The organism is Agrobacterium burrii (genome assembly GCF_017313405.1).
In the GTDB taxonomy this organism is placed as follows: domain Bacteria; phylum Pseudomonadota; class Alphaproteobacteria; order Rhizobiales; family Rhizobiaceae; genus Agrobacterium; species Agrobacterium burrii.
Map to the genome: position 1 here is coordinate 1 of NZ_JAFLNA010000017.1, position 57671 is coordinate 57671.

At 60.1% G+C, this 57671-nt stretch carries 52 protein-coding genes (1 of these 52 running past the window's edge); 14 read left to right on the forward strand and 38 right to left on the reverse strand.

Going from position 1 to position 57671, the window contains the following annotated elements:
- Positions 1–209: 209 nt before the first annotated feature.
- From JZX89_RS24620 to JZX89_RS24650, 7 genes are all read right to left on the reverse strand, one after another.
- On the reverse strand, positions 210–1238 hold the full coding sequence (locus JZX89_RS24620) for a trans-3-hydroxy-L-proline dehydratase (protein ID WP_207135625.1): 1029 nt from the start codon (positions 1236–1238) through the stop codon (positions 210–212).
- 10 nt (positions 1239–1248) lie between these two features.
- Positions 1249–2958 carry a cis-3-hydroxy-L-proline dehydratase gene (lhpI, locus tag JZX89_RS24625; RefSeq protein WP_207135626.1) on the reverse strand — a complete coding sequence of 570 codons (1710 nt, stop codon included), beginning with the start codon at positions 2956–2958 and terminating at the stop codon, positions 1249–1251.
- A 111-nt stretch (positions 2959–3069) separates the two neighbouring features.
- The gene (locus JZX89_RS24630) at positions 3070–4311 is read right to left on the reverse strand and encodes an NAD(P)/FAD-dependent oxidoreductase (protein ID WP_207135627.1); all 1242 of its coding nucleotides are present in this window, start codon (positions 4309–4311) and stop codon (positions 3070–3072) included.
- Positions 4311–5033, reverse strand: coding sequence for an amino acid ABC transporter ATP-binding protein (locus JZX89_RS24635; protein WP_149901001.1), 723 nt, complete (start codon positions 5031–5033; stop codon positions 4311–4313). Before JZX89_RS24635 ends, JZX89_RS24630 begins: the two co-directional genes overlap by 1 nt.
- Positions 5026–5679 carry an amino acid ABC transporter permease gene (locus JZX89_RS24640; RefSeq protein WP_149901000.1) on the reverse strand — a complete coding sequence of 218 codons (654 nt, stop codon included), beginning with the start codon at positions 5677–5679 and terminating at the stop codon, positions 5026–5028. The genes JZX89_RS24635 and JZX89_RS24640 overlap by 8 nt, the downstream gene beginning before the upstream one ends.
- Positions 5680–5691: 12 nt before the next feature.
- Positions 5692–6357 carry an amino acid ABC transporter permease gene (locus JZX89_RS24645; RefSeq protein ID WP_207135628.1) on the reverse strand — a complete coding sequence of 222 codons (666 nt, stop codon included), beginning with the start codon at positions 6355–6357 and terminating at the stop codon, positions 5692–5694.
- Positions 6358–6429: 72 nt separating this feature from the next.
- A complete protein-coding gene (locus JZX89_RS24650; protein ID WP_149900998.1) occupies positions 6430–7236 on the reverse strand; it encodes an ABC transporter substrate-binding protein in 807 nt (268 codons plus the stop codon).
- A gap of 378 nt (positions 7237–7614) precedes the next feature.
- Between JZX89_RS24650 and JZX89_RS24655 the strand changes: the two genes are divergently transcribed.
- A complete protein-coding gene (locus tag JZX89_RS24655) occupies positions 7615–8652 on the forward strand; it encodes an Ldh family oxidoreductase (RefSeq protein ID WP_207135629.1) in 1038 nt (345 codons plus the stop codon).
- Between the two features lie 70 nt (positions 8653–8722).
- Here the strand turns inward: JZX89_RS24655 and JZX89_RS24660 are convergent, their stop codons facing one another.
- The 3 genes from JZX89_RS24660 to ftsZ all read right to left on the reverse strand — a co-directional run bounded on the left by JZX89_RS24660 (position 8723) and on the right by ftsZ (position 11749).
- A complete protein-coding gene (locus tag JZX89_RS24660) occupies positions 8723–9688 on the reverse strand; it encodes a dihydrodipicolinate synthase family protein (protein WP_207135630.1) in 966 nt (321 codons plus the stop codon).
- Positions 9689–9797: 109 nt separating this feature from the next.
- Positions 9798–10496, reverse strand: a complete 699-nt coding sequence (locus tag JZX89_RS24665; RefSeq protein ID WP_080843068.1) for a GntR family transcriptional regulator — start codon at positions 10494–10496, stop codon at positions 9798–9800.
- A gap of 290 nt (positions 10497–10786) precedes the next feature.
- Positions 10787–11749 carry a cell division protein FtsZ gene (gene ftsZ / locus JZX89_RS24670; protein ID WP_149900995.1) on the reverse strand — a complete coding sequence of 321 codons (963 nt, stop codon included), beginning with the start codon at positions 11747–11749 and terminating at the stop codon, positions 10787–10789.
- A 375-nt stretch (positions 11750–12124) separates the two neighbouring features.
- Here ftsZ and JZX89_RS24675 point away from each other — a divergent pair, with 375 nt between their 5' ends.
- Together JZX89_RS24675 and JZX89_RS24680 are read left to right on the forward strand one after the other, a co-directional pair.
- On the forward strand, positions 12125–12568 hold the full coding sequence (locus JZX89_RS24675) for a response regulator (RefSeq protein WP_149900994.1): 444 nt from the start codon (positions 12125–12127) through the stop codon (positions 12566–12568).
- Between the two features lie 252 nt (positions 12569–12820).
- Positions 12821–12967, forward strand: coding sequence for a hypothetical protein (locus JZX89_RS24680; protein WP_153516069.1), 147 nt, complete (start codon positions 12821–12823; stop codon positions 12965–12967).
- 66 nt (positions 12968–13033) lie between these two features.
- Here JZX89_RS24680 and JZX89_RS24685 read toward each other — a convergent pair whose 3' ends face one another.
- The 11 genes from JZX89_RS24685 to JZX89_RS24735 all read right to left on the reverse strand — a co-directional run bounded on the left by JZX89_RS24685 (position 13034) and on the right by JZX89_RS24735 (position 28460).
- Complete coding sequence (locus JZX89_RS24685; RefSeq protein WP_080843067.1) at positions 13034–13180, reverse strand: DUF1127 domain-containing protein; 147 nt, start codon at positions 13178–13180, stop codon at positions 13034–13036.
- Between the two features lie 219 nt (positions 13181–13399).
- The gene (locus JZX89_RS24690; RefSeq protein WP_207135631.1) at positions 13400–14002 is read right to left on the reverse strand and encodes a hypothetical protein; all 603 of its coding nucleotides are present in this window, start codon (positions 14000–14002) and stop codon (positions 13400–13402) included.
- Positions 14003–14139: 137 nt separating this feature from the next.
- Complete coding sequence (locus JZX89_RS24695) at positions 14140–15258, reverse strand: ABC transporter permease (RefSeq protein ID WP_174375053.1); 1119 nt, start codon at positions 15256–15258, stop codon at positions 14140–14142.
- Positions 15255–18032 (reverse strand): ribosome-associated ATPase/putative transporter RbbA, encoded by a 2778-nt coding sequence (rbbA, locus tag JZX89_RS24700; RefSeq protein WP_207135632.1) that lies wholly within the window; start codon positions 18030–18032, stop codon positions 15255–15257. Before rbbA ends, JZX89_RS24695 begins: the two co-directional genes overlap by 4 nt.
- Positions 18033–18043: 11 nt before the next feature.
- A complete protein-coding gene (locus JZX89_RS24705) occupies positions 18044–19108 on the reverse strand; it encodes an HlyD family secretion protein (protein WP_207135633.1) in 1065 nt (354 codons plus the stop codon).
- 367 nt (positions 19109–19475) lie between these two features.
- On the reverse strand, positions 19476–20849 hold the full coding sequence (locus JZX89_RS24710) for an alpha-glucosidase/alpha-galactosidase (protein ID WP_207135634.1): 1374 nt from the start codon (positions 20847–20849) through the stop codon (positions 19476–19478).
- Positions 20850–20871: 22 nt separating this feature from the next.
- Positions 20872–22539 carry an ABC transporter ATP-binding protein gene (locus tag JZX89_RS24715; protein ID WP_207135635.1) on the reverse strand — a complete coding sequence of 556 codons (1668 nt, stop codon included), beginning with the start codon at positions 22537–22539 and terminating at the stop codon, positions 20872–20874.
- Positions 22540–22551: 12 nt separating this feature from the next.
- On the reverse strand, positions 22552–23688 hold the full coding sequence (locus JZX89_RS24720) for an ABC transporter permease (protein ID WP_207135636.1): 1137 nt from the start codon (positions 23686–23688) through the stop codon (positions 22552–22554).
- Position 23689: 1 nt separating this feature from the next.
- A complete protein-coding gene (locus tag JZX89_RS24725; protein WP_153516062.1) occupies positions 23690–24697 on the reverse strand; it encodes an ABC transporter permease in 1008 nt (335 codons plus the stop codon).
- A gap of 105 nt (positions 24698–24802) precedes the next feature.
- Positions 24803–26890: an ABC transporter substrate-binding protein gene (locus tag JZX89_RS24730; protein ID WP_207135637.1), complete on the reverse strand. Its 2088-nt coding sequence runs from the start codon at positions 26888–26890 to the stop codon at positions 24803–24805.
- 103 nt (positions 26891–26993) lie between these two features.
- On the reverse strand, positions 26994–28460 hold the full coding sequence (locus JZX89_RS24735) for an alpha-glucosidase/alpha-galactosidase (protein WP_207135638.1): 1467 nt from the start codon (positions 28458–28460) through the stop codon (positions 26994–26996).
- A 197-nt stretch (positions 28461–28657) separates the two neighbouring features.
- Here JZX89_RS24735 and JZX89_RS24740 point away from each other — a divergent pair, with 197 nt between their 5' ends.
- Positions 28658–29545, forward strand: a complete 888-nt coding sequence (locus tag JZX89_RS24740) for an AraC family transcriptional regulator (RefSeq protein WP_207135639.1) — start codon at positions 28658–28660, stop codon at positions 29543–29545.
- A 79-nt stretch (positions 29546–29624) separates the two neighbouring features.
- Positions 29625–30092, forward strand: coding sequence for a hypothetical protein (locus tag JZX89_RS24745; RefSeq protein ID WP_207135640.1), 468 nt, complete (start codon positions 29625–29627; stop codon positions 30090–30092).
- Positions 30093–30103: 11 nt separating this feature from the next.
- Here JZX89_RS24745 and JZX89_RS24750 read toward each other — a convergent pair whose 3' ends face one another.
- From JZX89_RS24750 to JZX89_RS24760, 3 genes are read right to left on the reverse strand one after another with little or no spacing between them, the layout of a single operon-like run.
- On the reverse strand, positions 30104–31015 hold the full coding sequence (locus JZX89_RS24750) for a DMT family transporter (RefSeq protein ID WP_207135641.1): 912 nt from the start codon (positions 31013–31015) through the stop codon (positions 30104–30106).
- Positions 31012–33414, reverse strand: coding sequence for a PIG-L family deacetylase (locus JZX89_RS24755; protein WP_207135642.1), 2403 nt, complete (start codon positions 33412–33414; stop codon positions 31012–31014). Before JZX89_RS24755 ends, JZX89_RS24750 begins: the two co-directional genes overlap by 4 nt.
- 19 nt (positions 33415–33433) lie before the next feature.
- A complete protein-coding gene (locus tag JZX89_RS24760) occupies positions 33434–34660 on the reverse strand; it encodes an ROK family transcriptional regulator (RefSeq protein WP_153516057.1) in 1227 nt (408 codons plus the stop codon).
- 248 nt (positions 34661–34908) lie between these two features.
- On the opposite strand from JZX89_RS24760, the gene JZX89_RS24765 reads away from it, so the two are divergent.
- From JZX89_RS24765 to JZX89_RS24790, 6 genes are read left to right on the forward strand one after another with little or no spacing between them, the layout of a single operon-like run.
- Positions 34909–36174: a sugar ABC transporter substrate-binding protein gene (locus tag JZX89_RS24765; protein WP_174375096.1), complete on the forward strand. Its 1266-nt coding sequence runs from the start codon at positions 34909–34911 to the stop codon at positions 36172–36174.
- Between the two features lie 17 nt (positions 36175–36191).
- Entirely contained in the window at positions 36192–37133 is a 942-nt protein-coding gene (locus JZX89_RS24770; protein ID WP_060725579.1) for a carbohydrate ABC transporter permease, read from the forward strand.
- Positions 37130–37972: a carbohydrate ABC transporter permease gene (locus tag JZX89_RS24775; RefSeq protein ID WP_207135643.1), complete on the forward strand. Its 843-nt coding sequence runs from the start codon at positions 37130–37132 to the stop codon at positions 37970–37972. Before JZX89_RS24770 ends, JZX89_RS24775 begins: the two co-directional genes overlap by 4 nt.
- Before the next feature lie 4 nt (positions 37973–37976).
- Entirely contained in the window at positions 37977–39491 is a 1515-nt protein-coding gene (argH, locus tag JZX89_RS24780) for an argininosuccinate lyase (RefSeq protein WP_207135644.1), read from the forward strand.
- Positions 39491–40531, forward strand: coding sequence for an ABC transporter ATP-binding protein (locus JZX89_RS24785; protein ID WP_207135645.1), 1041 nt, complete (start codon positions 39491–39493; stop codon positions 40529–40531). Before argH ends, JZX89_RS24785 begins: the two co-directional genes overlap by 1 nt.
- Positions 40528–41421: a carbohydrate kinase family protein gene (locus tag JZX89_RS24790; protein ID WP_207135646.1), complete on the forward strand. Its 894-nt coding sequence runs from the start codon at positions 40528–40530 to the stop codon at positions 41419–41421. Before JZX89_RS24785 ends, JZX89_RS24790 begins: the two co-directional genes overlap by 4 nt.
- A 15-nt stretch (positions 41422–41436) precedes the next feature.
- Here the strand turns inward: JZX89_RS24790 and betC are convergent, their stop codons facing one another.
- Positions 41437–42951 carry a choline-sulfatase gene (gene betC / locus JZX89_RS24795; protein ID WP_207135647.1) on the reverse strand — a complete coding sequence of 505 codons (1515 nt, stop codon included), beginning with the start codon at positions 42949–42951 and terminating at the stop codon, positions 41437–41439.
- Between the two features lie 14 nt (positions 42952–42965).
- Positions 42966–43919: a choline ABC transporter substrate-binding protein gene (locus JZX89_RS24800; RefSeq protein ID WP_207135648.1), complete on the reverse strand. Its 954-nt coding sequence runs from the start codon at positions 43917–43919 to the stop codon at positions 42966–42968.
- A 94-nt stretch (positions 43920–44013) separates the two neighbouring features.
- Here JZX89_RS24800 and JZX89_RS24805 point away from each other — a divergent pair, with 94 nt between their 5' ends.
- Complete coding sequence (locus JZX89_RS24805) at positions 44014–44910, forward strand: choline sulfate utilization transcriptional regulator (RefSeq protein WP_135397603.1); 897 nt, start codon at positions 44014–44016, stop codon at positions 44908–44910.
- A 30-nt stretch (positions 44911–44940) separates the two neighbouring features.
- Here JZX89_RS24805 and JZX89_RS24810 read toward each other — a convergent pair whose 3' ends face one another.
- The 6 genes from JZX89_RS24810 to JZX89_RS24835 all read right to left on the reverse strand — a co-directional run bounded on the left by JZX89_RS24810 (position 44941) and on the right by JZX89_RS24835 (position 50911).
- Entirely contained in the window at positions 44941–46392 is a 1452-nt protein-coding gene (locus JZX89_RS24810; protein WP_207135649.1) for an aldehyde dehydrogenase, read from the reverse strand.
- A 16-nt stretch (positions 46393–46408) separates the two neighbouring features.
- Entirely contained in the window at positions 46409–47131 is a 723-nt protein-coding gene (locus tag JZX89_RS24815; RefSeq protein WP_149900969.1) for an ABC transporter ATP-binding protein, read from the reverse strand.
- Entirely contained in the window at positions 47124–47852 is a 729-nt protein-coding gene (locus JZX89_RS24820) for an ABC transporter ATP-binding protein (protein ID WP_207135650.1), read from the reverse strand. The genes JZX89_RS24815 and JZX89_RS24820 overlap by 8 nt, the downstream gene beginning before the upstream one ends.
- The gene (locus JZX89_RS24825; protein WP_207135651.1) at positions 47849–48757 is read right to left on the reverse strand and encodes a branched-chain amino acid ABC transporter permease; all 909 of its coding nucleotides are present in this window, start codon (positions 48755–48757) and stop codon (positions 47849–47851) included. Before JZX89_RS24825 ends, JZX89_RS24820 begins: the two co-directional genes overlap by 4 nt.
- A complete protein-coding gene (locus JZX89_RS24830) occupies positions 48754–49626 on the reverse strand; it encodes a branched-chain amino acid ABC transporter permease (protein WP_207135652.1) in 873 nt (290 codons plus the stop codon). Before JZX89_RS24830 ends, JZX89_RS24825 begins: the two co-directional genes overlap by 4 nt.
- 70 nt (positions 49627–49696) lie before the next feature.
- Positions 49697–50911: an amino acid ABC transporter substrate-binding protein gene (locus JZX89_RS24835; RefSeq protein ID WP_207135653.1), complete on the reverse strand. Its 1215-nt coding sequence runs from the start codon at positions 50909–50911 to the stop codon at positions 49697–49699.
- Between the two features lie 134 nt (positions 50912–51045).
- On the opposite strand from JZX89_RS24835, the gene JZX89_RS24840 reads away from it, so the two are divergent.
- On the forward strand, positions 51046–51918 hold the full coding sequence (locus JZX89_RS24840) for a helix-turn-helix transcriptional regulator (protein ID WP_207135654.1): 873 nt from the start codon (positions 51046–51048) through the stop codon (positions 51916–51918).
- Between the two features lie 19 nt (positions 51919–51937).
- Here the strand turns inward: JZX89_RS24840 and JZX89_RS24845 are convergent, their stop codons facing one another.
- The 6 genes from JZX89_RS24845 to JZX89_RS24870 all read right to left on the reverse strand — a co-directional run bounded on the left by JZX89_RS24845 (position 51938) and on the right by JZX89_RS24870 (position 56541).
- Positions 51938–52237: a HigA family addiction module antitoxin gene (locus JZX89_RS24845; protein WP_149900963.1), complete on the reverse strand. Its 300-nt coding sequence runs from the start codon at positions 52235–52237 to the stop codon at positions 51938–51940.
- A gap of 52 nt (positions 52238–52289) precedes the next feature.
- Positions 52290–52571, reverse strand: coding sequence for a type II toxin-antitoxin system RelE/ParE family toxin (locus JZX89_RS24850; RefSeq protein WP_207135655.1), 282 nt, complete (start codon positions 52569–52571; stop codon positions 52290–52292).
- Positions 52572–52647: 76 nt separating this feature from the next.
- Complete coding sequence (locus JZX89_RS24855; RefSeq protein WP_207135656.1) at positions 52648–53457, reverse strand: ABC transporter ATP-binding protein; 810 nt, start codon at positions 53455–53457, stop codon at positions 52648–52650.
- A complete protein-coding gene (locus tag JZX89_RS24860; protein WP_207135657.1) occupies positions 53454–54494 on the reverse strand; it encodes a FecCD family ABC transporter permease in 1041 nt (346 codons plus the stop codon). The genes JZX89_RS24855 and JZX89_RS24860 overlap by 4 nt, the downstream gene beginning before the upstream one ends.
- Entirely contained in the window at positions 54491–55534 is a 1044-nt protein-coding gene (locus JZX89_RS24865) for a FecCD family ABC transporter permease (protein WP_149900959.1), read from the reverse strand. The genes JZX89_RS24860 and JZX89_RS24865 overlap by 4 nt, the downstream gene beginning before the upstream one ends.
- Complete coding sequence (locus JZX89_RS24870; RefSeq protein ID WP_207135658.1) at positions 55531–56541, reverse strand: iron-siderophore ABC transporter substrate-binding protein; 1011 nt, start codon at positions 56539–56541, stop codon at positions 55531–55533. The genes JZX89_RS24865 and JZX89_RS24870 overlap by 4 nt, the downstream gene beginning before the upstream one ends.
- Before the next feature lie 221 nt (positions 56542–56762).
- On the opposite strand from JZX89_RS24870, the gene JZX89_RS24875 reads away from it, so the two are divergent.
- Positions 56763–57671, forward strand: partial view of a TonB-dependent siderophore receptor gene (locus JZX89_RS24875; protein ID WP_207135659.1) — the 5' end (the start) only. 1212 nt of this gene lie beyond the right edge of the window; the window shows 909 of its 2121 coding nt (coding positions 1–909); its start codon is at positions 56763–56765; its stop codon lies off the right edge, out of view.

The window sequence follows — 57671 nt, forward strand, 5'->3', positions numbered from 1 at the left end:
GGGTCCCGGTCTTCCATCCGCCACCGCAGCTGGAACAATAGCACAGCGCGGCGAAGGCAAGTTACAAGGGGGCAAGCGTGCGGTCAATCGCTGGCGTTGCCCCCTCATCCGACCCTTCGGGCCAACTTCTCCCCGGCGGGGAGAAGAAAAATGCCGCACCGCCGCAGCATATCTCAAAATGCCACCTGAGTGAACTGTAACGTCCTTATTTACCTCGCGCCCCAGGTATCCGTCAGCCGATACCCCTCCGGCCACGGATCGGACGGATCGAGCATATGCTGGTGGATGCCGGTGATCCAGCCGCGGCCGGAGATTTCCGGCAGGATGGCCGGGCGGTCGCCGACTGTTGTCGTTCCGAGGATGCGGCCGGTGAAGGTCGAGCCGATCAGCGACACCGCCGTCAGCGTTTCACCTTCCTTCATTTCGCCGCGCGCATGCAGCACCGCCATGCGGGCCGAAAGTGCCGTGCCGGTCGGCGAGCGGTCCACTTTGCCCGGCTGGATGGCGACGGCTGCCCCTGCCCTGAGACCTTCGGCCGTGCGCTCCACCTTGCCGGCAAACAGGCAAAAGGAAAAGTGCCGCCAGTCCGGGTTTTCGGGATGCTCGAAGCCCAGAGCCTTGTTGGCGGCATTGGTGATGCGCACGCCGAGGCGGGCAATCTCATGCGCCTCTTCCGGCTTCAGGCTGAACCCCATCGCTTCGGCATCGACGATGACGAAGCTGTCGCCGCCATAAGCGGTATCTACCTTCAGCGTGCCGAGACCTTCGACCTCGAGTTCGACGTCAAGCTTTGCGGCAAAGCTCGGCAGGTTCTGCACGAAAATGCGCTCGGCCTTGCCGTTGCGGCATTCGGCGCGAACCTTCACCAGTCCGCCGGGAGCTTCCAGAAGCATATGGGTTTCCGGCTCCTGCATCGGCACGATGCCGCCATCCAGAAGCACAGTGGAAACACAGATGGAATTGGAACCGGACATGGGCGGCGTATCTTCCGGCTCCATGATGATGAAGGCGGCATCCGCGTCAGGATGTTTCGGCGGCACCAGCAGATTGACGTGGCGGAACACACCGCCGCGCGGTTCGTTGAGCACGAAGTTGCGCAGCGTCTCATCACGGGCGATGAAACGGCTCTGTTCCCAGATCGTCTCGCCCGGCGGCGGTTTCACCCCACCGACGATCACATCCCCCACTTCACCTTCCGCATGGGCGGAAATCACATGAACTGTCTTGATACTGCGCATTCAGTTCTCCTCAGGAAAGCCAGACAGGAAGGCGGGATACGGCATGGCCGGTCAGCGCGCTTTCGACGCAATCGGCAAGACTGCCGAAGCGGACCGCGCGGCCGCTGAGACCGGGGCCGTAATGGGCGTATTTGCCGGAATTGGTCATCAGCGCGCGCGTCTTCGTCGGGAAGACCGGCTCGGAAATCGAGCACCAGCAAAGATCCGGCAGCACCTGCACGCCGCTGTCCTTCAAGCTTTGCAGCGTGCCGTCCCGCCCGGCCGCATCGATAACCTGCTGGCCGGCAGTGACAATGACGGCGACATCCGGGTGGCGCTTGCGGCCGTTGAACACGGCGGCGAGTGCCCGACATTCCTCCAGCGAGGCGTGCGGGCTGCCGATGGCGACGAGCTGCACCTCTTCCGGCCCCTCGTTCAGAAGCGACCAGCCGGCGGCCATATCGGCGAGCGAAATGGTCACGGTTTCTGCGCTCTCGAGCGGTGCAAATCCCGCTTCCGGCGTCACACCTTCAATATGCAGCATCGGCGCGGCGGAGGTGGTGCCGAAGGCGGCACACAGCGCCTTGAGATCGTCCCGCGACGGCTTTGCGGCCCCGAGACCACGCAGCAGCGGAATGCAATCCGGTGCGGCCTTGCCGGCGAGATAACCCACAAGCGGCCAGAAGGCGTCATCCACGCCCTGCGGCAGCGCCACATCGACAATGCGCTGCGGCCGGCGGTTTTCTTCAAGATACACCCCCGAAAGCGGCGCCCTGCCCGTCATCGCAATGCAGAGATCGAGGAAATCCGGGTGCTTTGCGGTGCGGGCGCCGAGCACCGTATTGGCGAAGATCACCGCATTTGATTCGGCCCAGCCGATCGACTCGCCGGCACCTGGAGCACTGTCCAGCAGGTAAGGTGAACAGGTGAAGGTGGGGCGACAGCCCATGCGCACATAGGCATCCGCCAGCCTTGCGGCCGGATCGCCGAAATCTTCCGGCACGCCCTGCGCCCGCCAGTTGGCCTTATCGACCGAAATGGCGTTCATGGTCGTCGGCACCCGCACCTTGCCGCCCATGTCTGCCATTTTTTCCGCGAAAGTGAGGTTGGCGGGGCTGGCATAGATACAGCCATCAATATGGCCCTGGGTGACATCAACAAGCGCCGACGCGCCCTGCTGCGCTGCCATGGCGACGATGATGCGCATGGCCTGACGCACGGCGACGCCCTCACGCCCTTCCAGCATCGCCTTATCGTCGTCCTTAAGGTCGAGATGAGCCGTCGCCGGCGGAGCGATGGCAAGCGAGACGCCGTCGGCCTTGATGATGTTCTGATCGATGCTGACATGCGCAGCACGCGAGAAGCGGGCGAAATTATCCGCATCGAGACGGACGACCGGCAGGGCCTTGTCGAACATCTCCGCCGCGACAAGCGCGCCGAGCGTCAGAACATCTTCCGCCTCACAGAAGACCAGCGCAGACGGCGCACGGCCGGTGAGGATGAGATCAAGCAGCACACCGGAACCGGTGCAGGAACCGCGGCTGGTTGGCATGAACAGCACGCCGCCGGTGAGACAGACGCCGTGCAGCGGGTGATGCACGTCGATCACCTTGCCGGTGGCGGGATCGACCCCACCCCAGAAGCTCAGCGCCTCGGTCGTGGCAATGACCTTGCCTTCGGCGACACCAGCCAGAATGCTGCGCGCCTCGGGAGCGGTAATTGGCGAAACGGAAGAAGACATCGAAAATCTCCCTGAAGCATTTCCGTCAAAAGTGCGTCGCGGTTTTACGCCCGGAAAATGCGTGAAAAAAAGCTAGAGAATTTTTGCGTTTCGGAGAAAAGCCAAAATTTTCTAGAAACGTTGCGGCGAAAATGCCCTTGTATCGATGGCGGGTTTTTGGCCCGTCAGAAGATCGGCGACGATGCGGGCCGTACCCGCCGATTGCGTCAGCCCCAGATGCCCGTGGCCGAAAGCATAGACCACCCGCGCCGTGTGCCGCGCTTGCCCAATGGCCGGCAGGCTGTCCGGCAGTGAGGGGCGGAAACCCATCCACTGCTTGCCACCTTCGGTTTTCAGGCCAGGCAGGAAACTCTTCGCCTTGGCCAAAAGCGCCTCGGAACGGGCGAAATTTGCCGGAAGCTCCAGCCCGCCAAGTTCCACCGCACCGCCGACGCGGATGCCGCTGCAAAGCCGGGTGACGACGAAACCATGGCCGCCAAACGTCACCTGCGTGCGTAGATCGAAAGCGCCTGGTGGCAGGGTGGTATTATACCCCCGTTCCGTTTCCAGCGGAATTTTTTCCCCGAGCGAACGGGCGATGCGGTGCGAAAAAGCCCCCGCCGCCAGCACCACCTTGCTTGCCTTGCGCGTGCGGCCATCGTTACTCACCACTTCGACGCCGTCTTCCAGCGACCGGAGCGACGCGATATCGAGACGCTCGATACGCCCGCCAATGGCGCGGAAACGGTCCGCCAGCGCCAGCGTATAAAGCTTGGGATCGGCGATGGAGTACCACCCCGGCGTAAACGTGCCGCAGGTAAAACGCGGCGCGATGCCTGGCTGTATCTCGGCCATCTGATCGGCATTGAGATGCCGGAACTCGATGCCGTGGCGCTCGCGCGCTTTCCAGCCGGCCAGCGAACCTTCGAATTCCGCTTCGCTTTCATAGACCTGGAGGTTGCCCTCCTTGCGCAGCATGGTCATCGTATCGGTCTTTTTGAGGAACGGCTCCAGCTCGGCTCTGGAAAGATCCATCAGCGCCGTCTGGGCGGCGGTGGAGTGCTCCACCTTCGAGGCGGCGCAGGCCCGCCAGAACCGGAACATCCACGGCGCGATCTTCAGCGCATAGGCCGGCGGCACGCTCAGCGGCCCGAGCGGATCGAGCAGCCATTTTGGCGCTTTCCACAGAATGCCCGGCGATGCGAGCGGCAGAATATCGGTGAAGGCGAAAGCGCCGGCATTGCCGGCCGAAGCACCCGCCGCCGGTCCCTCGCGGTCGATGACGGTGACCGAGAGACCACGGCCCTGCGCGGCGATTGCCGCCGAGAGGCCGACGACGCCGGCCCCTATGACGATGACATCATGTGCAGGCATTACCGCACGCTCGCCAGGAACTTCTGGGTTTCGGCATGCTGCGGCGCGCCGAACAACTGGTCGGGCGTGCCGATTTCCGCCATCACGCCCTGATGGAAGAAGGCGACGCGGTTCGAGACATCACGGGCAAAAGCCATTTCGTGGGTGACGCAGATCATCGTCATGCCCTCATCCGCCAGCATCTTCAGCGTGTCGAGCACTTCGCCCACCAGCATCGGGTCGAGTGCGGAGGTGACTTCGTCGAACAGCATATATTCCGGCGACATGGCGAGCGCACGCGCAATCGCCATTCGCTGCTGCTGGCCGCCCGACATGCGGTTCGGATAGACCTTCAGCTTTTCGGCAAGGCCCACATGGGTCAATTGCTTGACCGCGATTTCCTCTGCCTGTTCCTTGGAAATGCCAAGCACCTTGCGCGGCGCCAGCATGACGTTTTCCAGCACCGTCAGATGCGGAAAGGCGTTCCATTGCTGGAAGACGATGCCGACCTTGCGGCGCAGCTTGTTGAGGTCGGTCGATTTGGCATGCACTTCCGTGCCGTCAATGGTGATCTTGCCGCTGTCGATCGGCTCGAGGCCGTTGATGCAGGTCAGCAACGTCGATTTGCCGGAGCCGGAACCACCGATGATGGTGACGACCTCGCCATTGTTGACGGTGAGGTTGATCCCTTTCAGAACCTCCAGCGGGCCGAAGGATTTGCGGACGTTTTCGATCTCAATCATTGGGGGACCACCGTCTTTCGAGATACCCGCCGAGGCGGGCGATGGGGAAGCTGATAAGGAAGTAGATGGCGCCGCAGATCATCAGAATGGTCAGCGGTTCCTGCAGGCGGGTGACGAGGATCTGCGAGGCGCGCAGAAGCTCAATGAGGCCGAGCCACAGCACCAGTGCGGAATCCTTCATGACGCCGAGCGTCAGGCCGATCCACGAGGGCAGCGACACGCGGGTGGCGAGCGGCAGCACGATGTAGCGCATGTCCTGCGACCACGTCATGCCGAGCGACCGGCAGGCGCGGCGCGTGTTGGACGGCACGGCATCGATGCCGCCGCGCACGATCTCGGTGCAATAGGCTGCCGTATAAAGCGATAGCACCACGCAGGATGTGGTGAAGGGCGGCCAGCCGAGCTTGGCGATCGACTGGAAAGCGTTGCCGAGCACCAGCTGGATGAGCAGCGGTACGGAGCGAAAAATATCCAGCACGAAGGTCAGCGGCAGGGACCAGTAGGCCCCGAGCTGGAAGCGGATAACACCGAAGATGATCCCCATGATGGTGCCTGCCGTGACGGCGACGGCGGTGACGGCAAGCGTCATCCCCGCACCCTTGGCAAGGAAGGCGAGATCACTCCAGGTGAGAGCGGTTTCAAACATGGCGCACCTCTCTCAGTAACGGAACAGACGCCAGGCCAGCATTCTGGCGGCGAGCGTGACGATCTTGGCGATCACGTAATAGATGACCGCGGCGAACGCGAAGAATTCGAAGGTGCGGAACGAGCGCGCATTAAGCGCCTGCGTGACACCGGCGAGATCCGTATTCATGCCGACCGTAACACCAAGCGAGGTCATGAGGATCGCCCAGACCATCTGGTTGGTGGCCGGCAGAAAGGCGACGCGCAGCATCTGCGGCATGATGATGAGACGGAAGGTCTGCATCGAGGTCATGCCGAGCGAACGGCCCGACCGCGTCTGCGTATCGGGAATCGCCTTCAGCGCACCGCGGAAATTTTCCGCCAGATAACCGGCATTATTGAAGGCGATGCCGGCCAGAAGTGCTGTGAAGGGGCTGAGATGAATGCCGAAATTGCCGAGACCGAAATGGGCCATGTAAATCTGGAACAGCGCCGGCGTGTTGCGGGCGATTTCCACCCAGACAGAGGCGATGGCACCCAGAATTCGATTGCCGGAGAGCCGGAACAGCGTCAGCAGAATGGCGAAGGCTAGGCCGATCGCCATCGACAGAAGGGCGATCTGCAGCGTCACCACCGCGCCGTCCAGAAGCTGCGGCAAAGCCTTCAGCGCCTGATTCCATTGGAATGTATAGTTGAACATTAAGCGTCCCGCCTTTTCAGAAACGGTCAACGGCGCGATCATTTTGACCGCGCCGTTTACGAAAAGTCCTGATCAGCGATAAACGCCGTTGACGGTGAGCGAGGGAACTTCGCCGCCAACCCATTTTTCATAGAGTTCGGCGTAACGGCCGGTGCGAACCTGCTGGTTGATGAAGAGGTTCAGGTAGTTGATGAGACCATATTCATCGCGGTTGGTGAAGAGCGCGACGTAATCGATGTCATAGGGAGCCTTGCCGACGACCGAAATGCCTTTGAACTTACCGCCCTTGACGTTGGACTGTGCAACCGTCGAGGTGGAAACCGTGGCGTCGATCTGGCCCTGGCTGAGCGCGAGGAAAACATCGGCCTGCGTCTGGTAAGGACGGAACTCGCCGGTTCCCCACTCCTTGACCGACTTTTCAAGCGCGATGGCTTCGAATGTGCCGGCGGTTGCACCGACCGTCTTGCCCTTCATGTCCTCGAAGGACTTGATGCCCGACTTGTCGTTGGCGGTAACAGCCATTTCGAAAGCGAAGTAAGGCACGGTCATCCCGACCGTCTTGGCGCGCTCGAGCGTGTCGGAAGTAGAAGCAACGCCGACATCGACGCGGCCCGACATCAGTGCCGGAATACGCTCGGGGAACGGCGTCTCAACGATTTCAGCCGTGACGCCGAGCGCCTTGGCGAGATCGTTGCAATAATCGACGTCGAACCCAACAGGGTTGTTTGCGTCGTCACGCGCACCCATCGGCGGGAAATCGAGCACGACAGCGCAACGCAGCGTGCCGGAGGAAATGATGTCGTCGAGCTTGTCGGCCTTGGCCGGCGTAATAACGGAAGTGGCGGCCAGGAGGCCGGCGATGATGACCGATTTTTTCATTGTTGATTTGCTCCCACAATTGGTCTGCCCGTTGAAGGCGCGGTCACTATTTCCCTATGGGGCCGATAAATCAACATAAAAATACAACTAGTATACAAAAAGAATTTTGCAGTTGCGAACAATCGGGATTTGCCGCACGGCGGCGGTGCCGGGTTACGGCGGAAAGACTCTTTTCAGCCCAAGGACTTGAGCCGGCGCAGCGGCTTCAGCCCACTCGGGAATGTGGAGGAAGAGGAGACCGTCACGAAAAGGGAAAACTATGTATCTTGAAAGCGGATTTACGCTTTCTAGCGCTTCACCGAAAAGACGAGTTGCAATAGAACCGCCTTTGCATACTTTATGTATTCAAGATGTGCGAGCCGATATCGGAGGATCATGATGAGCGACGCCACCACCCTGACCATTGATGCGCTTTCAAAGCGGGTTGAAGAAATTTTCCGCAAGGCGGGGCTGAATGAGGTGCAGTCGGGAGCGCTTGCCCGCGTCATCACCGCCGGTGAACGCGACGCCTGCAAATCGCACGGTATCTACCGCATCGAAGGCGCGCTGCGCACCGTCAAGGCCGGCAAGGTGAAGCCGGACGCGATCCCTGATGTGGCTGAGGACGACGGCACGGCGATCGTCAAAGTCAACGCCAATGGCGGCTTTGCCAATCCCGCCTTCGAACTGGGCCTGCCGGTTCTGGTGGAGCGGGCGAAACGTTCGGGCATCGCCGCGCTCGTCATCAATGACTGCACGCATTTCTCGGCGCTCTGGCCGGAGGTCGAGGGGCTGACATCGAATGGTCTCGCTGGACTGGTGATGTGCCCGAGCTACTCCACCGTTGCCCCCACGGGCGGCAGCAAGCCGCTGCTTGGCACCAATCCTTTCGCTTTCGGCTGGCCGCGCAAGGATACTTCACCTTATGTCTTCGATTTCGCCACGTCGGTTGCGGCGCGCGGCGAAATCGAACTGCACCGGCGCGCAGGCAAATCCCTGCCCGAAGGATGGGCGCTGGACTCCGAAGGCAAGCCGACGACCGACCCGGAAGCCGCCCTTGCCGGTTCCATGCTGCCTTTCGGCGGCCACAAGGGATCGGCGATCGGCACCATGATCGAACTGCTCGCCGGCATCATGATCGGCGACCTGACCAGCCCCGAAGCGCTGGAATTTCTCGGCACGACAACACTTGCGCCGACCCATGGTGAATTGATCGTCGCGTTTTCTCCGGAAGCCTTCGCCAAGGGCCGCCCCGGCGATCCTTTCCAACGGGCCGAAATCCTGTTTGACGCCATCATCGGCCAGGGCGCCCGCCTGCCCTCCGGCCGCCGCTTTGCGGCGCGTGCCAAATCCGAGAGCGAAGGCATTGCACTTTCCGCCGCTGAAATGGCCGGGCTCGACCGGCTGCTGGAACAAGGGCTGGACGCGGTCTCCTGACCGCGTTTGGATATGGAAATAAAAAAAGGCCCGCAAATGCGGGCCTTTTTTATTTTATCACTGCAGTTAATCACGCAGCCTTGCAGGTCTGCACCGCGCCCGGAAGCCTGCTCCAGTCGGCATACCAGCTGTTGAACAGCTTGAACTGAGCCTCGACATAACCGCGCTGGCTGTCCGTCAGGGCATCGGTCTCGTTGAAGTGCAGCGTGTATTCCTTGTCGCCCTTCAGCACCATCATGTGCTTGAAATAGAGAACCAGATCCGGGCCTTCGTCGAAGGAGGACAGCACGGCAAGCGCCTGCTCCAGTTCCAGCGCGCGGACGCGGGCATCCGCATCGCCCTTGGCGGCGGCCTGCGACAGCTTGCACATGTGAATGACTTCCTTCGGCAAAACATTGCCGATGCCGGTGATGGCACCGGTTGCGCCGCAGTTGACGAAGCCGTGGAAAACGGCGGTATCGACGCCGATCATCAGGGTCACGTCGTCATCACGGCTGGTGATGTTTTCAGCCGCATAACGCATATCAGCCGGACCGCCGAATTCCTTGAAACCGACGAGGTTCTTGTGCTCGGCACGCAGCGCGAAGAAGAGATCGGCGCGGGTGGCGAAACCGTAATAGGGGCTGTTGTAGATGACAGCCGGAATTTCAGGAGCGGCCGAGAGAATGGCCTTGAAGTGCGCCTTCTGGGCCGCGATGACCGAACCGCGAGACAGGACGCGAGGGATGACCATCAGGCCCTTGGCGCCAACCTTCTGGGCGTGCGCGGCATGCGCCACGGCGGACGCCGTGTTGACCGCACCGGTGCCGACGATAACAGGAATGCCGGCCTTGACCAGACGCTCCACGCCTTCCATGCGCTGCTCATCGGTGAGGAGCGGCCAGTCGCCCATGGAACCGCAATAGACGACGGCCGACATGCCATCGGCGATCAGTTCCTTGCCCTTGCGCACAAGCGCATCAAAATCGGGGGTGCGATCTTCCTTGCAGGGGGTCATCAAGGCGGGAATCACGCCGGAAAAAATGCTGGCCGTCATTGTTAGCTCCTAAGGCACATGGTTCTCAGGAATGGACGCAGCTATGCGCCACCCTTTCAACAAGGACATTACTATCTTGTATTTTATTTGTCGACAAGAAATCGACAAGCTACAGATTTATTTCCAGCCGCTCATTGCGCACCAGCAATTTCTGCACCTGCTGCACGATCTGTTCGGCATGTTCACGCGCCAGTTTTTCCGAAAGGGCGATATCCCGCGCGGCGATGGCAGCAATCATTGCGTCATGGTCATGGACGAAACGCTTCGGCAGACGGTCCTCATAGGACTGGTAGTAAAGCCGCAGAATGCGCCGCCCTTCATCCAGCAGGCGCTTGAACAGACTGGTGAAATAGGGGTTTCTGCCTGCCTCGGCGATGGAAAGGTGAAGGGCTGCATTGGTGGAAATCATTGCCAGCGCATTCTGCTCTTCCACCGCAATGGCGAATTCCGCATTGTGGGCGCGGATTCCCGCCAGATCCTCCGGGCGATGATATTGCGCCGCAAGCTGGGTGGTGACCCGGTACATCAGCACCAGCGCATCGAAATAGGTGTGCATGTTGAGAAAATCGATATTCGACACCATGGTCGAGCGGTTCGGCAACGTATCGATCAGCCCCTCGCCCGAAAGTCGCACCAGCGCCTCACGAATGGGTGTGCGCGACATCTTGAATCGTTCGGCAAGCTGCACCTCATCGATGGGGCTTCCCGGCGGCAGGACCAGATCGAGAATCTCGTCGCGCAGCAGATCATAGACCATCTTTACGCCGGAGCCGCGCTTGCGCTCGGCAGATGCAATTATATCCGTCATAGCCAAATCCTTCTTGTCGACATAAAGAGTACTATTATCTTTTTTGGTTATCAACGACGCGTTGCAACCCCGCCTCCCCGAATGGCGGAATAATTGTTCAAAAACAACAAAAAGCCGTCACGAAAATTACCCGCGACGGCTTTGATCGTTCAATTTGTGGCGTGACGCTGTTTATAAGGTGTCACCGCTAAAGACGGGCGATTTATCTGGGAAGCGAGGAGCGCGCCGCTTGTTTCTTCTCCCCGCCGGGGAGAAGAAATACGCGGCAGCGCCGCGCCTCAAGCGAAACCTCAGTTGCGCAGGCCGGTGGCCACGACGGAGATCTTGAAAGCACCGTCCAGTGTGGGATCGAAGGAAGCGCCCATCACCACATCGGTCTCCTCGCTGACCGCCTCGCGCACCAGCGTCATCGCCTCATCGATCTCGTAAAGCGTCAGATCATTGCCGCCGGAGATGGCCACCAGCGCTCCGCGCGCTTCTTTCAGCGACGGTTCGCCGAGCAGCGGGTTGGCGATGGCGGCGGCGGCCGCTTCCGAGGCGCGCTTTTCACCCTTAGCCTGTGCCGTGCCCATCAGCGCCCGGCCGCCATTTTTCATGACGTAGCGCACATCGGCGAAATCGAGATTGACCAGACCCTCGCGCAGAATGAGATCGGTGATGCAGCGCACGCCGAGCGACAGGACCTTGTCGGCCGTCTTCAGCGCATTCTCGAAGGTGGTGCCGGCATCAGCGATGCGCAACAGGTTCTGGTTGGGAATGACGATGACGGTATCGGCCGTGTTGAGCAGATTGGCAAAGCCGTATTCGGCAGCCCGCATGCGGCGCGCGCCCTCGAAGCTGAACGGCAGGGTAACGACGCCAACGGTGAGGATGTTCTTTGCCCGGCAGGCTTCCGCAATCACCGGGGCAGCACCGGTGCCGGTACCGCCGCCCATGCCGGCGGTGATGAAACACATGTCGTAACCGCTCAGGTGATCCATGATCTCATCGAGTGAATCGATCGCCGCCTGCCGGCCGACTTCCGGATCTGCCCCTGCACCAAGTCCGCCGGTCAGTTCGGAACTGAGCTGCACCATCCGCGGCGCATTGGTTTTCTTCAGCGCCTGCGCGTCCGTATTGGCTGCGATGAAATCGACCCCGCTAATGCCCTCGGCAATCATGTTGTTGATCGCATTTCCGCCACCGCCGCCAACGCCGACGACAGCGATATTGGGGGTATTGCGGGCGATGGGAGCGCGCGGAGACTGGGTCATCGTCTTATTCTCTTTCTGAACTCATAGGGTCGAGCGCCATTTTGACCGCGGCACGCGAATGATCGGCAAGGTTCCAGCCTTCTCTTCTGGCGTGTGAAGGAAGCTGTAACGCTTTGAATTTGCATATAGGCCCTCGGCCGATTGCGGCAAAAGGACCCTTACTCCAGGGGCGAAAGATGCGCGTCGGCGACGTTCCCCCACCCTGTCCCCGGATGAAAACCGAACCGAATCAACTGCTTCGCTCTTCACCGGTGATAGCCGAAAAGCCATGCCGTTTACACTCCATTCACCATCTTTATCTCACTTTGGAACGAGTTGCCCCGACAGGTGTTTGCTTGCCGACAGCGCTTAAGCGCACAGAATGGAGGCAGAGATATGATGGCAGACGTCTTGCAAAGCGAAACGGGTTTCCAATTGGAACAGCCGCGCGTGCTGATCGTGGAAGACGAATTCCTCATCGCCATGGATATCGAGGATTCCATTCTGCAGGCGGAAGAAGAAGCCAGTGTCATCGGCATCGCCAACCGGCTGGATGAGGCCGTGGCGCTCGGCAGCCGCGCCGATATCGCCTTCGTCGACGTCAACCTTGCCGATGGCCAGACCGGCCCCGAGATCGGCAGGAGGCTCTCGCAGGATCATGGCGTGGTGGTGATCTTCATGACGGCGAACCCGGAAGTGGTCGTTAATCTCGGCATCGGCGCCGGCGTGATTGCCAAACCCGTGCCACAGGACGCGGTGGAACAGTGCCTCTCCTACGCGCTTGCCAAACGGGCCGGCACGCACGCGGTCACGCCCATCGGCATGATGGCTTTCGACTGAGGCAATTTCTGGAAAAAAAGCTGAAAACAGAAAAGCCTGCCGCGGGAGGAGGTGCGGCAGGCTTCTGAAAAGATGAACAGCGATATGGGAGGAGGAAACCGCTGTCCCGGGGCAATCCTTGGGAGGAGGAGTGGATCGCCCGCATTACCAAAAGGATGTGGGAGGAGGTACATCCGTTTCGATGATTTGAAGATAGCATTTTTCTGCGCATTTCACAGGCATAAGCTTGCAGTACAGATATGCGTTTGATGCATGGCGAATTTCACGCCGTGGGATATCGATGCCACAGCTTCACGTCTTGCCGCATCATCTGCACAAAAGGAACCGCAGACTGAGTATTTCACGCAGTCGGGAAAAACCTCGTTGCAGGCGCCAAAAGGCGGCGACGAAATTGAATGAGCCGCCAAAACAAAAACGCCCGCGAAGCGGGCGTTTGGGCATTAAGACACGACAATATCGTCTTGATTATTTGCCGATGGCGGCGCGGGCAACGCTGGTGATCTGGCTGCGGTCGAGACCGAGATCGTGCAGTTCACGGGTGCTCATGCGGCCCAGTTCGTTGATGGTCTGACGATATTTGCGCCAATTGTTAAAGCTGCGTGCTACGTTCATGACATGACCCTTTCTTAAGGTTTAGGTGACGTCAGCAACGTTTTCGTTCCGGCGTCGTTTGATGCCCTCTATATGCGCTTTTCCATGCCCAATGAACAGGCAGAATAAGGCAATCCACCCATGCGCTGCACGCAAGGGTTCCCGTTGACGGTTTGCAGGAAAATGGAAACGTGACTGAAATTCAGCCGGTTCGGGGAGGCGTGCGCCTTCGCTGTCGTCTCAAAACTTGTAGCGAACACCGAATACATTGGCGTTTGTGGCGCCTTTCATATTGCCCAAAGTTTTGCCACCGCCGGAACGGTGGTGAAGACGCCAGAAGAATTCCGTCGAGGAATCCTCGCTGAAGGAGACGTTGATTTCCGGCCCCAGATAAAACAGGACATTGGCATTACCATCGTCCTTGATTTCCTGCTCGCGCTCGCGGCCCGGCTGCGCATCCGTGACAAGGCTGAGGCCGGCGGTAAAGCTCGGCGTGATGAACAGCCGCTCGCCAAGCCTGATCTGCTCATAACGAGCGACCGGACCTGCCCAGACCTCACCGGTGAAGCCTTTGCCAAATCTGGCGGCTATGCCGATCTCGCCGCCTATTTTTACATTGCCGATGCGGTAGGGATAAAACTGGTAGCCGCCCCCGATAGTGGCGTTTCTTTCATATTCCACGGGAATGAGCGCCGCACTTTTCAGCATGTCTTCTTTCGTCATGGCGCCAGCGAAACCGAATATCGCCTCGTTCGTCTCCGAGGTCATATCTTCAGACGCGAAAGATGAAGTCGCGGCCAGTGCGATCATGGCCGTCAAAGACAGACGTGCTGCAATATTCATTATGCTACTCCTGAACAAAGCCCGCTTTTACCCAGCCGTCCTCATAGGCATATTCCCGCAAGGCGAACATACCGTTACCGAACACAATTAATTCAACTTGTCCGGAAACGGTCGAAAAACGGCGGGTTTCCCTCACCTCAGCGCAGAAAACGCCGGAAGCGGCGAAGCGCAAAGACGAAGAGCGCGCAGCCGATGGCGAGCAGCGCCAGCAATTGCGGCCACACCACATCCAGCCCCGCGCCCCTGAAAAGCACCGATTGCGCCAGGATAACGAAATGGGTGTTGGGCGCGAGAAGCATGAGATACTGGATGATATCTGGCATGCTTTCGCGCGGCGTCATGGCGCCGGAAAGCACCTGCAACGGCAGCAGGAACAGGATCAGCAACATGCCGAATTGCGGCATGGACCCGGCAACCGTTGCGAGGAATATGCCCATCGACGTCATAGCGAAGAGCTGCAGGGCGGTTCCAAGCAGAAAGAGCAAGAGCGAGCCTTCGATGGGAATGGCAAGCAGACCCCTGACAACGACAAAGAGGGAAAATGCCGAGGCCACCAGCACGACAAGGCCCATGGACCAGACCTTGCTGAGCATGATTTCCAACGGCGTGACCGGCATGACCAGCAGATGCTCCACCGTACCATGCTCACGCTCGCGAATGAGCGCAGCCCCCGTCAGCACGATCGACAGCATGGTGATGGCGGTGATGATGTTGTTGATCGAACCGAACCAGGATTTGTCCAGTTCCGGGTTGAAGCGAGAGCGCAGTGTCAAATCCACCGGCACCGAAGTCACACCGCGATAGCGGTTCATATATTCCTGAACTTCGCTCGTCACGATGGTCTGCACATAACCGCCGCCGCTGAAAGCCTGGCTCATGCGGGTGGCGTCGATATTGAGCTGGATCGCGGGTTGCTGGCCTGCCATCAGCCGGCGCTGGAAATCCGGCGGAATATTGAGCGCGAAGGTATCGAGCCCGGCATCCATGCGCTTGTCCATTTCCGCAATCGAAATCTGCTTCGGCGGTGCGAAATAGGGCGGATAAAACGCCGTGCTGATGCGGCCGGAAAGCGGCGACTGATCCTCATCGACAATGGCGATGGCGGCATTGTTGAGCGTTTCCGGCAATGCGCTGGAGCCGGTGTATATCTGCAGCGTGAAGGCATAGGCGATGAGCAGCAACAGCATGCCGTCACGCGCCAGACCGCGCAGTTCCTTGATGCCGAGCTGGAAGATGTTGGACGAAAACAACCTCATGACGCCTGTTTCCTCAAAAGCGCGGCACCGGCGATGAGAAGCAGCGGGATGGCGATGATGAGCGGCAGGAACGAGCCGGAAAGCCCGGCGAAATCCAGCCCCTTTGAGAAAGTGCCGCGCGAAATGGTCATGAAATAGGTGGCGGGATAGATGTTGCCGATAAAGGCCCCCGCCCCCTGCAGCGACGAAACCGGATCGATCATGCCCGAATATTGCGTGGCTGGAATAAGCGTCAGCAAGGCCGTGCCGAAGATCGCCGCGATCTGGCTCTTCATGAAGGAAGACATGACGAGACCGATGGACGTGGCGATGATGACAAACAGCAAAGCACCCGTTGCGTAAGCAAGATAACTGCCGGTAAACGGCACCTGGAAGATGAAGATCGCAAATGCCGTCAAAAGCAGGAAGTTGAGCATGCCAAGCGCAACATATGGAAGCTGCTTGCCGATCAGGAATTCCAGCCGCGTGGTCGGCGTCACGTAAAGATTGACGATGGAGCCGAGCTCCTTTTCCCGGACGACGCTGAGTGCCGAGAGCATGGCCGGTATGAGCATCAGCAGCAGCGGAATGACCGCCGGCACCATGGCGACGAGGCTTTTGACATCGGGATTGTAACGATAGCGCGTTTCGATGCTGAAACTGCTTTGCGTCGCCGCGCTGCCGTAGATTTCGCTCGCCTTGCGCGCCAGCCATGTCTGATGCATGCCCTGCACGTAACCGCGCACGGTCTCCGCCCGCTGCGGCATGGCGCCATCGATCCATGCGCCAACCTCCACCGTCTTGCCGCGTAAGATATCGCGGCCGAAACCGGGTGGGATTTCAATGGCAAGGCTGAGTTCGCCGTCGCGCATCCGCCTGTCCATATCGGCATAATCGCGGATCGGTTCTTTCTCGATGAAATAACGCGAACCGGCTATGTCGAGCACATAATCGCGGCTGATGGTGGAATCGTCACGGTCCAACACCGCGAAGGACAGATCCTCGACATCGAGATTGATACCGTATCCGATCACGAACATCAGGATGACGCTGCCGAGAACCGCCAACGTGCCGCGAATGGGATCTCGTTGCAGTTCCAGCGCCTCTCGGCGGGTATAGCTGAACATGCGCCGGACATCGAAAAAACGTTTGCGGGCAGGTGTTGCGTGTTGCGTCACGGGCACGTCTGCTACCGCGGCAGGCGCTGTCGCGGGTTCCGCCTTTTTGACACCGGAGGCATCCTCGAGATAGGCGACAAAAGCCTCTTCCAGCGTCGCGGCATCGCGGCTTTTGGTAATCGCGTCGGGCGTATCGCTGATCAGCACCTTGCCGGCATGCATCAGCGAAATACGGTCGCAGCGCTCCGCTTCATTCATGAAATGGGTGGAGATGAAGATGGTGACATTGTCGTTACGCGACAGATCGGCGAGGATTTGCCAGAAGCCGTCCCGCGCCACCGGGTCGACACCCGAAGTCGGCTCATCGAGGATGAGAATATCAGGCGAATGGATCATCGCCACGGCCAGCGACAGCCTTTGGCGGATGCCAAGCGGCAGGTCGTCAGGCATGGTTTCCATGACCGCACCCAGATCGAAACGCTCGGCCATCTCGGCAATACGCGGTTGAATGGTTTCTTCCGGCAGCTTGAACAGCCGTGCGTGCAGATCGAGGTTCTGGCGCACCGTCAGCTCGGAATAGAGCGAGAACGCCTGGCTCATGTAACCGACGCGGTGGCGGATCGCCATGTCGCTGGCATCCACCTTGTGCCCGAACAGCTTCGCTTCGCCTTCGCTGGCGGCCAGCAGCCCGGTCAGCATCTTCATGGTGGTGGATTTTCCGCAGCCATTCGAGCCGAGGAAGCCGAAAATCTCGCCGCGCGGAATTTTGAAACTGACATTGTCGACGGCGGTGAAATTGCCGAAGCGCATGCTGAGATGCGACGCCTCAATGGCATAGTCACCATCATCCGCCACCTTGCGTGGCGCAATATGCACCTCGTGATAATCCTTGCGCTTTTCTTCCGGAAGAAGCGCAATGAACGCGGCATCGAGATTGGCGGTCGAGGTGCGTTCGAGAAGTTCGCCGGGGGAGCCGGTAGCGAGGATTTTACCGCCATCCATGGCCACCAGCCAGTCGAAACCGGCGGCCTCTTCCATATAGGCCGTCGCGACGATCACACTCATACCCGGACGCCCGGCACGGATCGTATCGATCAATTCCCAGAATTGCCGGCGCGACAGGGGATCGACACCGGTTGTCGGCTCATCCAGAATGAGCAGGTCCGGATCATGGATCAGCGCGCAGCAGAGACCAAGTTTCTGCTTCATGCCGCCGGAAAGCTTCATGGCCGGGCGGTCAGTGAAAGGCTCCAGACCGGTGCTCTTGAGCAATTCGGCAATACGCGCCTGCCGCTCCCTGCTGCCCTGCCCGAACAGCCTGCCGAAGAAATCAATATTCTCGAAGACGGACAGGGTCGGATAGAGGTTCTTGCCGAGGCCCTGCGGCATATAGGCAATGCGCGGGCAAGTATCCTCGCGGTGGCGCGGATCGGACATATCGCCGCCCAGAACCTCCACTTTTCCCTTTTGTATGGCACGTGCGCCGGAGATGAGCGAAAGCAGACTGGATTTGCCGACACCATCCGGCCCGATCAGCCCGATCATCCGGCCGGCGGGAATCTCCACCGATATATCAGCCAGCGCTGCGGTGCTGCCAAAGGTCAACCGCACATCCACTAGTCGCGCAACCGGCCCATTCGGATCGTTTTTACTGTTCGTCGCGGAAGGCGTGCCCATGGCGCCCACCCTCACTTGACGAGATTGCGTTCGAGATTTTCCGGCCAGGCGGCCTGCGGATCAAGCCGGACATAGGCCATGCCGGGCAAGCCGGTTTTGACATATTGAATATATTTCTGCAGCAGCTCCTGCGGAATTTGCGCCCGCACCCGGAATGTCAGCTTCTGGCGCTCTTCTTCGGTCTCAACCGTTTTGGGCGTGAATTGCGCGACATCGGCGACGAAGGACACCTTGGCCGGAATGGTGTATTGCGGCGCCGCGTCGAGGATCAGGCGGACATCGGAGCCCATGGACGTGCGGCCGGCTTCGGCTGTGGGCAGGAAAAACGTCATATAGACATCGCCGAGATCGACGAGGTTGAGAACCCGCCCACCGGCGGAGAGCACTTCTCCCGGCTGGGCGATACGATATTGCACACGACCGTCGCGGGGCGATTTCAGCGTCGCATCGGCAATGTCCGTCTCAATGCTCTCGATATCGGCCTGCGCCGCATCGACAGCCGCTTCGGCATCGACAATCTGCGCCTTGGCGGCGTTGATTGCAGCATCGGAAGCAGCGAGAGAGGCCTGCGCCGAGGCAAGTGTGGCGCGGGCGGATTGTTCGGCGGCTTCGCTGTCGTCGACGATCTGCTGCGACACGGCGTTGCCGGTCAGCAGCTGTTTCGAGCGTGTATTGGTCTTGGAGGCGGAATCGAGTTGCGCCTTGCGCTGTTCCACCACCGCCTGGGCGGAGGTTTTTTCCGCTTCCCGCTGGGCAACGAGGCTGTTGGCGGTATCGATCGCAATTTTCGCACGGCGAAGCTGCGCTTCCGCCTGACGTTTCCTGGCTTCCAGCTGGGCCGTGTCCATCTGCGCAAGCACTTGCCCGGCCTTCACGAAATCGCCTTCGCGCACCATGATATCCTGAAGGCGGCCCGCGGTTTTGGTGGAGATGTCGATTTCAACAGCCTCGATCCGGCCGTTACTGGCCACAAAGCCGGCGGGAAGTCCCTCCCCCTTCAGGTTTGACCAGGAGAAATAGGCGACACCGGCAATAACCAGAACCACCAGACCAATGAGCAAGCCTTTTTTAGACATCCGTCTTCCCCATGAACCCTTCAGGTTTCAACCGTAATACGTAAAAACCGAAGAAGCCAGCCACCATCGCGTTCATAATTCGAACCTGATATTTCCCATATTCAACGGGAGAAAGTCCGGTTCTGGAGCCTGTTTAGGTGAGGAATCGCGGAGAGACTTTGACACATGTCAATCGAACGAAGGGCAAAAGCCCACTTCGTCATGCTCGGGCCTGTCCCGAGCATCTGCTAGCCAACAGTTTTTTTCAACGTGTTTGGATCCTCGGGACGAGCCCGAGGATGACGTTTAAATCTGTAGCGGACGGCCAACTGGCAAACGCCACCCGAGGTGCAGTGCGCCAGCCTGCCTAAACGCAGCCGTAGCGTTCTTATACCGCCCGCGCCCGCTTCACTTCCACCTGGGTCCATTCCGGCAGCCAGTCGCGATGCGCCACGAGAAGATCGTCGACCAGCGACCATATCTGGTCGAGGTCCAGTTCCGCCGCCGTATGCGGGTCCATCATCGCCGCGTGGAAGATGTGCTCGCGGTTTTCGGTCATCAGCGCCCGCACAGTCAGTTCCTGTACATTGATGTTGGTGCGCATCAGCGCGGTGAGCTGCGGTGGTAATTCGCCGATGAAGGTCGGCTGCACGCCGTTATGGTCGACAAGGCAGGGCACTTCCGCCGCGCAATTGGCCGGCAGCGAAGTGATGCACCCATTGTTGCGCTGGTTGCCGTAGATGACGGAGGGTTCGCCGGTCCAGACGGAATTAATGATGGAGGAAGCATATTCCTTGGATGGCTTGACCTCGATCTTGTCAGCCGAACGATAAGCGGCGGCCTGGCCCTTCCAGCGCTCGATCTGCTCGATGCAGCGCTTGGGATATTCATCGAGCGGAATGCCGAATTTCTCGATCAGGTCCTCGCGGCCTTCCTTGATGAAGTAGGGCGTATATTCGGCGAAGTGTTCGGAACTTTCCGTGACGAAATAACCGAGCCTCGTCAGCATTTCATAACGAACCTTGTTGGGGCAGCGCGGGTTCCAGCCGGGTTTTGGCGCACGGCCTTCGCGGTAGCCGCGCACGAGATCGGGATAAAGGTTCCTGTAGCTGCCGTCGGGCTGGCGATGCTCGAATTCGAGGAAAAACGCCATGTGATTGATGCCGGCCGAACGATAGCGAATCTCTTCGTAAGGGATATCGAGATCATGGGCGAGCTCCATGGCCGTGCCCTGCACGGAATGGCAAAGGCCCACCTGGCGGATCGTCGGGTATTTTTCCGCAATCGCCCAGGTGTTGATCGCCATGGGGTTCACATATTGCAGCATGATGGCGTTGGGGCAGACGGCCAGAATGTCCTCGCAGATTTTCCACAGATGCGGCACGGTGCGAAGACCGCGCATGATGCCACCGACACCCAGCGTATCGGCAATCGTTTGGCGCAGGCCATATTTGCGCGGCACCTCGAAATCGGTGACCGTGCAGGGCTCGTAGCCGCCGATCTGGAAAGCGACGACGACGAAATCGGCACCGGCAAGCGCCTTTTTCTGGTCGGTAAAAGTCTCTGCCTTCGCCTTTGCGCCCAATGTCGAAATCAGCTTGTTGACGACGATGGCGCTTTCTTCCAGCCTTTCACGATTGATATCCATCAGCGCGATGGTGGCGCCCGAAAGGGCGGGACGCTGCAGCACGTCACCGATGATGTTCTTCATGAACACCGTGGAACCTGCGCCGATAAATGTGATCTTGGGATTTCTTGCCATGTCTACCTCCGGCATTTGGAATTCAAGCGATTTCGAAGGCGGCTCGTACAAGCCGCTGAGTATATTCGGTTTTTGGGTGGGTGAGAACGTCCTCGACAGGGCCTTCCTCAACGATGCGCCCGCTTTGCATGACGATGACGCGGTGGCAGAGCGCGCGCACCACCTTCAGGTCATGCGAGATGAACAGATAACTCAGGCCCCGCTCGTCCTGCAGCTTGCGCAGGAGGTCGATGATCTGCGCCTGAACGGAAAGATCTAGCGCCGAGGTCGGCTCATCGAGCAGGATGAATTCGGGCTCCAGCGCCACTGCACGGGCAATGGCGATACGCTGGCGCTGGCCGCCGGAAAATTCGTGCGGGAACCGTGAGAGGATGTTGCCGGGCATGCCCGCCGCCTCCAGCGCGTCGCGCACCCGGTCCAGCCTTTCGGCCTTGTTCTTGCCCAGGTCGTTGATGATCAGCCCTTCCTCGATGATCTGGCCGATGGTCATGCGGGGATTAAGCGAGGCGAAGGGATCCTGAAAGACGATCTGCATGCGTGATCGAAGCGGCCGCATCTCGGCGCGGGAGCGGCCATCGACCCTCTCGCCATCAAAAACGATGTCACCGCCCACCGGCTCGTTCAGCCGCAGCAGCGATTGGCCGAAGGTCGTCTTGCCCGAGCCGGATTCGCCGACGAGCCCAAGCGTCTCGTGCCGCTTGAGGGTAAGGCCGAGACTATCGACAGCGATCAGTTCCTTGAGTTCCGGTTTGAACAACCCGCCGTAGCGCATCATGAAGGAAACGCGCACGCCGCTCGCCGTCAGCAGCACGCCTGAATTCTCAGGCAGCGGTTTCGCCGTGCCATGTGGTTCGGAGCCGAGCAGCTTCTTCGTATAGGGGTGCTGCGGTGCTTCGAAGAGCTTCTCCGTGGTGTTGTGCTCGCGCATCTCGCCATGCTGCATGACATAGACGTAATCGGAAAACTGCTTCACGATCGTCAGGTCATGGGTGATGAGCACCACGGCCATGCCGCGCTTCTTCTGCAGGTCACGAATGAGGTTGAGGATTTGCGCCTGCACCGTCACATCAAGCGCGGTGGTGGGCTCGTCGGCAATCAGCACATCCGGATCGTTGGAGAGCGCCATGGCGATCATCACACGCTGCCGCTGGCCGCCGGACAACTGATGCGGATATTGCTTCAGTCGCGCTTCCGGCTCCGGGATCTGCACCTGTCGCAGCAGGTCGAGCGCCCTCGCCTCGGCTTGTTTCCGGTTCAGTTTCGAATGAACGCGGATCGCTTCGACGATCTGGCTGCCGATCGTATAGATCGGGTTCAGCGAACTCATCGGCTCCTGAAAGATCATCGAGATGCGGTTGCCACGCAACGCCCGCCGCTGGCGGCTCGAGAACTTCAGAATATCGTCGCCGTTGAAACGCACGGTCGCCGTTTTCGAGACCGAAGCCCGCTTCGTTAAAAGCCCCATCACAGTGCGGGCCGTGACGGATTTTCCCGAACCGGATTCGCCGACGATGGCAATCGTCTCGCCCCGGTAGAGCTGGAAGGAAATGTCCTTCACTGCCTCCACCGTGCCGTGCTCCACCTTGAAGGTCACGGCAATGTTGCGGGCATCGATAATGGCGTCGTCCTGACGATCATCGGCATCGAGGCGGATGGCGGGGGCGTAGGCGTTGTTTTGGCTAGCAACCATGGCACGCTCCTCTCAATAGGGATCGACAGCATCGCGCAGGCCGTCGCCCAGCGCGTTGAAGGCAAAGACAGTGACCAGCACGAAACCGACCGGTGCGAGAATCCAGGGATAGGAACCGATGACGGAATAGGTCGCGGTATCCTGCAGCATCAGCCCCCAGGAGATCAGCGGCGGCTTCACAGCAAAGCCGAGGAAACCGAGGAAGGATTCCAGCAGCACGACGCTCGGAATATGCAGCGTCACGGCGACGATCACATGGCTCATCACATTCGGCAGAATATGCTGGAAGATGATGCGCCGATCGGTGGCGCCGACGGCAATCGCCGCCCGCACATAATCGATACGCGCCAGCGCCAGCGTTTTACCCCGCACCTCCCGTGACATCTGCGCCCAGCCGAGCGCCGACATGACGCCGACAACGAAGACGAGAAACACGGTAGTCGGTGCGGTGACCGGGATGAGTGATGTCAGCGCGAGATAGAGCGGTAATTGCGGGAAAGCCAGAACCACTTCCACGAAACGCTGCACCCAGGCATCCAGCGGTCCGCCGAAATACCCCGAAATCAGCCCAACGCTGGTGCCGATGACGGTGACGATGGCGACGACGCTGAGCGCGATGGCGAGCGAGATGCGCGAACCGTAGATGGCGCGCGACAGCACATCGCGTCCGAATTTATCGGTTCCGAGAAAATGCACCGGCTGGCCATCCGTCGAGGCGAAGAAATGCCGGCTCATCGGAATGAAACCCAGAAGCTTGTAGTCCGCGCCTTTGACGAAGAAGCCGAGATAGACGGGGTTGTCGTAATCCGGGCCAACGATGGGCTGGAAGGTGATCGGATCGAGTTCCGCGGTTTCCGCCGTCGCATACACACGGGGAAATGGACTGATATTGCCGTCCTTGTCAGAAAAACGCACCACCTGCGGCGGCGAGAAGCTGGCATTGGTTTCAAGCGGGTGCATCGGCGCGAAGAAATCCGCGAAGACGGCGATCAGGATCAGCAGCACAACCAGCACCAGCCCGACCATGCCCGTGAAGGAGCGTCTGAGACGCCGCCATACCAGTGCGAGATAGGACTCATTACCCTGCGTGCCGCGTTCAGGCTTGGGGGTGACTGTTGTTTCGTTTTTCACTTCGTCAAACGCCATCATTTCAGGCCCTCCCGAATTCGCGAACGCGTGGGTCGAGCATGGCGAGCAGCATGTCGGCGATGATGTTGCCGACGATCAGCGTCGCGGCCAGCACCATCATGAAGGTCGCGGTGACATAGACATCGCCGACAGCCATGGAGCCCACAATGGCCGGGCCAACGGTCGGCAGTGCGAAGATGATGGCGGTCTCGATTTCGCCACTCAGCATGTAGGGCAGCACGACGCCCTGATACATGACCAGCGGGTGGACGGCATTCGGCACGGCATGGCGCATGATGACAGCGCCTTCCGAAAGACCCTTGGCGCGCGCCGTCTCGACATATTGCGCGTTCAGCGTATCGAGCAGATTGCCGCGCATCACCCGCATATTATAGGCCAGCCCACCGAAGACGGCGATGGCGACCACCGGCCAGACATGGCTGACCAGATCGACGAACTTGCCCCACGACCACGGCGCGCCGCCATATTGCGGCGAGAAGAAGCTGCCGATCTCAGACACGTCGAAATGAAACACCATGAGATAGACAAGGATCAGCGCCATCAGGAAGCGTGGGATCGTCATGCCGAGAAAGGCGATGGTGGAGAGCAGGTTGTCGACCCAGGAATATTGCCGCGTGGCTGCCCAGATGCCGAAACCGATGCCGAGAATGGACGCAAGGATGTGGCAGACCAGCGCCAGCGCAATGGTGCGCGGCAGGCGTTCGCCAACCACATCGGCGACCGGCTTGTTGTAATAAAAGCTGTAACCGAAATCGCCGCGCGTCACGATGCCGCCGATCCAGTTGAAATATTGCACGACGAGCGGCTGATCGAGACCGTGTTCGATACGGTAGGCCTGCGCTTGCGCTTCCGCCTGCTCGAAGGACGCGCCGCCCTGGTTCATCAGTTGCGAGCGGATGTAGTCGGCATAATCGCCGGGCGGGGCCTGAATGATGGCGAAGGTCACCACGCTCAGGATCAGCAGCACCGGAATGGCGGATGCCACGCGTATGGTCAAAAATCTCAGCATCGAACGGTCTTCCTCCGTTTGGGCGGGCCGTGATGGACAACGGTCCGTCGGGTGCCTCCGGCCGCGCTTCACGCGCGACCGGTACCGGGTATTCTCCGGGAGGAGTTAGTTGATCGGGCCGCCCTCACCCGGCTTGCCGGGAAGCTGCTCGGGGAACAGTTCATACTTCCCCTGCTTGTCGGCCGCGACCCAAAGGCGTTCGCGGATGATGGCGTCTTCAGCCCAGTTGAACATGAAGATCGGCGTGCCCTGCGGCACATTCGAGAAGCGCTTGTTGACGATGAGCGCGCCGGGATATTCGGTGAGACCAATCGTATAGAGGTTCTGCGTATAGACCTTCTGATATTGCTTCATCAGCTCGGCCCGTTCGGCATTGTCCTGCGAAGAGATGAATTTCCGCACCAGATCGGCCATCTCCTTCTCGAACGGCATCAGATCGAGTTCCTTACCCTCAGGAGCGCGGTGGTTCCAGCTGGTACGTGGGCCGACAGGCGCAAGCTGCTCGGTATTCTGCACCACGGATGACAGCTCGGTGGAATTGCGCCGCACCAGCCAGTCGAACTGCCCGCCATAATGGGCGGCGTCACGCTGGTTGGAATCGAGGCTGTGGATGATGACGCGCAGGCCGAGTTTCGCCATCTGGCCAACGAGACCTTCCGCAAGGCTCTTGTCCGTCGCGTAGCCATTATTGACGAGAAGGGTAATCTCTACATTGCGGCCGCCAAGTGTTTCCTTGGGGAAATTCAGGACGCCATCGCCATCCGTGTCCTTGAGGCCGATGGAGGCAAGTGCGGCTTTGGCAGCCTCAAGGTTATAAGGGTAATAAACCGTGGAACTGCGGTCATAAAAGCTGGTGCCGGAGGAAATGCCACCGGGATAGATTGCCGTGAACGGTCCTTTGACCAGCGAGTCTCCAATCGCCTTGCGATCGAGCGCGGAGGTGACGGCCTGACGGAACACCTCGTTGCGGTTCAGCTCACGGATCGCCTGCCCGCGCTCATCCGGATTGCCCCAGCCATTGGCGGAAAAATTCATCTGCAGATTATAACCGATGAGCCGCGGCCCGAAGGCAAGACGGGCCGGTGCATTGGGATCGGCGGCGCGTTTCAGCGATGCGACGAAATTCTCCGGCTGTTCGAGATTGGAGAAATCGCCCGATCCCGCCACGGCCTGCACGTCACGGTCGGCCCAGGTGGAAAGCTTGTAGTGCACCTCGTTGAGGTAGGGCAGCTGCTGGCCCTTTTCATCAACCTTCCAGTAATAGGGATTGCGCCGCAGCACGATGAGATCGTCAGGACGATAGGTGACCGGAACCCATGCGCCCATGACCGGCATGTTCATATATTCCGGCGGAAAGGCGTTCTTGAACTGGTTATAGGTGTTCTTGGAATATTTCGGATGCTGGGGTTTAAGAATGTGCGACGGCCCGGGGCAGAAGCTCGGATAGGCCATGGTGTAGAGATATTGTTTGGGGAAAGCGGCCTTGAAGGTCCACTCCACCGTATAGTCGTCGATCTTCGTGAGCGTCGTTCCCTCACCGAAAGCCTCGGGCGACGCACCGCCGCCGAGGGGCGAGACGTTGGGATCAACGACGGCATCTTCCCAATAGAACATCACGTCATCGGCGTTGAAGGCTTCGCCGTCCGACCACTTGGCACCCTTGACCAGATGCATCGTCAGCTTGTGGCCATCTTCGGACCATTCCCAGCTTTTCGCCAGATTGGGCAGCGGTTCCGTGTCCTTGGCATCCACCTGGAAAAGCGGCGCGGTGCGTGTGAGGCATTCGGAAAGCGCAATATCGATGCCGCCCCAACCCTGGCTCTGGCCTGCAATGTAGTTCCAGCCCTCCGGCCTGCCGCCGACCACATGGCGCATGGTGTCACCATAAACGCCGGTGCCATCCGCCATATTGCCCGTCTTGTAGACCAGCGGCTCTTCCGGCAGACGCTCTTTCAACGGCGGCAATTTGCCGGTCTTTTCGAATTTCTCGCTCACCCAGTCGGGTTCGCTGTAGCTCGGCAGCGCCTTGAATTCGAGGATAGAGTCGCGCGCCACGTAGTTGATCTTGCCCTCGGCCGGAAACTGCGGTGGCTCCGGCGGCGTGGCGGTCTCGAAGGCATTCGCATTAAGTGCGATCATCGAAACACCGAGACCCAGTGCCGAGATGATACCGATCCTGCGTTGAAGTAACATCGTCATTCCTCCCAAATGGCAGCTCTTCGACCGCCCACCCTCTGTGATCATTCTGACCGGACGGCGAACTCCCTTTCGCCGCCGGCCTGTTCCCATGCTTTCCTCAAACAGCCTTTTTCAGCGCCGATTTCTCGGCCCGCAACTCCTCGATGGAACGCACGTTGCGGCGCGCGGCCCCCGCCCAATCGCGGGTCTTGACGCTGGATTTGGCAAGCCGTTCCTTCGCCGCCGGCACGGCATCGGCATATTGCGGCAGCCAGCGCGCCTGCGCGACGACCATCTCATCCACCATCTGCCAGACCTCTTCCGGCGTGGCGACGGCGCCCACCAGCGGGTCATGCAGCACCGCAAGTTTCAGGAGATCGATATCGCCGCTCACCGCCGCATGGACAGACATGCGCTGCACGTTGATGGAGGCCATGCAGGTGGCAGCACAGGCTTCCGGCAGCGTGATGCCCGAGACCATGTTGATGCCGAAACGGTCGACGAAGCCGGGCGATTCAATGATGGCGTCGGCCGGCAGGTTGCTGATGACGCCATTGTTCTTGACGTTGAAATGGCCGCGATAGACGCGCCCCGTCTCCAGCGCCTCGAGAATATGGCTTGCATGTTCGTTCGAGCGCTTTGCCGGATCAATCGGCTTGGCGGCCGAGGCGAGGAACTGCGGAAACTCGGTTTCGAACCAGTTGCGCGTTTCGGTGGAGTGGCGCAGATACCCGCCGGTCTCGCCGTGAATCCAGTCGGACATATCGATCCAGCGGGCGATTTCCTCCGGCCGCTTTCGATACCAGGGCAGATATTCGGAGAGGTGGCCGTTGCTCTCGGTCGAATAGACGCCGAAACGCTTCAGCACGTCGATGCGCAGCTTCTCCTGCTGCGAGAAGACCGGATGCGCCTCGAAGGCGGCGATCAACTCGTCCTTTTCGATTCTGCGGCCGTTCAGCCTCAGATCGATGAACCATGTCTGGTGGTTGATGCCGGAGCAGATGTAATCCAGCTCGGACACACTTTTCGCGCCGAGAATTTCAGCGATCTGTTCCGCACCGTGCTGCACGCCGTGGCAGAGACCGACCGTATCGACCTTGCCATATTCAATGGCCGCCCAGGTATTCATGGCCATGGGGTTGGCATAGTTCAGGAACTTCGCACCCGGTGCGGCGACTTCGCGGATATCCTTGCAGAAATCCAGAATGACCGGAATGTTGCGCTGGCCATAGAGAATGCCGCCGGCGCAGATCGTATCGCCTACGCATTGATCGATGCCATATTTCAGCGGAATACGGATATCATCGGCATAGGCTTCGAGACCGCCGACCCGCACGCAGCTGATGATGTATTTCGCGCCCTCGAGCGCCCGCCGCCGATCGGTATCGGCCGTCACCTTCACCGGGTAACCATTGGCCTCAACGATCTTTTCCAGGATCGCCTTGATCATATCGAGATTGTGCTGGCTGATATCCGTCAGCGCCACTTCAATGTCGCGAAACTCCGGCACACACAGGAGATCGGTGAACAGTTTTTTCGTGAAACCGACGCTGCCTGCGCCAATAATAGCGATTTTGAAACTCATAACGCCACCTCTGTTGCAAATCGAACGGGTGAAACGGGCCGAAGGATCATAAAATGACGCTGCAGAAAAATACCCGTAAGAATCCCGGAAAACCGGCCTTCCTCCCAATTTTTCAGCAGCAATATCCCGCTGGCTGTCTCCTCGGATCGGGATTATGCGTATAAAGACGGAGAGGACCAGAGAAGGATTATGCTTTCATGGGTAATTTTGTGCTGCGCGATTTGATCGATCAGGGGCCCGGCATGCGCACCGTCTCGCTGCCCCGCGGGCGCCAGACGCTGCACACCATGCCGACCAGCAGCGGCTATGAAATCCGCCGAGGCGGGAATTATGACTGGGACGGGCGCAAACGCGGCCAGACGCCCTTCACCGTCCTGCAATATTGCATCGGCGGACAGGGCAATCTGCGTTACGAGAACCGCCATTATGTGGTGAAGCCGGGTGAAACCCTGCTGCTGCTGATCCCGCACAATCACCGCTACTGGCTGGAAGACGGCAAGGAATGGGAGTTTTTCTGGATTTCCATGAATGGCGAGGAAGCCCTGCGCATTCACCGCAACATCCTCGCCGTCACTGGCCCGATCCTCAAGCTCCAGTCCGAAACCGTCGATCACCTTGCCGAATGCTGCTCGCGCCTCGTCAATGGCGCGGAGACGCCGGGCGCCGCCTCCGCCGTTGCCTATGAAGCGGCGATGACGCTTTATGACGATGTCTTCGGCTCGCATCCCTCTTTCGGCGGCGAATATCGCACACTGCAACAGGTGTTGAGCTATATAGACAGCCATCTGGGCGAGCGGCTTTCGGTCAGCGACCTTGCGGCGGTGGCCGGCCTCAGCCGCGCGCATTTTTCCCGCATCTTCACGGCGAGCGAAGGCCTGCCGCCGGCTGAATTCGTGCTGCAGCGGCGATTGCGGCGGGCGGCAAAACTGCTGACGACAGCCGGAAATATTCCCGTCAAGGAAGTGTCCGTGCTGTGCGGTTTCGAGGACCCGAACTATTTTTCCAAGGTCTTCCGCAGGCTCTATGGCACCAACCCCAGCGAATTTCGCACCACCGGTATGTATGCAAGCGTTCGGCAGGACTGAACCTGAAAAAACAACTTCCTTTTGCCACGTTTCAGGCGATTAAGAATGGACGGAACAACCTCTTTGGAGACCGGCTGAGGTGAACAGCAAAATCCGCACGATCCTCGTCTTTCCCATCAGGGCAATCATCGTATTTGCCCTGATTCTCGACGGCATTTTCCGGCCGCTTTATCGGCCTGTCATCAGGGCCATATCCGGCCTGACATTCATCAGGCGACTGGAAAACCGGATTGCCGGATTGCCGCGGCTCGCCATTCTTCTCTGTCTCGCCGTGCCCTTCGCCATTGCCGAACCCATGAAGATCATCGGCCTTCTCCTGATTGCCCATGGTTCAATCAAGACCGGGATCGGTGTGACGATCCTTGCCCATCTGGCAACCTTCCTGATCGTCGAACGCATCTATCACGCGGGCAGGGAAAAGCTCCTCACCTATGCCTGGCTCGCCTGGATCATGCGTTATGTGCGCTTCGCCCGTTCCTTTTACGATCGCGCCAAACTCGCGACCTTGAACTGGATCCGGCTGAGGGTCATGGAATTCCAGAGGTAAGGGCGTGTCCGTTATTTCCGGCGGCGCAGCGTCTTCGAAACATATTCCACAATTGCGGTGGACTGCAACGAAACGAGGATGATGGCGATGCCGAGCACGACGCCGGTTTCGGGCACTTCGTCAAACAGGAAATATCCAACAGCCGTAACGAACAGGATCGAGAGATAGCTGACCGGTGCAAGGACGCTGGCATCGGCGATACGATAGGCCCGCAGGAAGCAATATTGCCCCATCTGCGCCAGAAGCCCAATGGCCAGCAACGGACCCCAGTCGAGCGGCGCAACCGGCTTCCACGTCCAGATCGCCGGAACCGCAGTGATGACGGCGAGGCCGACGGTATAAAACACCATCATGACCGTGGTGTTTTCCTGCCGCAGCGCCCGGGTCTGGATCACCGCAAGTGCGCCGAACACCACCGAAACAAGGACGACAAGCACGCCGGCGTTAAACTCCGCCCCACCCGGCCCGATGACAACGAGCACCCCGGCAAAGGCAAGGCAGGCCCCCGCCCAGCGATATCGACTCACCCTTTCGCCGAGAAAGGCAACGGCCATCGCCATCGTCACCAGCGGTCGGGAGAAGCCGATGGCGTTGACGGTGGCAAGCGGCAGCAGGGTGATGGCGATGAAATTGCTGGTGAGCGCGATGGCGTTGCAGCAGATGCGGAAGAGGTTGCGCCAGGGATATTTGACACGCAGCATCTCCATGCGATGCCGCCAGATGAGCGGCAGAATGAAGATCAGGCCGATCATCGCCCGGATAAAGACAAGCTGGAAGGCGGGATAGGTAACGCCCTGCGCCTTGACGAGCGCCGTCATTCCACCCGCAACAAGCGTCATGTCCAGCAACAGCCAGCCGATACCCGCGCGCGTATCGGTTTCGCGCGGGTCTTCTCGTTTTTCGCTTTGGCCGTGGCCATTCACGCCGGTTGCACGAGGTTTGCCATAAGGCGAAACGCCCCCGGCACCAGCTTGTCCATCTGGTGGTGCAGCACGAGGCTGGTATGGGTGTGCCGGCCCTTGCCGATGACGCCCGAGACCAGCGCGCCTTTCAGCGGCTGCTCATCGACATCATGCATGGCAAGCAATGGCTCATAGACATCATCCCAGCGCGAGGCGAAATAGAGCCCGCGCTCCTTGTCCCAGCCTGCCCAGTCGGCAGCGTCGATGATGTTGGGGCCGACAAGCAGCGGATGATCGGGCAACAGCACCGTCACCTCCGCCTTCGGGTCCGTTACCCGCCAGCGCAGGGACGGCTTGCCGATTTCAAGACGCCGGACCGGCGTTGTCTCCGGGTTCCATCCATCGGTCGGCCGATGATAAAGCGTGACCAGATGGCCGCCGTTTTCGACAAAACGGTGAAGCTTCTCCGTCGCAGCAGTGAGATCCCTACGGATGCCGAAGGCGAATATGCCGACGACAATTGTCGTGAATGACGAGAGATCGCCGCCGAGCGCCTGCGCGTCGAGTTCGGTAACATCGAGGCCCATGCGCGACAGCCATGAACCGACCCGGTCCGCACCGCCGCCGACATAACCGATCCGCGCGCCCTTGGGCAGCTTGAGGTCCAGCGACAGGATTTTTAGAACGGACGGGGCCAGAAACCGCGCCCGGCCAATATGCGGATAGGCGATAGGGGTGATCTGGAAAGCCGGCTGCGACCCGGAAAACGCCTCAAGCTGTGAAAGCCCCGCCGCGCCCTCGCCTGCACGTTCGGCAATCCAGTCGTCTCCCGATTTTTTCACATTCCAGCCGCCGGCGCTCCTGAATGACAGCGGTGTATCCGCGCCTTTCACAAGGGCCTGAAACACATGTGTGTCCCGGCCTTGTCCCGCCGGAACGAGAAAAGCATCCGGCGAAAGTGTGAGCGACTGCGCCGGCGTAACGAAAAACGGTTCTTCCAGATCGAAGAGGGCAGAAACCTCCCGTCCTTCAAGCGTTGCAGCCACACGCACGAAACCATGGCCGTTGCCGCCTGCGGCTTTCCAGTCCTGCTGATAGAGACCTGAAACAACCGCGGTTTGATCCGCGGCGAGGGAAAAAACAACCGTCCTGCCAAGTGACTTGACGGATGAAAACACACCACTCGGAAGAACAGGTGTGACCTCGACGTCGAATTCTGCCGCCCGGTCGGAAAGGTCCACATAAAGCGACGTTTCCCCACCCGGAACGATCTCCGCCGGCTCGGCATAGGCCCGCTCGAAAAGATTGAGCGCGGTCAGAATGGCAGCATCAACCTCGGCTCGCTTGCGCGCGATCCTGTGGCCGTGCAAGTCCCTGAATTCGCTTGGCACGGCTTCATCCACCTTTTGCAGAAGGGTCGCCGCATCAAGCAGTGATTGAGTGATTTCCGGCGTATCGGGAAAGGCCGCAATCGCCCGGTTGATGGCCTGTTCGGCCTCGACCAGCGCTTTTTGGGATTCGGCATCAAGCCCCGCAACGCCGGCAAGGGCAGCAAGCGTCGATGGCAGGTTGTCGAGGATCGATCCTTCTTCTCGATTGGCGGCGTCAGAGAGTTCAAGATGAAGCGGCCAGAGTTCCTGCGCCCGCTTCGGCCAGTGCCCCATTCCCTGCGAGGCATGGTAATAACGTGACCATTCGCCGATCCGGTCATATTCCGCACCGGTCGCCTGCTCCCTGCCGGCCGCATTGATCGTCAGTGTCGTTTCCGGCGGCGGTACTTCGTCATCATAGGTATCACCACCGCCCGACCATGCCGGAAGGTAGAACTTCGCCACCTTCCAGGGCTTCAGCCCCTCGGAAAAATGTTCAGGGTAAGCAGAAGGATCGGCCGCCAGCGCAATCGCGCTTCTTGCAGCCCGCGTCATGGCGCGGTGATGCCCGTGCTGCCCCGGCACATCCAGAAATGTCGGGATGACGATATCGGGCCGTTCCTTGCGATAGGCCCGCACCAGCCGCTCAACGATGCGCTGCTGCCCCCAGCGGCCGAAGGTCTGGTCGCCATCCTTGGAGAAGCCGAAATCGTGGATCATATCGGCCGGTCCGTGGCCGAGCCAGCTTATGTCGGCATCGATGACACGGGCGGCCTCTTCGAGTTCCCGCGAGCGAATGACGCCAAGCGCGCCCAGCCTTTCCGGCCCCAGCGCGTTCTGCCCGCCCTCGCCGCGTGTCGAACAGGCAATGATGATCCGCATGCCCAGTTCCATGCGGAAATAGGCAAGAAGGCCGTTCTGCTCATCATCCGGATGCGCCCCGGTATGCATGACGGTGGCGGTGGATTTCAGCGCGCTCAGCTTGCGGTGCAGGCGAATGAGCCACGGACCGGCCATCTGCCGTTCGATGCGCTCCCGAGGGGTAAGCATGGGCGGTCTCCTCCAATATTCAGCCCGGCGCCTGTGCTGCGGCTCCCGGGGATGTCTCCAGTTTTGGTGTAACGATGTCGAACAGCGGCAGTGCCGCAGCGCCAAGGGCGGCGGTCAACTGCCCGGATTTGCCGTGCATGACACGCGGCAGTTCCCGCTGCCGCCGGCTTGCGACCGAGGTCGGCAAATCCCCCATGCGCTGAATGATTTCGCTGATAATGACCTCCGGCAGCGCACCGCCGAGGATGACTGTTTGCGGATCGAGAATGTTCTCCAGCATGGCAATCATCGGCGCGAGATGGGCGGCGGCCTCGTCGATCCACTCCATCACCACGGGATTGCCCGCCTTGAACAGGGCGTCAAGATCGTCAAGCTCCGTATCCACGACACCGGCGCTAACGAGTTTCTCCTTCAGCACGTAGACCGACGCATAGGCTTCCAGACACCCTCTTTGCCCGCAGGAAGGGCAAGGCCTTCCCTTCGGCGAGACCGTCACATGGCCGATTTCGCCGGCGTTTCCGAATGCACCGCGATAGGGCGAGCCGTCCTGAATGATGCCAAGACCGATACCGACGCCGAAATAGATCATGCAGAAATTGGGGATCGCCAGCCCCGCGCCGAACAGTCGCTCGCCGACAGCAGCGGCTGTCGCGTCATTTTCCACCACCACCGGCTGGCCGCAGGCATCACTCAGCATCTGGCGGGCATCAATGCCGCCCCAGCCGGAAAGGGTCGTTGGCCCCACCGATGTCATGCCATCGATCTCAAAAGGCCCCGGCATGACGACGCCGGTGCCGAGCAGTCTGCATCCGAGATTTTTCGCAACAGCCGCATGCTCGGCGGCAAAGGCCTTGAATATGGCCTCCGGTGTGGTGTCCTTAAGCGGCGTGACGCGATGGGTGCGCAGCGCTCCGGCAAGATCAAGGCCGACGGTGACCATATGGTCGGCGGCGATTTCCACACCGATCGTCGCGCCGCCATCCGGATTGACAGCGAACTGGATCGGCGGTTGACCCCTGCCGGTGCGGCGGCGGCCGAGTTCCTTCAGCAACTCCTCACCCACCAGCTCATCGACGATATTGGCAACCGCCTGGGCTGTCAGATGGGTGATCTTGGCGATCTGGGCGCGGCCGAGCGATCCGTGCCGCCTGACGAGGTCGAGGACGACTCGCCTGTTATGCTCGCGGCTCCGCTCAGGATTTTTTCCGATTGCTACGGGATAGGCATCCACCGTGTGCACCGTCATCTCTTCAATTTCCCCGTCCCATAGAAAATTCATAACGTCCAAATGACGATAAGCGCAATATAATAATTCAAGTAAATTATCTTATTGACAAATGCCCGTGTTCGGAGAACCGTAGAGGACGACCGGGGGTCAGGCTCACATGGGGGACGGGACAGGAAAATTCCCGTTGCCGGACGAGTCAATGAGCGCGCGCGAAAGCGCGGATAAAGGGAACGATCACTCCGCATCCGGAAGACCGGACGGAGGAAATGGAGGGTTACATGCGCAGGGCAACTCTGTTCGCCGGCTTGGTCGCCGGTTTCAGCACATTTGCATTCAACGCCGCGCAGGCGGTTGAAATCGAATATTGGCAATATGTCTTCGACACACGCGTAAAGGCCATGGATGAGCTGATCGCGGAATTCCAGAAGGCCAATCCTGACATCACCGTCAAGCAGGTGACCTTTCCTTACGCCGATTACCAGACGCGCGTCATCGCCGCCAATCTTTCCGGCAAAGGCCCTGACGTGATGCAGCTATTCTATGGCTGGCTGGACAAGTTCGCGGCCGGCGGCATCCTGCAACCGCTGCCTAAAGATGCTTTCCCGCATGACAAGATCGAGAGTGAATTCTTCCCGATCGTCAGCGCCATGAAGCGCGGCGACGATTATTACGGCCTGCCGACGGCGGTTCGCTCGCTGGCGCTCTTCTACAACAAGAAGCTCTTTACCGAGGCCGGGCTGGACGCTGCCAATCCGCCGAAGACGCTCGACGAATTCGTTGCCGCGGCGGAAAAGATCGCCAAGCACGACGCCGCCGGAAACCTGACGGTCGCCGGCTCCACGCTCGACATGGGCGGCCAGGATCACCAGTGGTGGCGTGAGATCCTCATTCGCCAATATGGTGGCGAACCCTACACCGACAACGACCAGAAGGTTACCTATAACAGCGAGGCCGGCGTGCAGGCGCTGAAATTCTACACCAGCCTGCAGCTTGAAAAGAAAATCGGCCAGGTCGGCTTCATGGATGAAGGTCAGGCCGCGTTCCGCGCTGGCAAAGCCGGCATGACCATCGACGGCACCTTCCGGTTGGGCTCGTTCCGCACCATCAAGGATTTTGAGTGGGGCGTGACCGAACTTCCCACCAATGACAAGAATATCCGCTCCAACTATGCCAGCTACTTCGCCAACGGCATCAGCGCCAAGACAACAGGTGAAGAGTTTGAGGCCTCCAAGAAGTTCCTCGCCTATATCTCCTCGCCTGAGGCCATGGCGATCTGGCTGAAGACGGTGGGCGAATTGCCGGCGCGGCGCTCAGCGGCGCTGACCGAAGAAAACCTGAAGGACCCGATCTACGCACCGTTCCTGAAGGGTCTGGAATATGCCCATACAACGCTGTTCATGGATGAAGCCGCCCAGCGGCAGAACGCCATCGACATGACCAACCGGGTCCTGCTCGAAGGTCAGTCGGTCGAAGATTCCATCAAGCAGGCCGCCGAGGCCGAGCAGGAAATCATCGACGCGGCGAAACCCTGAAAACCGCAGGTTCAGACATGACAGCGATAGATCAACAGGGGGCGGCATCCGGCCGCCCCGGCGGCTCCTTCGGAGATCGCCTTTCCATGCGTACCAAACGGCTTTTGTGGATCTGGAGCTTTCTGGCAATCCCGATCCTGTTTTACAGCGTCATCCGTTTTTACCCGACGCTGCAGGCCTTCTACCTGTCCTTCACCAACTGGGACCTGCTGCGGCCGGCAAAGTTCATCGGCATTGCCAACTACGTCAAGCTGTTCAAGGACCCGCAATTCTGGAAGGTGTTCAAGAATACCTTCACCTATCTTATCGTCGGCACGCCGATCAGCCTCGTGCTGGCTTTCGTCATTGCCTTTTATCTCGACCGGGTGCGCATTCTGCACGGTTTCATCCGCGCGCTTTATTTTCTGCCCTACCTGACCACCGCAGCGGCGATGGCCTGGGTCTGGCGCTGGTTTTATCAGCCGCCGCCCATCGGCATCATCAACGACGTGCTCGGCATGATCGGCATTCCCCAGCAGCCATTTATCCGCTCCACCGATCAGGCGCTTTATTCCGTCATGGTAACGGCCATCTGGGCGGGGCTCGGGTTCCAGATCATCATCTTCATGGCCGGCCTGCGCGCCATTCCAACGACTTTCTACGAAGCCGCCCGCATCGACGGTCTGGGTGAATGGGCGATCCTTCGCAAGATCACGCTTCCGCTTCTGAAACCCACCACCGTTTTCCTTGTCGTGTTTTCCTCGATCGGTTTCCTCCGTATTTTTGACCAGGTCTATAACATGACAACCAACGATCCGGGCGGGCCGCTCGGCTCCACCAAACCGCTGGTGCTGATGATCTACCAGACCGCATTCAATTCCTATGCGATGGGTTATGCCGCTGCGCAGACGGTCGTTCTTTTCACCATTCTTCTTGTCGTGTCGCTGGTCCAGCTCTGGGTGCTGAGGGAAAAGAAATGAGCGAAGCCTTGCCACTCTCCCACGCCCGCATCCGCCCCGGCCGCATCCTCGCCTGGACGCTGCTGTTCATCGGCGGCCTGATCATGGTTTCGCCGCTGCTGTTCATGTTCGCGACCTCGTTCAAGACGGCGGATCAGGTCTATGATCTCAGGCTCATTCCCGCTGCACCGACAATCGCAAACTACATGACCGTAATGGCCGATGGCCGTTTCCTGCGCTGGTTCTTCAACTCGACGCTGGTTGCGGTCCTGGTCACTGTCTCCAACTGCTTTTTCGACAGTCTGGTCGGTTATACCCTGGCGAAATTCGAGTTTCGCGGGCGCTATTTCATCTTCCTCGCCATTCTTTCCACACTGATGATACCGACGGAAATGCTTGTTATCCCATGGTATCTGATGTCCAGCCAGCTGGGCTGGCTCGACAGCTACTGGGGCATCATGTTCCCCGGAATAATGACGGCCTTCGGCACCTTCCTGATGAAGCAGTTTTTCGAGACGGTTCCGAACGACTTCCTTGAAGCCGCGCGCGTTGACGGCCTGAACGAGTTTCAGATCTGGTGGAAGGTCGCCCTGCCGCTGGTGACGCCTGCGCTTTCGGCGCTCGCCATCTTCACCTTCCTCGGCAATTGGACGGCGTTCTTCTGGCCGCTGATCGTCACGACAAGCAAAGAACTCTACACCCTGCCGGTCGGGCTATCGAGCTTCGCGGTGGAACAGCAAATCCAGTGGGAAATGATCATGACGGGCGCAGCCATTGCGACCATCCCTACCCTCATCGTCTTCATCGTCCTGCAACGCTACATCGTGCGCGGTGTGATGCTGGCGGGCCTGAAAGGATAATATCATGGCCGATATCAACCCGCGCCTGTCGGATACCAGCAAGTTTCCCGACCCTGCCTACAAGGAAACGGTGCTGCGCCCGCTGTTCGACGGCGCCAAGAACCACCATGTCGACGGTTTCCGCCGCATAGACCGCGCCCATCTGGTCATGTTGCGCGAAACCGGCATTCTGGACGCCGAAACGGCGGCCAAAATCGCCGGCGCGCTTGAGGATATCGACAGGACCATCGAACCATCTGAACTGGTCTATACCGGCGAAGTCGAGGATTTCTTCTTCCTGATCGAGAAGGAACTGAAAGCCCGCATCGGCGTCGATGTCGCCGGCCGCCTGCACACGGCCCGTTCGCGCAACGATATCGATCACACACTGTTCAAGATCGGCCTCAAGGACAAGATCGACACGCTCACCGCCAAGGCGCGTGTTCTGCTGAAAGCGCTGATCGATGCCGCCGAGCGTAATCAATCCACGCTGATTGTGGCCTATACGCATGGGCAGCCGGCCCAGCCCACCACCTTCGGCCACTATCTCTCCGCCGCCATCGAAGTGTTGATCCGGGATATTGACCGCTTCGCGGAGGCCCGCCGTATCGTCGATCTTTCGCCTATGGGCGCTGCCGCCATCACCACATCGGGATTCCCAATCGACCGGGCGCGGGTTGCCGAACTGCTGGGCTTTGCCGCACCGCTGCGCAATTCCTATTCCTGCATCGCCGCCGTCGATTATACGACGGCGACCTATGGCGCGATCGAGTTGATGTTCCTGCATCTCGGCAGGCTCATTCAGGATTTCCAGTTCTGGACGAGCTTCGAAGTCGGCCAGATCTACGTGCCGAATTCGCTGGTGCAGATTTCCTCGATCATGCCGCAGAAGCGCAACCCGGTGCCGATCGAACATCTGCGCCACCTCGCCAGCCAGACATTCGGCCGGGCGCGGACCATGCTTGACGTGATGCACAACACGCCCTTCACCGACATGAACGACAGCGAAGGCGAAACCCAGGGCATGGGTTACGAGGCCTTCGCTTCCGCCGGCCGGGTTCTCGATCTTCTCGCCAGCCTCGTCGGCCAGATCAGCATCGATCCCGAACGGGTCGACCAGAATATCCGCCGGTCCTGCATCACCATCACGGAACTGGCGGATTCGCTTGTCCGCATCGAAGACCTGTCTTTCCGCCAGGCCCATGAAATCGCCGCGACCGTCGCCAAAAGCGTCGTCGCGCTGAAGGGCGATCTGCCGAATGACGGTTACCAGCCGTTCCTTAGGGCTTTCAGTGAACTGACAGGACGCGAGACCGGCATCGACGAGGAAAAGTTCAGGCAGATCGTCTCGCCGGAGCACTTCGTCGCGGTGCGCAGCCGTTTCGGCGGCCCGGCGCCTGAACCGATGCGGGAGGCGTTTGCAGCCTATCGCGGCAAGCTTGGTGCATTTGAGGCTGAGGCACAACAATCCACCAACCATGAAGCGGCGAAGGCCGCCGAACTGGCAGAGAAATTCACCGCCCTGACGGGAGCGCGATAATGGCGACAATCGAACTCAATCAACTCGTGAAGCGCTACGGCAAGGTCGAGGCGGTCAAAGGCATAGACCTGGCCATTGAAGACGGCGAATTCGTCGTTTTCGTCGGCCCCTCCGGCTGTGGAAAATCCACCACGCTGCGCATGATCGCCGGGCTGGAGGAGATTTCCGACGGCACGCTGAAGATCGCCGGAAACGTCGTCAACGAGAAAGAACCGAAACAGCGCAACATCGCTATGGTCTTCCAGAACTATGCGATCTACCCGCATATGACGGTTCGCCAGAATATCGGTTTCGGACTTTACACTGCAAAACTCGACAAGACGGAAAAGAACCGCCGCATCGAAGAGGCCGGCCGGGTACTGGGGCTTGAAGCCCTGCTGGACCGTCGTCCCGCGGCCCTGTCGGGCGGCCAGCGCCAGCGCGTCGCCATCGGCCGAGCCATGGTGCGTGATCCCGCAGCCTTTCTGTTCGACGAGCCACTGTCCAATCTCGACGCCCAGTTGCGTTCGCAGATGCGCATTGAAATCAAGCGCTTGCATCAACGTCTTAAGACGACAACCGTCTACGTCACCCATGATCAGGTGGAAGCCATGACCATGGCGGACCGGATCGTGGTGATGAAGGACGGCCATATCCTGCAGGTCGGCACACCGACGGAACTTTACGAAACGCCTGTCGATGTATTTACCGCCCGCTTCATCGGCAGCCCCTCGATGAACCTGTTGCGAGGAACCAAAACAACCAGCAGCGTTGCACTCTCCGCCACGGGCGAACTTCTGATCGGCGTCCGGCCTCATGATCTGCTGGTCGGCGAGAATGGTGCTGCACAGGGAACGTTTACGCTTGAGGGAACGGTAACGGCGGTCGAACCGCTCGGGCCGGAGACGCTTGTTCATCTGGATACCGACACGACCTCGGTGATTGCCACCGCCAGAGGCAAATCCATTCCCGTTGTCGGCAGCCGGTTGCAATGCCATGCGGAGCGAGGTTCGCTTTATCTTTTCGATGCCAAAACGGAAAAGCTTCTGGGCCGCGCATGATGACAACAGAAAAAGCAGCCGTCATCAGCGTCGGCCGGATCTATTGCGACCTCATTTTCACCGGGCTCGATGAATTGCCCGTGCTCGGCCGGGAACTGTTTGCCCGCGACATGGAAATTGCCGCCGGCGGCGGAGCCTTCATTGCCGCCGCACATTTCGCCCACATAGGCCGACCGGTTGCGCTGCTGGCGAGGCTCGGCACCGATACGTTTTCGCGCGATATCGGCGGGAAAATGGCGCAAAGCGGCGTCGACCTGCAGTTTCTGGAACATGCAACAGATGCCGGACCGCAAGTCACGGTAGCGACAGTGGTTGGTCAGGACCGGGCATTTTTGACGCGCCGCGCCGGTGCGGCCCGTCCTTCAACACTGGATGCCGCCTTTGCGTGGGACAAGGCACGGCATCTGCACATTGCCGAATTCGCTACCCTGCACGAGGTTCCCGATCTCGTCTCGCGCGCCAGGGCGAGCGGATTGTCAGTCTCTCTCGACCCGAGCTGGGATGCAGCGCTGATTTACGACAAAGGCCTGCTCAGGGCCTGTACCGGCGTCGACGTGTTCTTGCCCAATCTCGAAGAGGCCGAAGCGATCACCGGTCATTCTGACCCGGAAACAGCGATCCGCGCCCTATCAGAGACGTTTCCCGTCGTGGCATTGAAGGGCGGCGCGCAGGGCGCGTGGGTTTCCTCTCAGATGGGGCTGCAGCATATGGCAGCCCAGAAAGTGCCGGTCATCGACACAACTGGCGCAGGCGATGCCTTTAATGCCGGTTTTCTTGATGCATGGCTTCAGGGGCAGGATGAGCAGCAATGCCTCAAAGCCGGGGTAGCCGCTGGCAGCCTTGCCGTGCAGGCGGCTGGCGGTGCACCAAGGGTGACCGCCGCCGCTTGAGGCATCCTGCCTGTTTCACTCTCCGCGCGGAAAACGCTGGTTTTCCTCCAGCACGTTGAGGTCCATATGGTTGCGCATGTAGCGTTCCGAGGCCTTTTGCAAGGGCTGGTAGTCCCACGGATAATAGGCGCCATTACGCAGCGCCTTGTAGACCACCCACCGCCGCGCCTGACTTTCGCGAACGGCGGCGTCGAACACCGGCAACTGCCAACGCCGACCAATCTCTGCCGAAAGCGATGAAAGCACATCGCTGAAAGCGGGATCTTGGGCAAGATTGGTGCGTTCCTCCGGATCGGCCTCGAGATCGTAAAGCAGCGGCGGATCAGCCTCGCAGACCGACAGCTTGTAGCGGCCGTCGCGAAGGGCAACGAGCGGCGCGATGGAGCCTTCGGCGGCATATTCCATCGGCACCGGGCCACGACCGCCGGTTCCCGTAGCCAGCGCCGCCAGATCCTCGCCATCCGTCCAGCGTTTAAGCGAGGTGATATCCAGCCCGGCCAACCCACACAGCGTCGGCGTGACATCGAGTGTCGAGACAGGGGCATCGATCAAAGCCGGTTGCCAATCGGGTGCGGCGATCATCAGCGGCACGCGGGCAGAACCTTCGAAGAAACACATCTTGAACCACAGGCCACGCTCGCCCAGCATATCGCCATGGTCCGACAGGAAGAGAATGATCGTATCCTCTTCCATCCGCGTCGCCTTCAGGACGTCGAGGATTTCGCCGACCTTTTCGTCGATGTAGGAGATATTGGCGAAATAACCGCGCCGCGCACGGCGTATCTCTTCAGGCGAAATATCGAAAGCCCGATAGTCGCAGGCTTCCAGCAGCCGTTTCGAATGCGGGTCGTGTTCGTCGAAGGAAAGCGCTTCCGTCTCGGGGTCCAGCGCCGGGCAATCCTCGTAGAGATCCCAGAATTTGCGCCGCGCCACATAGGGGTCGTGCGGATGGGTGAAGCTGACCGTCAGGCACCACGGCCGGTCATCGAGACGACGCGACAGGTCGTAAAGCTTGCGGGTGGCGTGATAGGCCACCTCGTCGTCATACTCCATCTGGTTGGTGATTTCGGCGACGCCTGCGCCAGTCACCGAACCGAGATTGTGATACCACCAGTCGATCCGCTCACCCGGCTTGGTATAATCAGGTGTCCAGCCGAAATCAGCGGGATAGATATCCGTCGTCAGGCGCTCTTCGAAGCCATGCAGCTGATCCGGCCCGACGAAATGCATCTTTCCCGAAAGGCCGGTGTAATAACCAGCCGCCCGCAGGTGATGTGCATAGGTCGGTATGTCGGACGCGAATTCGGCGGCATTGTCATAAACCCGCGTCCGGCTGGGCAATTGCCCGGACATGAAGGACGCCCGGGCCGGTGCGCAGAGCGGGCTTGCCGTATAGGTGTTGGCGAAGCGGACAGACCGCTTCGCCAATGTTTTCAGATGGGGTGCGTGGAGAAAATCGGCCGGGCCATCGGGAAAAAACGTCCCGTTGAACTGGTCGGCCATCAGGATCAGGATATTGGGACGCGGCATGTCGATTTTCCGGCTTAAAGACCAAGCTTGCCTTTGACGGCGTCCGCACCCGGCTTGCCCTCCAGCGTGGTAACGCCCTGCAGCCAGCCATCCAGCACTTTTGGATTGGCTTTCAGCCAGGCAGATGCCGCCGCTTTGGAATCCTCGCCGCCAAGAATAGAGCCCATCAGCGTGTTTTCCATGCCGATATCGAACTTCAGGTTCTTGAACAGCGTCGCCGCATTCGGGCATTGCTGCGGCCAGCCGGTGCGCACGAGCGTATAGACCTCAGCACCACCGAAATTCGGGCCGAAATAGGCGTCGCCACCGGAGAGATAGGCGATATCGATCTTCTCATTCATCGGATGCGGTGCCCAGGCGAGAAAGACCACCGCCTTCTTGTCCCTGCCCGCCCGTTCCACCTGCGCCAGCATCGCCTGTTCGCCGGATTCGACGAGCTGCCAGCCCTTGAGGCCGAAATCATTGGCGTCGATGATCTTCTGGATATTCTGGTTGGCCGGTGCGCCGGGCTCGATGCCGTAAATCTTGCTTTCGAATTCGTCGGCATGTTTGGCTAGATCGGCAAAATCCTTGACGCCCTTTTCCGCCATATAGGCCGGCACTGCCAATGTGAATTTGGCGCCCTCGAGGTTCTTCGTCATCACCTCGGCCGCCTTGGCGGCATTCAGATCGTCCACGAAGGATTTCTGCGCCGGCATCCAGTTGCCGAGGAAAACGTCGATCTCACCGTTCTTCATCGCCTGATACCCGATCGGCACCGACAGCGTCTTGACGTCAGCCTCATAACCCAGCGCATCGAGCAGGACAGAAGCAACGCCATTGGTGGCGGTGATGTCGGTCCAGCCGGGATCGCTAAGACGGATCGTCTTGCAGGTCGCGTCATCGGCCGCCTGAAGCGGGGTGGAGAAGGCCGCCACGGACAGAATGAGACCGGCGGCGATGCGATGCAGATGAGAAATGGTTTTCATTGCGGCTCCCCTTTTATCAATCCAGTTTATTGAACACCACGTTGCTTTTGCCTGTGAAGCGGGTATTTTTCGATGACTGATATAAGGAATTTTAATGTCAGACCGGCCGCTTGATCTGGGATGGATGCGCATTTTCACCGAGGTTGCCCGCCGCGGCAGCCTGACGGCGGCGGCTGCATCCCTGCGGCTGACCCAGCCGGCCGTCAGTTATCAGATCCGCAGGCTGGAGGAGGAACTGGGCGTGGCGCTCGTGCAGCGCAGACATCGCGGCATAGAACTGACGACGGAGGGCCAGAGGCTGTTCGAGATCGTCTCGCGCAATGTCGACGCCATCGACCTTCTGGCGCAGCAGCTTCGCCGGACGGAGGAACGCCAGACCATCCGTCTGCACACGGACTATGCCTTTTCGTCCCTGTGGCTCATCCCGCGCATGCACGGATTTCGCGCGCTCAACCCCGACATCAACATCCAGATCGTCGCCACGCAGGACCCACTTGGCCAGGGCAAACACGACAGCGACGTGATGGTGATTTTCGGCACGCGGCAGGAGGCGGGCGAAGGAGCGGTATTGCTGCTTTCGGAAAAGGTCACGCCGGTCTGCTCGCCGGCGCTCCTGGCGGAAACGCCGGCACCGGCGGGTGTCGCTGATTTTTCACGCCATAAACTCATCCACCTCGAAAACACGTCACAGGCGCACTGGTTCGACTGGGCTGCCTATTTCAAGCATTTCGGCGTGCATCGCGGTGCGGAGCATGATGGCGGCGATATCAGCTTCAACAATTACACGATGGTGGTGCAGGCAACCATCGGTGAGCAGGGTTTTGCACTCGGCTGGGCCGGGCTGGTCGATCCGTTGCTCGAAGCCGGCGTGCTGGTGACGGCCGGCCCGAGCCTTGATGCGCCGGGGCGCGGTTACTGGCTGATGCGGCCGAAAAGCAGCGACAGCGCGGTGAGGAAACTCACCGGCTGGCTGATCGACGAGCGGCGGTGACGCCGCCCGCCAGCCTGTACCGTTTCCGGTTCAGATGGGATAATGCAGCGGCCCGTCCTGCAACGTGACCCAGCGTAGCTCGGTGAATTCCGCAATGCCCGCAGTGCCGCCAAAACGGCCGTAACCGGATGCCTTGACACCGCCGAAAGGCATCTGCGCCTCATCGTGAACGGTCGGGCCATTGATGTGGCATATGCCGCTTTCGATGCGCCCTGCGATGGCAAGCGCCCGTGCCTGATCCCTGCCAAAAATCGCGGCGGAAAGACCGAACTCGGTTTCGTTTGCGATGCTCACGGCCTCATCCACGCTGCCGGCCCTGATGATGGAGACGACGGGGCCGAAGCTTTCCTCCGCATAAAGCCGCATGGCCGGGGTAACGCCATCGACGGCGATCGCATCCACCATCGTGCCGTTGCCACCGCCGCCGGCGACCAGCCGTGCGCCCTTCGAGACGGCGTCATCCACCAACGCCCGGATGCGGGAGGTCGCTTCGGCGCTGACCAGCGAGCCAAGCGGTGTTTTGCCCTCACGCGGATCGCCGGCTTTGAGGCTCGAAGCTTTTTTGGCGAAGGCCTCCACAAATGTATCGGCAACGCTGTCGAGCACGATGATGCGCTCCGTCGACATGCAGATTTGGCCCTGATTCATATAGGCACCGAAGGCAGCAGCCGCGACAGCCGCATCGATATCGGCGTCATCAAGCACGATGAACGGCGCCTTGCCGCCAAGCTCCAGCAAAGCGGGTTTCAGATAACGGCCGGCGGTTTCGGCAATCACCCGGCCGACGCGGGTCGAGCCGGTGAAATTCACGCGTCTGACGGCGGGATGCGCGATCAGCGTATCGACGATCTTAGCCGCATCTTCCGGCGCATTGGAGACGGCGTTGAGCACGCCCTTGGGCAGACCCGCCGAAGCGACGGCTTCAATGATCAGCGCATGGGTGCGCGGGCACAGCTCCGAGGTCTTCATGACAACCGTATTGCCGCAGGCAAGCGGCGTGGCGATGGAGCGCACGCCGAGAATAACAGGCGCATTCCACGGCGCCATGGACAGGACGACACCGGCCGGCTGGCGCAGCGCCATCGCCATGGTTCCCGGACGGTTGGAGGGGATGATCTCGCCCTTGATCTGGGTGGTCAGGCTTGCCGCCTCCACCAGCATGTCGCTCGCCAGTTTGACGTTGAACCCGGCCCAGGCATCGGTCGCGCCAATTTCTTCCTTCATCGCCTGGGTGATGTCAGGCCCGGCGGCGAGAAGCGCCTGCGCGGCAGCCAGAAGCAGGCGGCGACGTTCACCGGGCGGCGTTGCCGACCAGACCGGGAAAGCCGCCGCCGCGGCATCGGCCGCGCGCATGGCGTCCTCCACCGTTGCCGCCGCCGCACTGGTCGCCACATCGCCGGTAATGGGGTTGCTGCGCTCGAAGCGCTTGCCGCTTGCGGCCGGGCAATGATCACCGCCGATGAAAAGATTGACAGTCTGCATGGTCTTTCTCCTGAGTTCAGACAATGGCGGCGGTGGTACCGCCGAGAAACGCGCGTTGCACGGCGGGATCGGCGGACAGGGCTTCAGCCGTTCCCGCCCCGACGATCCGCCCTGCTTCCAGCAAATAACCGCGATCGGCAAGCGCAAGGCTTTCGCGTACATTCTGCTCCACGAGCAGAATTGAAAGGCCGCTCTTCTTGATCTCAGCCAAAGCGGCAAAAAGTTCCTGCGTGACGATGGGCGCAAGCCCAAGGCTCGGCTCATCCAGCAGCAGATAATCCGGTGCCGACATCAGCGCGCGGCCGATGGCGACCATCTGCTGTTCGCCACCGGACATGGTGCCGGCAAGCTGCTGCCGCCGTTCGGCAAGGCGCGGAAACAGCGAGAAAATATGGTCGCGAGTCGTCTTTTCCGCTGAACGGGCATGGCGGGGATTGGCACCGAGACGAAGATTTTCCTCCACCGTCAGCGCTGCGAAAATTCCGCGTCCCTCCGGTACCAGCGCCACGCCCCGTTCCACGATCTGATGGGCGGGGACAACGGCAAGCGACGCGCCGTTGACGCGCACTTCGCCAGAGGCCGGCGCAACCATGCCGCCGACCGCCTTCAGCAGTGATGACTTGCCCGCACCATTGGCGCCGAGCAGCACCACCGTTTCGCCCTTGGCGACATTAAGCGATATGCCGTCAACCGCGAGATGTTTGCCGTAACGGATTGTCAGTGCATCTATTTCAAGCATGTGCCGCTCCCAGATAGGCGGAAATGACCTGCGGATCATCAAGCACCACGGCCGTCGGCCCATCGGCGATCTTGCTACCGGCCGCCATGACCACGGAGCGCGGGCAGAGCGCGCGCACGGCGGCCATGATATGTTCCACCAGCAGGATCGTCGTTCCCTGCGATGCCAGCCGCCGGATCAACGCTATTCCTTCCTGCAGCTCAGTGGGGTTGAGGCCCGCAAGCCATTCGTCAAGAAGCAGAAGCTTCGGTTCGCCCGCCAGCGCACGCGCCAGTTCAAGCCGTTTCTGGTCGATATAGGTGAGATCGCCGGCCGGCAGGGTCTCCCGCCCGGCAAGGCCAATCCTTTCGAGGCAGGCCCGCGCGACCTTCTCCGCCTCAAGACGGGACAGGCGTTGCGGCCCAAACATGGCCGATACGGCGACGTTTTCGAGCAAGGAAAGCGACGGCAAAAGCCGCACGAGCTGGAAGGTGCGCGCCACGCCGGCGCGGGCAATCACATCCGGCCGCCTTCCTGCAATCTCCTGCCCTTTTAGCCGGATCGACCCTTCGGTTGGCTTCAGCGCCCCGGAGATCAGGTTCATCAGCGTCGTCTTGCCGGAACCGTTCGGCCCCAGCAGCCCGACGACCTCGCCGGCCTCGATTGTGAGACCAAGACCATCCACCGCCTTCAGCCCGCCAAAGGTCTTGCGGATATCGGTGATTTCGAGAACAGCGCTCATGCGGCTTTCTCCTTTTTGCGCAACTTCTCAAGCGCCGCCAGCACGCCATCCGGCAACACAAAGACGATGAGGATGAAGAGAGCGCCGAGGATGATGGAAAAATGGTTGGGGAAGTTGGCGCCCAGCCATTCGAACAGCAGGAACAGCGGCACCGCACCGAGAATGGGTCCCCAGCGGCGTGTGGCTCCGCCAAGCAAGGCCATGATAACGGTGAGGAACGAGACCTGCGGATTAAAGACGATGGCCGGCTCGATATAGACCCAGCGCGGGGCCTGAATTGCACCCACAAGCGTAATGATCGTGGCCGACAGCACGAAAAGCGTCAGCTTGGTGCGAGCGAGATTGATGCCCGCATGGGCGGCCACGACCTCGTCGTCACCGATTGCCTTCAGCGCCAGTCCGAGCTTGCTGCGATCGATCAGCGTCGATAACAGAAGGGTGATGACAGCCAGCGCCAGCAATTGCCAAAGCACATGCTGCGGCTCCAGCGGCAGGAAGATATAGCGCCCGAGCGTGCCGGTCACATTCACCTCATACCAGGTGATGAGCTGGCGGATGAGCTCGGCAAGGCCAAAGGAAAAGATCACGAAATAAATGCCAGCGACGCGCAGTGTGGAAAGCCCGACGACAAGCGCCAGCGACGCGCCGACAAGGGCCGCGCACAGGAGCACGAGCGGCCATGGCAAAAGCTCGCTCAGCACCGCCACCGTATAGGCCCCGACGCCGAAGAAGGCGACGGTGGCAAGCGAAATATAACGGGTCGGGCCTGAGAACATCGCCCAGGCGGAAGCGAGCGTCGCATAACCCAGCAGGCCTATGATGACGCCGACGCCATAGGCATCGAAAAAGAAGGGGGAAAGCGCCAGCAACACAGCTGCGGCAAGGCCGATGAGAAGTGGGATCATTTGCCCCTCCGTGCGAAAATGCCTTCCGGACGCCAGAGCAGCACCACAAGGAAAAGCAGATAGGTGGCGGCAAGTGTGAGACCGGGATCGACATAAACCAGCACGAAGGTTTCCACGAGGCCGAGCAGCAGGCCGGCCACCAGTGCGCCGAGCAGATTGCCGACACCGCCCATGATAACAACGACAAGCGCCTTCATGGTGAAAACCACGCCATAGGAGGCGGAAAAGGTCTGGTACATCGAGATCATCACCCCCCCTGCCACGGCGAGTGCGCCGCCAAGGGCAAAACCGATCGACGCCACCCGGTTCACATCAATACCGACCAGCGGCGCGGATTTGGGCGCAAGCGCCACCGCCCGCAGGTTTAGGCCCCAGCGACTGTGGGTGAGCGCCAGATAAAGCCCGCCGCCGATGACGACCGACAGGCAGAAGGACAGGAGCCGGTTGAGCGCCACCGTCGTGCCGAGGATATCGACGCCATCGGCGAGATAGGAATAGGAATGATAGTTGCCGCCGAACACGACAAGCATGATGCCCTGAATGACGAAGAGCAGCCCGAAGGTCGCCAGTATGGAATCGACTTCCAGACGGCCGGACCCGCCCGAACGGCGTACCAGCGGCCGCATCATCACACGGTAGATCAAAAAGGACAGGCAGTAACCGAGCGGCACGATGATGAACAGCGACAAGAGCGGCGAAAGGCCATAGCTGGAAAACAGCACGAAGGCGATGAAGGCAGCCGCAATCAGCACTTCGCCATAAGCAAGGTTCATGATGCGGGCGATGCCATATTGCAGCGAAAGTCCAAGCGCGATCAGCGCATAGGTCCCTCCCAGCATCAAGCCGAAAATGAGGGTGGATAAAAACAAGGGATTGTCTCCAGTCTGGAACATGGCCGAAGCCTGCCGGCCGGGGTTCACAGCCCCGGCCGGCAACGGCTCACCATTGCGGCTTCGGAATGACCGGCTTTGCCGCGCCTGAACGGTCTGCGGGTGCAATCGCCACAAAGCGGTCACCCTGCCATTGTCCCGCCCACCAGAGCTGGCGAAGCTGGTTGTCCTCAAGCTTGACCGGGCCGATGACGGTTTCGAAGCTTCCCGTCGAAAGCTCGCTTGCCACCGCTGCCTTGTCGAGGCCGACACGCTGGATGGACTGGGCCAGCATTTCGAGGCTCGCATAGGTGATGGCGCTTGCCCAGCTGTCCGGCTTGGCGCCGATGAAGGCTTCGTGGCGCTTGAAATAATCCTCGATCCTGTCGCTGCTGCCATCAACGCCGCCGATGCTGATCACGCCTTCCTGCTTGCCATCGGAGACCTTCGGGAAGATCGGGAAAGCACCGCCGACGCCGAGATAAAGAACCTTCGGGTTAAACCGGGCCGTCTGCGCCTGTTTCGTCACCGCGAAACTGTCGGGCGGATAGGAAAAGGCGATGAAGCTGTCCGCACCACTCGCCGCCGCCTCGTTCACAAGTGCTGCGAAATCCGAAGTGCCGACCGGATAGGTCTTGTCATAGGCGAGTGTGAAACCCGCTTCTTTCAGCGCCGGTCGCGCGGCCTTGATGAGATCGATGCCGAAACCGTCAGCCACGGAAATCACCGCGACCTTGTCGTTGATCTGGCCGGCCTCGCGTGCGGCTTTCAAAACGTCGGCCAGCGCATTGGCATAATCATGGCCGCCGCCCAGCATCCAGAAGCTCTTCTTCCAGCGCGCGGCAAATTCGGGCGCCTTGTCGGTCACGCCGGTCACTGCCAGTTGCGGATAACCGAAGCGCTCATAAAGCGGTGCGACGGCCAGATTGAAGCCCGTGCCCCAGGGCGGCAGAATAAAATCAACCTTGTCCTGGCTGGCCAGACGCTCAGTGAATCGCACCGCATCCTCGGCCGAGGAGCGGTCGTCATATTCAACCACTTCCACCGGCAGGCGCTTGCCATCCGGCAAAGTGAGGCCGCCGGCATCGTTGACCTCCTTCACCCACAATTTGTAGTTTGGAATGGTGGTGATGCCAGCACCTGTGGCATTGGCGCCGCTTTTTGAAACGGCATAACCGATCTTCACCGAGGTGCGATCCTGCGCACTGGCATAACCGAAAGAGACTGCCGACAGGGCAGCACCGGAGAGCAGGCAGAACAGCGTTCTGCGCTTCAGACTATTCATGATGTTCCTCCCAAAGCGCCTTCTCGGGGTTGCCGTTCTCCTCAAGGCTTTCCCCTGCGCTGATCAAAGTTTAGCAATGACAGCCGCATATAAAATGCACTAGTGTAGCGCATTATTGTACTTTTGGAGGCATAATGCCGCTGTACAGCCAGATTGCCGGCAACCGCGTTGAGATAACCGCACGCACCCTCGCCTCAGCGCTGCGCGTATCGGAATTGCGGCTGGAAGCGGATAGTGCCCATCTGCTGCTTCTCTCCGCCGGCGAAGCAGAAATCCTGCAGGGTGAAAAGACGCTGCCTGTCACGGCACCGGGGCTCGTCTGGCTGCCCATCGCCCCCGCAGGCCGCCTGCGGCTGAATGCCGGAAGTCGTGGATCGCTGCTGAGGACGACCGAAATCGGCCTTGCCCATGCCATGCCCACAGGCGCGAGCGCGAGCGCGGTGCGCAATATATTGCAGCGTATTTTGACGCAGACGCCAGCGGAAAAGGATCGGCAGGAACTGGCAGGTTATATCGAGACCATCGCCAGCGAAAATGTGCGCGCTACAACCGGTTCGGACACGATCATCGCCAGCCTGCTCTCCGTCACCCTCATCCGCATCTGCCAGCACGCCATGGCCGATATTGCCGCGGCCGTCTCCACGCCGGGTAGCCTCACCGAACGGTTCGTCCTGCTGGTAAGCCAGCACAAGCGCGATCAATGGGGCGTGGACGATTATGCAAGACATTTGAGTGTCAGCCGCGAACGGCTGGGATTTGCGGTTCACAAGGCCACGGGGCTTTCACCACAGGCCTATATTCACCGCGAAATCATCTCCGAAGCACGCGACCTTCTTCTTAACTCTTCACTGCAAGTTGCTGAAATTGCGTTTCGATTGGGGTTTCAGGACCCCGGCTACTTCAATCGGTTTTTCACCCGCAACGAAGGCACGTCTCCCGGACGTTTCCGCCGGGCCGCAACGCGGATGCAGAACCTGCCGCCGCCATCTTATGCGGCTTGGCCGTGACCTGAAAGGCGGCCGAGAATTAGGCGGCTTCCAGTTCTTTGATATTGGCAAGGTCCGCTTCCAGCCTTGCAGCGGCGGCCTTAATGTCAAAGGCGTTCTGCAAGTTCAGCCAATATTCCGGTGTGGTCTTGAAAAACTTTGCGAGGCGCAAGGCAGTGTCGGCGGTGATACCAAGTTTCTCTCCCACAATCCGTTCTATGCGGGTGCGAGGAATATTGAGGTGCTTTGCAAGGGCGTATGCTGACATGCCCAGCGGCTCCAGATAGAGTTCCCGCAGGATTTCGCCCGGGTGGATCGGGGGCGATTTGCTGATTGTCATGATCGCTGGCCCTCCTTGGCCTATTTGTCCTGAGCTTTCCGAAAATAACCGACTAGTGATAATCGGTTATTTCCACGCTTTCCGGCCCCGCGTCTGTCCAGACGAAGCAGATACGCCATTGCTTGTTGATCCGAATCGAATATTGGCCTTCACGGCCGCCGGACAGCTTTTCCAAACGGTTACCCGGTGGTGACCGAAGGTCGTCAACCGTGGTCGACGCATCCAGAATCGTGAGCAGCTGCTGGGCGCGGCGTATGAGATCCGCGGGAAAGCCCTTCTTCACAGATCCGTCGTCAATCGATGCGGTCAGCTTGTTTTTAAAAGAACGGATCATTGCTGGCCTCGTGATATTGGTATCATAAACCGATACACTCAGAAGTCAACAGAACGGTATCTTAAAGAGATACAATTTATTGCCGTCCCGTCATCGCCCGATGCCGCCCGATTGGCAGCATCATCGGCTTGCCGGAGGTCGGATCTTCGATGACCCGGCTTTCGATGCCGAAGACGTGGCGGACATTCTCTTCCGTCAGCACCTCTTCCGGTGTGCCGCAGACATGCAGCTTTCCGTCCGTCATGGCGACGAGATGATCGGCATAACGGGCTGCGAGGTTGAGATCGTGCAGCACCATGACGATTGTGGTCTCACGGGACTGGTTGAGGTCAGTCAGAAGGTCCAGTACTTCGACCTGATGACTGATATCCAAGAAGGTCGTGGGTTCATCCAGCAACAACATGTCGGTCTGTTGGGCAAGCGCCATGGCAATCCAGACGCGTTGCCGCTGGCCGCCCGACAGTTCATCTACCGGCCGCTCGGCAAGGTCCACCGTATCGGTGGCGATGAGGGCCGCCGCAACCGCCTCGTCGTCCTGGCGCGACCAGCGGGCGAACAGGCCGTGATGCGGGTGTCGGCCACGGCTGACGAGATCGGCGACGACGATACCCTCCGGCGCGATCGGCGATTGCGGCAGGAGGCCCATGCGCTGCGCCAACTCTTTCGAAGGAAGCCGATGGATGGATTTACCGTCGAGCAGGACCTGCCCGGCGCGGGGCGTGATAAGCCGCGACATGCTGCGCAGCAGGGTGGACTTGCCGCAGGCATTGGCCCCGACGATGACGGTGATTTTCCCGCGTGGAACGACGAGGTTCAGCCCTTCGATAATAAGGGTTTCGCCGTAGCCAGCCGAAAGGCCGTTTACGGAAAGGGAGTGGCCGGTCATAACGAGCCTCCGCTGCGGTTGACCCGCACGATAAGATAAATCAGATAGGGCGCGCCCAGCGCGCCGGTAACGACGCCGACCGGGTATCGACCCGGCAGCAGGAACTGGCCGCAATAATCGCCCACCAGCACCAGCACGGCCCCGACAAGTGCGGCGGGAATGAGCAGTGAGCCGTTGCTGCCGACGATACGCGCGGCAATCGGCCCCGACAGGAAGGCGACAAAGGCGATAGGTCCCGAGACGGCCGTGGCAAAAGCGATCATGCCCACGGCGGCGATGATGACGATGATGCGCGTTTTCCCAACCCGCACGCCCAGCGCGGCGGCGGCATCATCGCCGAGCCGCAACGCCTCAAGATCACGCGCGCGGCTCAAAAGTAACCCACCGAACAGAATGAGGGCGACAAAGAGCGGCGACGTCTGGGCAAGTTTGGCGCCGTTGACACTGCCCGTCAGCCAGCGCATCGCCTCCTGCAGCGTCCAGGCGGGCGCGACGGAGAGAATATAGGCGATGAAACTTTCGAGCATGGCGGAAACGCCGATACCGACAAGGATAAGCCGCGTTCCGGCCACGCCATTGCGGAAGGACAGGAGATAGACCAGCAGCGCAATGCCAAGACCGGCGATGACTGCAAAGACCGAGACAAGCGGTCCGTTCAGCTGCAGCACGACGATGGCGAAGACGGCGGCGGCACTTGCGCCGGAACTGATGCCGATAATATCGGGGCTGGCGAGCGGATTGCGCAGCATGATCTGGAAGGCGACGCCGCCCAGCCCAAAGCTCAGCCCGGCCAGCACCGAGAGCAGCGCGCGCGGCAGGCGCAATTGCCCGACGGTGAAGCTGACGCCGGCAATATCCTCGCCAGCCAAGACGCGGATCACCTCACCGGGCGGCGTAAAGGATTGCCCCAGCATCAGCGTCAGGGCGAATGCAGCAATCAGCAGGGCCGACAGGGTGGCGATGACAAGGCGGCGCCGGCGCTGGCGGGTCCGGCGGTTCAAGACCAGTGTGTCGATGACGGCAGCGTGCATGGTCATAGTTCACGCACCCGCTGGCGTCTGACGATCCAGATGAAGAACGGTGCACCAACCAGCGCGGTGACGATGCCGACATCGAGTTCGGACGGCCGTGCGACGATGCGGCCGACAATATCGGCAGCCAGCAGCAGGCAGGCGCCGCCGAGCGCGGAAAACGGCAGAAGCCAGCGATTGTCAACACCAACGAGCAGACGGCACAGATGCGGCACAACCAGCCCGACAAAGCCGATCGGCCCGCAAATGGCGGTAGCCGCGCCGCAGAGCAAAATAGCCCCAAAAGACGCCACGGCTCGAGCGACAGCGACGTTTTCGCCAAGGCCGGCGGCGAGCTCATCGCCCAGAGCCAGCGAATTCAGCCTGCGCGCCGAAAGCAGGCTGATGGCGAAACCGGCGGCCAGAAACGGCAGAACGGTCTCGATGCGCTCGAAGGTCGCGCCGCCGACACCGCCGATCTGCCAGGCGCGGATGCCGCCGGCAATATCGCTGCGCGGCAGAACCACGGCGATAACCAATGACGAGAAGGCGACCGATGTGGCAGCACCAGCAAGCGCCAGTTTCAGCGGGGTGGCCCCGCCGCGCCCGAGCGAACCGACGACATAAACGAAGACGGCCGAGAGACCCGCACCAATGATGGCGGCAATGATGAAGGCCTGTGAAGACGCAATGCCGAACCAGACGATGGCGATGACGACGGCGAGCGAGGCACCCATATTGACGCCGAGAATGCCGGGATCGGCCAGCGGATTGCGGGTGACGCCCTGCATTATGGCCCCTGCCAGCCCGAGTGCGGCACCGGCCAGAAGCGCAAGCACCGTGCGCGGCAGGCGAACCGCAACGGCCGCTTCCGCAACCGTCTCAACCCGGCCGGCAAGCGCTGCGGTAATATCCGCCAGCGATACATCACGCGTGCCGATGGCGACTGAGAGCGCGCAAAGCACGGAAAGAAGCGCCAGCACGGCGATGAGCCACGCCGTTCGTTTACGGTTGGAGCGGCCGGCAAGCAGCACGGCCGGACCTTTACCGGATCCGTGCAATGTCATTGGGATTTCCCGGAGGATTTGTCCGCTGCTTTCGCCAGAAGATCGGCATAGTCCTTCAAAACCCAGGAAATCGACAGCGGCGTTGGGTTGGACGCGGTGCCGAGCGGATCGCGGCCAAGCATGACGATGGCATCGCGGGAAACGGCGGGCATGCGGGCAAGCAGCGGATCGGCGCGCATGGCATCGAACAGCGGCTTGCTGCCATAGGTCACGACAATATCGACATCGTCGAATGCATCGACACGCTCGGCGCTGACACCGGCGGCGAACTGCCCCGGCTTCGTTGCTTCCACGACGCTTTTCGGTGAGGCGAGCCCGAGATCAGCGAAAAACTTCACCCGGCTGTCATTGGCGGTATAAAAATTGACGACGCTGAGATTGGTGGCATCGAGATGGGTGACAAACATTGCCGACTTGCCCTTCAGCTGCGGATGGCCGGCGACCACCTCGGCAATCTCCGTCTCGATGCGCTTGATCAGCGCTTCACCTTCCGCAACCATGCCAAGGCCGGCGCTGTTCAGCCGGATCATCTCGCGCCAGTCCGTCGCCCAGGGGGAAACGGGATAGGCCACCACAGGCGCGATCTGGCTCAGCGTCTCGTAGTCGGACTGGCTGAGGCCGGAATAGGCCGCGAGAATGACATCCGGCTGCGTTGCCGCCACGGCCTCGAAATCGATGCCGTCGCCCTCATCAAACAAAACCGGTTTGTCCGCCTTGAGTTCAGCGAGCCGCTTTGCCACCCAGGGCAGCAGGCCATCGCCGTCATCATCACCGAAATTGGCGGCGGCGAAACCGACAGGCACGATGCCCAGCGCCAGCGGCACCTCATGGTTTGCCCAGGCGACGGTGGCGACCCGCTGCGGCTTCTTCGTAATCGTCGTCGTACCGAAGGCGTGCTTGATGACGATGGGATAGGTCGTCGCATCATCCGCCAAGGCCATATTTGGCGCGATTATCGACAGAAACAGCACAAGGGCCGGCACGAGGCAGCGGAACGGACGAAGCATGACGAAGCTCTCAAGGGTTCAAAAGTGGACTTGAACTCTCAGCTTCACATGCCCCCGTCAAGTCTAAGGAAGAGATGCCGCCCGAACAGCGGTGAAATTTCCGGGGTTTTGTACAAAACCACAAAAAGTTACAATACCGGACAAACTTTCTCAAGTTATTGGGCGCTTCGAGAGTGGGCCGTGCAAGCGGCGATCGGGGCATCAACTTCTGGAATCTGGCAATGAAAATCGAAATCGACGGCAAAAACCGTAAAACCGCGCCACATTTTTATGGGAAAGCCACCCTACTTGCCTGCACCGCGCTTGTCGCCACCCTGCCCGGCCGGTCGCTGGCGCAGGAGGCTGCCAATACAAGCGGCAGCACGGTTCTGGAACGGATCACCATCGACAGCGGCGACAATGACCAGAAGTCCATCGTCGCCACCCGCACGACGAGCGGCAGCAAGATGGCGACCGACATTCTCGATACGCCAGCCTCCGTTTCCGTCATCACCGCCAGGGAAATGCAGCAGCGCGGTGTGCAGACCGTGGAAGAGGCGCTGCAATATACCGCCGGCGTGACCACGGATTTCTACGGCTCCGACGATCGTTTCGACTATTTCAAGATTCGCGGCTTCGATGCCTATACCTATCGCGACGGCCTGACACTCGGCCGCCCTTTCGGTGCGGCGCGTGAGGAAACCTATGCCTATGAACGCGTGGAAGTGCTGAAGGGCGGCAATTCCACCACCTTTGGCGTCTCGGATCCCGGCGGCTCGGTGAATTATTCCACCAAGGTACCGAAACGCGCCCGCTTCGGCGAAGCCTATGTCACCGGCGGCTCCTATAGCCGCGCCGAAACCGGCTTCGACTTCGGCGACAACATCACCAGCGACGACACGCTGTCCTATCGTCTCACCGGCAAGCTCCGCAACGCCGATGCGGAATATGACTATTCCCGCGATGACGAGAAATTCTTCATGGGCGGCCTGACATGGCGCCCGACCGATGTCACCAGCCTGACCGTGGTTTATGATCACCTTAACAAGGACGGCGTTCCCGGGGGCGGCGGCCATCCGGTTGGCTCGCATTTCGATCGCAGCCGTTTCTTCGGCGAACCTGACTACAACTACCGCGGCACCAACCGCAAT

What these genes read in the sequence shown, in the direction of transcription:
- rbbA (WP_207135632.1), bottom strand. Translation starts at nt 18,032, where the DNA reads ATGGGCACGCCTTCCGCGACGAACAGTAAAAACGATCCGAATGGGCCG.
- JZX89_RS24650 (WP_149900998.1), bottom strand. Translation starts at nt 7,236, where the DNA reads ATGAAAAAATCGGTCATCATCGCCGGCCTCCTGGCCGCCACTTCCGTT.
- JZX89_RS24640 (WP_149901000.1), bottom strand. Translation starts at nt 5,679, where the DNA reads ATGTTTGAAACCGCTCTCACCTGGAGTGATCTCGCCTTCCTTGCCAAG.
- betC (WP_207135647.1), bottom strand. Translation starts at nt 42,951, where the DNA reads ATGCCGCGTCCCAATATCCTGATCCTGATGGCCGACCAGTTCAACGGG.
- JZX89_RS24810 (WP_207135649.1), bottom strand. Translation starts at nt 46,392, where the DNA reads ATGCAGACTGTCAATCTTTTCATCGGCGGTGATCATTGCCCGGCCGCA.
- JZX89_RS24815 (WP_149900969.1), bottom strand. Translation starts at nt 47,131, where the DNA reads ATGCTTGAAATAGATGCACTGACAATCCGTTACGGCAAACATCTCGCG.
- JZX89_RS24805 (WP_135397603.1), top strand. Translation starts at nt 44,014, where the DNA reads ATGTCAGACCGGCCGCTTGATCTGGGATGGATGCGCATTTTCACCGAG.
- JZX89_RS24755 (WP_207135642.1), bottom strand. Translation starts at nt 33,414, where the DNA reads ATGCTTACCCCTCGGGAGCGCATCGAACGGCAGATGGCCGGTCCGTGG.
- JZX89_RS24860 (WP_207135657.1), bottom strand. Translation starts at nt 54,494, where the DNA reads ATGACCATGCACGCTGCCGTCATCGACACACTGGTCTTGAACCGCCGG.
- JZX89_RS24760 (WP_153516057.1), bottom strand. Translation starts at nt 34,660, where the DNA reads ATGACGGTGCACACGGTGGATGCCTATCCCGTAGCAATCGGAAAAAAT.
- JZX89_RS24705 (WP_207135633.1), bottom strand. Translation starts at nt 19,108, where the DNA reads ATGTCTAAAAAAGGCTTGCTCATTGGTCTGGTGGTTCTGGTTATTGCC.
- JZX89_RS24630 (WP_207135627.1), bottom strand. Translation starts at nt 4,311, where the DNA reads ATGCCTGCACATGATGTCATCGTCATAGGGGCCGGCGTCGTCGGCCTC.
- JZX89_RS24635 (WP_149901001.1), bottom strand. Translation starts at nt 5,033, where the DNA reads ATGATTGAGATCGAAAACGTCCGCAAATCCTTCGGCCCGCTGGAGGTT.
- JZX89_RS24735 (WP_207135638.1), bottom strand. Translation starts at nt 28,460, where the DNA reads ATGAGTTTCAAAATCGCTATTATTGGCGCAGGCAGCGTCGGTTTCACG.
- JZX89_RS24690 (WP_207135631.1), bottom strand. Translation starts at nt 14,002, where the DNA reads ATGAATATTGCAGCACGTCTGTCTTTGACGGCCATGATCGCACTGGCC.
- JZX89_RS24715 (WP_207135635.1), bottom strand. Translation starts at nt 22,539, where the DNA reads ATGGTTGCTAGCCAAAACAACGCCTACGCCCCCGCCATCCGCCTCGAT.
- ftsZ (WP_149900995.1), bottom strand. Translation starts at nt 11,749, where the DNA reads ATGACCCAGTCTCCGCGCGCTCCCATCGCCCGCAATACCCCCAATATC.
- JZX89_RS24710 (WP_207135634.1), bottom strand. Translation starts at nt 20,849, where the DNA reads ATGGCAAGAAATCCCAAGATCACATTTATCGGCGCAGGTTCCACGGTG.
- JZX89_RS24785 (WP_207135645.1), top strand. Translation starts at nt 39,491, where the DNA reads ATGGCGACAATCGAACTCAATCAACTCGTGAAGCGCTACGGCAAGGTC.
- lhpI (WP_207135626.1), bottom strand. Translation starts at nt 2,958, where the DNA reads ATGTCTTCTTCCGTTTCGCCAATTACCGCTCCCGAGGCGCGCAGCATT.
- JZX89_RS24685 (WP_080843067.1), bottom strand. Translation starts at nt 13,180, where the DNA reads ATGAACGTAGCACGCAGCTTTAACAATTGGCGCAAATATCGTCAGACC.
- JZX89_RS24775 (WP_207135643.1), top strand. Translation starts at nt 37,130, where the DNA reads ATGAGCGAAGCCTTGCCACTCTCCCACGCCCGCATCCGCCCCGGCCGC.
- JZX89_RS24725 (WP_153516062.1), bottom strand. Translation starts at nt 24,697, where the DNA reads ATGCTGAGATTTTTGACCATACGCGTGGCATCCGCCATTCCGGTGCTG.
- JZX89_RS24820 (WP_207135650.1), bottom strand. Translation starts at nt 47,852, where the DNA reads ATGAGCGCTGTTCTCGAAATCACCGATATCCGCAAGACCTTTGGCGGG.
- JZX89_RS24645 (WP_207135628.1), bottom strand. Translation starts at nt 6,357, where the DNA reads ATGTTCAACTATACATTCCAATGGAATCAGGCGCTGAAGGCTTTGCCG.
- JZX89_RS24865 (WP_149900959.1), bottom strand. Translation starts at nt 55,534, where the DNA reads ATGACATTGCACGGATCCGGTAAAGGTCCGGCCGTGCTGCTTGCCGGC.
- JZX89_RS24740 (WP_207135639.1), top strand. Translation starts at nt 28,658, where the DNA reads ATGGGTAATTTTGTGCTGCGCGATTTGATCGATCAGGGGCCCGGCATG.
- JZX89_RS24680 (WP_153516069.1), top strand. Translation starts at nt 12,821, where the DNA reads ATGGCGAATTTCACGCCGTGGGATATCGATGCCACAGCTTCACGTCTT.
- JZX89_RS24730 (WP_207135637.1), bottom strand. Translation starts at nt 26,890, where the DNA reads ATGTTACTTCAACGCAGGATCGGTATCATCTCGGCACTGGGTCTCGGT.
- JZX89_RS24665 (WP_080843068.1), bottom strand. Translation starts at nt 10,496, where the DNA reads ATGACGGATATAATTGCATCTGCCGAGCGCAAGCGCGGCTCCGGCGTA.
- JZX89_RS24850 (WP_207135655.1), bottom strand. Translation starts at nt 52,571, where the DNA reads ATGATCCGTTCTTTTAAAAACAAGCTGACCGCATCGATTGACGACGGA.
- JZX89_RS24655 (WP_207135629.1), top strand. Translation starts at nt 7,615, where the DNA reads ATGAGCGACGCCACCACCCTGACCATTGATGCGCTTTCAAAGCGGGTT.
- JZX89_RS24620 (WP_207135625.1), bottom strand. Translation starts at nt 1,238, where the DNA reads ATGCGCAGTATCAAGACAGTTCATGTGATTTCCGCCCATGCGGAAGGT.
- JZX89_RS24835 (WP_207135653.1), bottom strand. Translation starts at nt 50,911, where the DNA reads ATGAATAGTCTGAAGCGCAGAACGCTGTTCTGCCTGCTCTCCGGTGCT.
- JZX89_RS24695 (WP_174375053.1), bottom strand. Translation starts at nt 15,258, where the DNA reads ATGAGGTTGTTTTCGTCCAACATCTTCCAGCTCGGCATCAAGGAACTG.
- JZX89_RS24770 (WP_060725579.1), top strand. Translation starts at nt 36,192, where the DNA reads ATGACAGCGATAGATCAACAGGGGGCGGCATCCGGCCGCCCCGGCGGC.
- JZX89_RS24675 (WP_149900994.1), top strand. Translation starts at nt 12,125, where the DNA reads ATGATGGCAGACGTCTTGCAAAGCGAAACGGGTTTCCAATTGGAACAG.
- JZX89_RS24845 (WP_149900963.1), bottom strand. Translation starts at nt 52,237, where the DNA reads ATGACAATCAGCAAATCGCCCCCGATCCACCCGGGCGAAATCCTGCGG.
- JZX89_RS24660 (WP_207135630.1), bottom strand. Translation starts at nt 9,688, where the DNA reads ATGACGGCCAGCATTTTTTCCGGCGTGATTCCCGCCTTGATGACCCCC.
- JZX89_RS24825 (WP_207135651.1), bottom strand. Translation starts at nt 48,757, where the DNA reads ATGATCCCACTTCTCATCGGCCTTGCCGCAGCTGTGTTGCTGGCGCTT.
- JZX89_RS24840 (WP_207135654.1), top strand. Translation starts at nt 51,046, where the DNA reads ATGCCGCTGTACAGCCAGATTGCCGGCAACCGCGTTGAGATAACCGCA.
- JZX89_RS24870 (WP_207135658.1), bottom strand. Translation starts at nt 56,541, where the DNA reads ATGCTTCGTCCGTTCCGCTGCCTCGTGCCGGCCCTTGTGCTGTTTCTG.
- JZX89_RS24790 (WP_207135646.1), top strand. Translation starts at nt 40,528, where the DNA reads ATGATGACAACAGAAAAAGCAGCCGTCATCAGCGTCGGCCGGATCTAT.
- JZX89_RS24855 (WP_207135656.1), bottom strand. Translation starts at nt 53,457, where the DNA reads ATGACCGGCCACTCCCTTTCCGTAAACGGCCTTTCGGCTGGCTACGGC.
- JZX89_RS24800 (WP_207135648.1), bottom strand. Translation starts at nt 43,919, where the DNA reads ATGAAAACCATTTCTCATCTGCATCGCATCGCCGCCGGTCTCATTCTG.
- JZX89_RS24720 (WP_207135636.1), bottom strand. Translation starts at nt 23,688, where the DNA reads ATGATGGCGTTTGACGAAGTGAAAAACGAAACAACAGTCACCCCCAAG.
- argH (WP_207135644.1), top strand. Translation starts at nt 37,977, where the DNA reads ATGGCCGATATCAACCCGCGCCTGTCGGATACCAGCAAGTTTCCCGAC.
- JZX89_RS24765 (WP_174375096.1), top strand. Translation starts at nt 34,909, where the DNA reads ATGGAGGGTTACATGCGCAGGGCAACTCTGTTCGCCGGCTTGGTCGCC.